42 protein-coding genes, 2 pseudogenes and 1 riboswitch are annotated in these 48,848 nt (G+C 41.9%); of the genes and pseudogenes, 26 read left to right on the forward strand and 18 right to left on the reverse strand.

The genetic code is table 11. The annotated features are described in order from the left end of the window. Positions 1-259: 259 nt before the first annotated feature. The 13 genes and pseudogenes from fis to FH976_RS08790 form a co-directional block, all read right to left on the reverse strand. Positions 260-556: a DNA-binding transcriptional regulator Fis gene (gene fis / locus FH976_RS08730; protein ID WP_190332672.1), complete on the reverse strand. Its 297-nt coding sequence runs from the start codon at positions 554-556 to the stop codon at positions 260-262. Between the two features lie 75 nt (positions 557-631). Next, on the reverse strand, positions 632-1,597 hold the full coding sequence (gene dusB / locus FH976_RS08735; RefSeq protein ID WP_194090521.1) for a tRNA dihydrouridine synthase DusB: 966 nt from the start codon (positions 1,595-1,597) through the stop codon (positions 632-634). A 217-nt stretch (positions 1,598-1,814) separates the two neighbouring features. After that, a complete protein-coding gene (prmA, locus tag FH976_RS08740; RefSeq protein ID WP_194090484.1) occupies positions 1,815-2,705 on the reverse strand; it encodes a 50S ribosomal protein L11 methyltransferase in 891 nt (296 codons plus the stop codon). Positions 2,706-2,844: 139 nt separating this feature from the next. Next, on the reverse strand, positions 2,845-4,299 hold the full coding sequence (panF, locus tag FH976_RS08745; RefSeq protein WP_194090485.1) for a sodium/pantothenate symporter: 1,455 nt from the start codon (positions 4,297-4,299) through the stop codon (positions 2,845-2,847). Between the two features lie 67 nt (positions 4,300-4,366). Beyond that, a pseudogene (locus tag FH976_RS08750) lies at positions 4,367-4,636 on the reverse strand (YhdT family protein); the annotation flags it as partial. Positions 4,637-4,780: 144 nt separating this feature from the next. Further along, positions 4,781-6,124: an acetyl-CoA carboxylase biotin carboxylase subunit gene (accC, locus tag FH976_RS08755; protein ID WP_194090486.1), complete on the reverse strand. Its 1,344-nt coding sequence runs from the start codon at positions 6,122-6,124 to the stop codon at positions 4,781-4,783. Between the two features lie 27 nt (positions 6,125-6,151). Further along, positions 6,152-6,610 carry an acetyl-CoA carboxylase biotin carboxyl carrier protein gene (accB, locus tag FH976_RS08760; RefSeq protein ID WP_194090487.1) on the reverse strand — a complete coding sequence of 153 codons (459 nt, stop codon included), beginning with the start codon at positions 6,608-6,610 and terminating at the stop codon, positions 6,152-6,154. 108 nt (positions 6,611-6,718) lie between these two features. Continuing rightward, a complete protein-coding gene (gene aroQ / locus FH976_RS08765; protein ID WP_194090488.1) occupies positions 6,719-7,213 on the reverse strand; it encodes a type II 3-dehydroquinate dehydratase in 495 nt (164 codons plus the stop codon). 321 nt (positions 7,214-7,534) lie between these two features. Continuing rightward, positions 7,535-9,481, reverse strand: a complete 1,947-nt coding sequence (acs, locus tag FH976_RS08770) for an acetate--CoA ligase (RefSeq protein ID WP_194090489.1) — start codon at positions 9,479-9,481, stop codon at positions 7,535-7,537. Between the two features lie 198 nt (positions 9,482-9,679). Further along, on the reverse strand, positions 9,680-10,321 hold the full coding sequence (locus FH976_RS08775) for a 3'-5' exonuclease (RefSeq protein WP_194090490.1): 642 nt from the start codon (positions 10,319-10,321) through the stop codon (positions 9,680-9,682). A gap of 22 nt (positions 10,322-10,343) precedes the next feature. Next, a complete protein-coding gene (locus tag FH976_RS08780) occupies positions 10,344-12,137 on the reverse strand; it encodes a DUF294 nucleotidyltransferase-like domain-containing protein (RefSeq protein ID WP_194090491.1) in 1,794 nt (597 codons plus the stop codon). Between the two features lie 190 nt (positions 12,138-12,327). Then, complete coding sequence (locus FH976_RS08785; RefSeq protein WP_194090492.1) at positions 12,328-14,280, reverse strand: MacB family efflux pump subunit; 1,953 nt, start codon at positions 14,278-14,280, stop codon at positions 12,328-12,330. A 2-nt stretch (positions 14,281-14,282) separates the two neighbouring features. Then, the gene (locus FH976_RS08790) at positions 14,283-15,488 is read right to left on the reverse strand and encodes an efflux RND transporter periplasmic adaptor subunit (protein ID WP_194090493.1); all 1,206 of its coding nucleotides are present in this window, start codon (positions 15,486-15,488) and stop codon (positions 14,283-14,285) included. A 289-nt stretch (positions 15,489-15,777) separates the two neighbouring features. Between FH976_RS08790 and FH976_RS08795 the strand changes: the two genes are divergently transcribed. The 10 genes from FH976_RS08795 (at position 15,778) to thiH (ending at position 27,988) form a co-directional block, all read left to right on the forward strand. Then, entirely contained in the window at positions 15,778-16,950 is a 1,173-nt protein-coding gene (locus FH976_RS08795) for a 3-phenylpropionate MFS transporter (RefSeq protein WP_194090494.1), read from the forward strand. Between the two features lie 126 nt (positions 16,951-17,076). Then, positions 17,077-20,532 carry a hybrid sensor histidine kinase/response regulator gene (locus FH976_RS08800; protein WP_194090495.1) on the forward strand — a complete coding sequence of 1,152 codons (3,456 nt, stop codon included), beginning with the start codon at positions 17,077-17,079 and terminating at the stop codon, positions 20,530-20,532. 23 nt (positions 20,533-20,555) lie between these two features. After that, on the forward strand, positions 20,556-20,807 hold the full coding sequence (locus FH976_RS08805; protein ID WP_194090496.1) for a hypothetical protein: 252 nt from the start codon (positions 20,556-20,558) through the stop codon (positions 20,805-20,807). Positions 20,808-20,884: 77 nt separating this feature from the next. After that, positions 20,885-21,268, forward strand: a complete 384-nt coding sequence (crcB, locus tag FH976_RS08810) for a fluoride efflux transporter CrcB (RefSeq protein ID WP_194090497.1) — start codon at positions 20,885-20,887, stop codon at positions 21,266-21,268. A gap of 39 nt (positions 21,269-21,307) precedes the next feature. Next, positions 21,308-21,407: riboswitch (TPP riboswitch) on the forward strand. Between the two features lie 123 nt (positions 21,408-21,530). After that, positions 21,531-23,492, forward strand: coding sequence for a phosphomethylpyrimidine synthase ThiC (gene thiC / locus FH976_RS08815; protein WP_324187419.1), 1,962 nt, complete (start codon positions 21,531-21,533; stop codon positions 23,490-23,492). Next, positions 23,489-24,829, forward strand: a complete 1,341-nt coding sequence (gene thiE / locus FH976_RS08820; RefSeq protein ID WP_194090498.1) for a thiamine phosphate synthase — start codon at positions 23,489-23,491, stop codon at positions 24,827-24,829. Before thiC ends, thiE begins: the two co-directional genes overlap by 4 nt. 34 nt (positions 24,830-24,863) lie before the next feature. After that, positions 24,864-25,628 carry a HesA/MoeB/ThiF family protein gene (locus tag FH976_RS08825; RefSeq protein WP_194090499.1) on the forward strand — a complete coding sequence of 255 codons (765 nt, stop codon included), beginning with the start codon at positions 24,864-24,866 and terminating at the stop codon, positions 25,626-25,628. A 204-nt stretch (positions 25,629-25,832) separates the two neighbouring features. Next, positions 25,833-26,033: a sulfur carrier protein ThiS gene (gene thiS, locus FH976_RS08830; RefSeq protein WP_194090500.1), complete on the forward strand. Its 201-nt coding sequence runs from the start codon at positions 25,833-25,835 to the stop codon at positions 26,031-26,033. 4 nt (positions 26,034-26,037) lie between these two features. Then, entirely contained in the window at positions 26,038-26,865 is an 828-nt protein-coding gene (locus tag FH976_RS08835; protein WP_194090501.1) for a thiazole synthase, read from the forward strand. A gap of 10 nt (positions 26,866-26,875) precedes the next feature. Next, the gene (gene thiH, locus FH976_RS08840; RefSeq protein WP_194090502.1) at positions 26,876-27,988 is read left to right on the forward strand and encodes a 2-iminoacetate synthase ThiH; all 1,113 of its coding nucleotides are present in this window, start codon (positions 26,876-26,878) and stop codon (positions 27,986-27,988) included. Positions 27,989-28,132: 144 nt separating this feature from the next. On the opposite strand, the gene FH976_RS08845 is transcribed toward thiH, so the two are convergent. Beyond that, positions 28,133-29,929: an aminopeptidase P family protein gene (locus FH976_RS08845; protein WP_194090503.1), complete on the reverse strand. Its 1,797-nt coding sequence runs from the start codon at positions 29,927-29,929 to the stop codon at positions 28,133-28,135. Between the two features lie 346 nt (positions 29,930-30,275). On the opposite strand from FH976_RS08845, the gene tsrA reads away from it, so the two are divergent. After that, the gene (tsrA, locus tag FH976_RS08850; protein WP_194090504.1) at positions 30,276-30,560 is read left to right on the forward strand and encodes an H-NS-like global regulator TsrA; all 285 of its coding nucleotides are present in this window, start codon (positions 30,276-30,278) and stop codon (positions 30,558-30,560) included. Positions 30,561-30,611: 51 nt separating this feature from the next. On the opposite strand, the gene FH976_RS08855 is transcribed toward tsrA, so the two are convergent. Continuing rightward, on the reverse strand, positions 30,612-31,520 hold the full coding sequence (locus FH976_RS08855; protein ID WP_194090505.1) for a DMT family transporter: 909 nt from the start codon (positions 31,518-31,520) through the stop codon (positions 30,612-30,614). Positions 31,521-31,624: 104 nt separating this feature from the next. Between FH976_RS08855 and rmuC the strand changes: the two genes are divergently transcribed. From rmuC to tatC, 7 genes are all read left to right on the forward strand, one after another. Beyond that, positions 31,625-33,139 carry a DNA recombination protein RmuC gene (gene rmuC / locus FH976_RS08860; RefSeq protein ID WP_194090506.1) on the forward strand — a complete coding sequence of 505 codons (1,515 nt, stop codon included), beginning with the start codon at positions 31,625-31,627 and terminating at the stop codon, positions 33,137-33,139. A gap of 52 nt (positions 33,140-33,191) precedes the next feature. Then, positions 33,192-33,974 carry a bifunctional demethylmenaquinone methyltransferase/2-methoxy-6-polyprenyl-1,4-benzoquinol methylase UbiE gene (gene ubiE, locus FH976_RS08865; protein WP_194090507.1) on the forward strand — a complete coding sequence of 261 codons (783 nt, stop codon included), beginning with the start codon at positions 33,192-33,194 and terminating at the stop codon, positions 33,972-33,974. Between the two features lie 9 nt (positions 33,975-33,983). Next, positions 33,984-34,589 carry a ubiquinone biosynthesis accessory factor UbiJ gene (locus FH976_RS08870; RefSeq protein ID WP_194090508.1) on the forward strand — a complete coding sequence of 202 codons (606 nt, stop codon included), beginning with the start codon at positions 33,984-33,986 and terminating at the stop codon, positions 34,587-34,589. Continuing rightward, entirely contained in the window at positions 34,586-36,229 is a 1,644-nt protein-coding gene (ubiB, locus tag FH976_RS08875) for a ubiquinone biosynthesis regulatory protein kinase UbiB (protein ID WP_194090509.1), read from the forward strand. Before FH976_RS08870 ends, ubiB begins: the two co-directional genes overlap by 4 nt. 70 nt (positions 36,230-36,299) lie before the next feature. After that, positions 36,300-36,560, forward strand: coding sequence for a Sec-independent protein translocase subunit TatA (tatA, locus tag FH976_RS08880; RefSeq protein ID WP_194090510.1), 261 nt, complete (start codon positions 36,300-36,302; stop codon positions 36,558-36,560). A 3-nt stretch (positions 36,561-36,563) separates the two neighbouring features. Further along, positions 36,564-36,980, forward strand: coding sequence for a Sec-independent protein translocase protein TatB (gene tatB, locus FH976_RS08885; RefSeq protein WP_194090511.1), 417 nt, complete (start codon positions 36,564-36,566; stop codon positions 36,978-36,980). Between the two features lie 56 nt (positions 36,981-37,036). After that, positions 37,037-37,798 carry a twin-arginine translocase subunit TatC gene (tatC, locus tag FH976_RS08890; RefSeq protein WP_194090512.1) on the forward strand — a complete coding sequence of 254 codons (762 nt, stop codon included), beginning with the start codon at positions 37,037-37,039 and terminating at the stop codon, positions 37,796-37,798. Between the two features lie 110 nt (positions 37,799-37,908). Here tatC and FH976_RS08895 read toward each other — a convergent pair whose 3' ends face one another. Further along, positions 37,909-38,670 (reverse strand): TatD family hydrolase, encoded by a 762-nt coding sequence (locus FH976_RS08895; protein ID WP_194090513.1) that lies wholly within the window; start codon positions 38,668-38,670, stop codon positions 37,909-37,911. Positions 38,671-38,838: 168 nt separating this feature from the next. Between FH976_RS08895 and hemB the strand changes: the two genes are divergently transcribed. Then, on the forward strand, positions 38,839-39,879 hold the full coding sequence (gene hemB / locus FH976_RS08900) for a porphobilinogen synthase (protein WP_194090514.1): 1,041 nt from the start codon (positions 38,839-38,841) through the stop codon (positions 39,877-39,879). 57 nt (positions 39,880-39,936) lie between these two features. Here the strand turns inward: hemB and gppA are convergent, their stop codons facing one another. Then, positions 39,937-41,430: a guanosine-5'-triphosphate,3'-diphosphate diphosphatase gene (gppA, locus tag FH976_RS08905; protein WP_194090515.1), complete on the reverse strand. Its 1,494-nt coding sequence runs from the start codon at positions 41,428-41,430 to the stop codon at positions 39,937-39,939. Positions 41,431-41,449: 19 nt separating this feature from the next. Then, the gene (gene rhlB / locus FH976_RS08910; protein WP_194090516.1) at positions 41,450-42,763 is read right to left on the reverse strand and encodes an ATP-dependent RNA helicase RhlB; all 1,314 of its coding nucleotides are present in this window, start codon (positions 42,761-42,763) and stop codon (positions 41,450-41,452) included. Positions 42,764-42,876: 113 nt separating this feature from the next. Between rhlB and trxA the strand changes: the two genes are divergently transcribed. The 7 genes and pseudogenes from trxA to fre all read left to right on the forward strand — a co-directional run bounded on the left by trxA (position 42,877) and on the right by fre (position 48,759). Continuing rightward, a complete protein-coding gene (trxA, locus tag FH976_RS08915; RefSeq protein ID WP_190332637.1) occupies positions 42,877-43,203 on the forward strand; it encodes a thioredoxin TrxA in 327 nt (108 codons plus the stop codon). 215 nt (positions 43,204-43,418) lie between these two features. Continuing rightward, positions 43,419-44,678 (forward strand): transcription termination factor Rho, encoded by a 1,260-nt coding sequence (gene rho, locus FH976_RS08920; RefSeq protein ID WP_194090523.1) that lies wholly within the window; start codon positions 43,419-43,421, stop codon positions 44,676-44,678. 122 nt (positions 44,679-44,800) lie between these two features. After that, positions 44,801-45,781, forward strand: a complete 981-nt coding sequence (locus FH976_RS08925) for a hypothetical protein (protein WP_194090517.1) — start codon at positions 44,801-44,803, stop codon at positions 45,779-45,781. Positions 45,782-45,880: 99 nt separating this feature from the next. Next, positions 45,881-47,339 (forward strand): annotated as a pseudogene (gene ubiD, locus FH976_RS08930) (4-hydroxy-3-polyprenylbenzoate decarboxylase); the annotation flags it as partial. 17 nt (positions 47,340-47,356) lie between these two features. Then, a complete protein-coding gene (locus tag FH976_RS16150) occupies positions 47,357-47,761 on the forward strand; it encodes a UbiD family decarboxylase (RefSeq protein ID WP_407701639.1) in 405 nt (134 codons plus the stop codon). Between the two features lies 1 nt (position 47,762). Next, complete coding sequence (locus tag FH976_RS08935; RefSeq protein WP_194090519.1) at positions 47,763-48,032, forward strand: 2Fe-2S iron-sulfur cluster-binding protein; 270 nt, start codon at positions 47,763-47,765, stop codon at positions 48,030-48,032. Between the two features lie 13 nt (positions 48,033-48,045). Continuing rightward, a complete protein-coding gene (gene fre / locus FH976_RS08940) occupies positions 48,046-48,759 on the forward strand; it encodes an NAD(P)H-flavin reductase (RefSeq protein WP_194090520.1) in 714 nt (237 codons plus the stop codon). Positions 48,760-48,848 lie beyond the last annotated feature (89 nt).

A 48,848-nucleotide genomic window follows, 5' to 3' on the forward strand; every position in this document is an offset into this window, starting at 1 on the left:
CGTTGTTTTTTGAGTTCTTGTTGATGTTGCTCGACCATGATGATGACTTAATAGGGGGGAAAGTGGCGTTATGTTATCAAACTTATGTGCAAGGACGAATGTGTATTATACCGTTCTGAGCTTGTCGGCTAAATTTTGAGGGGGCGGGGTCATTAAGTTCCGTTTTACCCTACATTTAGATATTAAATTCAGCTATAAAAAAACCGCATCGAATCAACTATTCAGATGCGGTTTCTTAAATTACTTTCTAAGATTGCTCTTAGTTCATGCCGTATTTCTTAAGTTTCTTGCGAAGCGTACCACGGTTGATACCCATCATGTTCGCTGCGCGAGTTTGGTTACCGCGAGTGTATTGCATAACCATATCAAGCATTGGTTGCTCAACTTCTGCTAGTACTAATTCGTATAGTTCAGTAACGTCTTGGCCATTTAATTGTGCAAGATAGTTCTTTAAAGATGCTTTTACAGAGTCACGTAGTGGTTTTTGCGTGATTTGATCTTGTGATGTCACTGTCGTTACTGTTAGTGGTTCTACAGTCAGATTTTGTTCGAACATAATTAGTCTAAGCTCTTTTTGGTAATATTATAATGCAACGTTATTTCTATCGACTATTTAAAGGATCACTCTAAATTAGTTAGGATAGACAACATAACCTTTAAGCACATCAAGCTGCTGATTGGCATCTTCGATGGCGTTGAAAATACGGCGGAATTCACCCGCTTGGTCGTGTTCTTTTAGGTACCAACCCACATGCTTTCGGGCAATGCGAGGGCCTAAAAACTCGCCATAAAACTCATGTAAAGCTTGAACATGGCCAATGAGAATCGCTTGCACTTCTTCTGTTGGAAGGGGTGGCAAGTGCTCTCCCGTGTTTAAAAAATGTTGGATTTGATTAAAAATCCACGGCTTTCCTTGGGCAGGTCTGCCTATCATTAGAGCGTCTGCGCCAGTGTACTCCAGCACATATTTTGCTTTTTCTGGGCTATCAATATCCCCGTTAGCAATAACAGGAATCGAGATAGCATTTTTGACCGCTCTAATGCTGTCGTATTCTGCGTCACCATTGTACATGCAGGCTTTGGTTCTCCCGTGGAGTGCCAAGGCTTGTATGCCACATTGTTCAGCCATTTTCGCGACTTCAACACAGTTTTTATTGTCTGTGTCCCATCCTGTGCGCGTTTTAAGAGTCACTGGGACATCGACTGCTTTGACTACCGCAGTGAGTATCTGTTTGATAATCTCTGGGTATTGCAGTAACGCGGAGCCTGCGAGTTTTTTATTTACTTTCTTAGCAGGACAACCCATGTTGATATCGATGATTTGCGCACCGTTTTCAACACTGACTTGAGCCGCTTGCGCCATTAGTTGTGGGTCGGCTCCAGCAATTTGTACACTGCGAATGCCCGATTCGCCTTCATGTACCATTCGCTGGAGTGACTTGGATGTGTTCCAAACTTTTGGGTTAGAGGACATCATTTCACTGACGGCCATGCCTGCCCCATATCGAAGACATAATTCACGAAACGGTCTATCCGTTACACCCGCCATTGGGGCTACGATTAAATTGTTCGATAATGTGTAGTTTCCGATCTTCAAAACACTCACCTAATCCTTTGTTCTTTTACTATCGTTTATTACTTATACGATGCATCAATAACGCGGATATAGTTCTAATAGCAAGGGCGCGCATTTTACGCATTTTTTCGGGGCGTGAAAAGACTAATATTTGAGCATTTTACAATTAGTTTCATAAATAGCCTGTTTTTCAGTCAATTAGCCCCGAAGTCGACGATTATTATTTTGATGAGCGTAATTAATCAGGCTTTTTTTGACCTGAGATACGACACCACTCTTGTTGTGATGCAATTGGGTCGAGATTAAATCGTGCATCATAATAGGTGGCAACATCGGTCGCTTGGGTATCTAACACGCCCGACATGGCTAATAGACCTTGTGGTTTGACTAAGCTTGAAATGACATCTGAAAGCTCACGTAATGGCGCGGCTAAAATATTGGCGACCACGACATCGGCAATTAATCCGTCTGGTTGATCTTGTGGAAGGAATAGCTCTAGTTGGTCTGCGACGTCATTACGTTTTGCATTTTCAATCGAAGCAACAATCGCTTGTGGGTCGATATCGATACCAATCACTTTGGCCGCGCCGAGTTTAATGGCAGCAATCGCAAGAATGCCTGAACCACAACCAAAATCGATGACAGTTTTGCCTTCCAAATTGATGCTTTCTAACCACTCTAAGCACAACGCGGTGGTGGAGTGAGTTCCGGTACCAAATGCAAGGCCAGGATCGAGCATGACGTTAATCGCGCTTGGATCCGGCACATCGCGCCAGCTTGGGCAAATCCACAGGCGTTCGCCAAATTTCATTGGGTGGAAGTTATCCATCCACTCGCGTTCCCAGTCTTTATCTTCAAGCTGCTCGACTTTGTGAGCAAAATCATCGCTCAACATGTTGCTGTCTTTAATTTGCTTAAGCACTAGCTGCGTATCGGTTTCGGCATCGTACAGCGCCAGAATATCGGTTTCACCCCAAAGGCGAGTCTCACCCGGTAGAGGTTCAAAGATGGGAGTGTCTTTCGCATCAAGAAAAGTCACCGACAGTGCGCCAGTGTCGTCCATTAGCATATCTCCAATCGCTTCTGCGTTGGCTTTGGTTGCATTTAGTTTTATTTGGATCCAAGGCATAGGATTGATCTCTCGCTGGATAATAGAAATTGGTTAAACAATAAATTGTGGCGAAGTTTAGCAGAAAATAAGTAAATGAGGCGAGTATTGTGGGGAAGTCATGCTCAAACTTGAAAGCTTGAGCATGGCTATCTTATCACTAAGCGGTTTCTGCGGAGGTGTGCGGTGTCGGTTTTAGCTTGCTACCAATAATAAAGGCGATTAAACCTATGATGAGACTCGGCACGATGGCATGAACACCGGCTAAGTCAGGTTTGAAGGTACTGATCGCAATGTAGCTGATTAGCCCTGCCAGCATGGAAGCAAAAGCACCAGTTGCAGAGGCATCTTTCCAATATAAACCCAAAACGAGCGGCCATAAGAACACCGCTTGCATGCCACCAAATGCGAGTAGGTTGAGCCAAATGATCATATCGGGTGGATTCAATGCTGCCACAAATACCAGCGCGGCAAAAATTCCTGTGACCCATAAGGACAGTTTTGGCAGTGTTTTTTCTGCTGCTTCGCCTTCTGCTATCGATGGGTTGATGTAGTTGATGTATAAATCTTTGAGTAACGTCGCTGAGGCTTGGATCAGTTGTGAGTCAATCGTAGACATGATGGCGGCCATTGGACCGGCTAAGAATATTCCTGCCACAACAGGGGGCAACACTGTGATCATCAAGGTCGGCATGATTTGATCTGGGCTGGCAATATCAGGCACGATCGCGCGTCCGAATGCGCCAGCCAGATGCATACCAAACATCAGTAACGCCACCATGATGGTGCTGATCACCATACCTTTATGCAGCGACGCGCTATCTTTATAAGACATACAACGAACGGCGGCATGCGGTAGGCCAATCACACCAAAGCACACTAATATCCAAAAGCTGAGCATAAACGGCTGGCTTAAAAAATGATTGGGGCCGTAAGGAGTGACGAGCGAGGGATCGATATGATGTAAATCCGTAACGATTTCGCCGATGCTGCCGCCAGCATGAATAATCCCAACTAATAGGGCGATGGTGCCGATGATCATCATTACGCCTTGAAGGGTATCTGTCATTACCACAGCGCGAAAGCCGCCAATAGTGGTGTATAAACCCACGGTGATGGCAAAAATCATCAAGCCATGAGTGTAGGATAACCCCGTCACAGTTTGCAGCAAGCGCGCTCCGCCAACGAACTGAACGACCATGGTGCCAAAGAAAGCTAGTAACAATGAGAGCGAAGCAAAGATCACGACACCTCGATGCTGATAACGCGCATACAAAATATCGTTGAGGGTGAGTGCGTTATGGCGGCGAGCTTCAATCGCAAATTTCTTGCCTAACACCCCGAGAGTGAGCCAAGTCGCAGGCAATTGGATCATGGCAAGTAAAACCCATCCCAAGCCCATTTGATAAGCCGCTCCCGGCCCGCCAATAAACGAACTGGCGCTGGCATAAGTGGCGGCAAGCGTCATGGCAAGCACAAAGCCGCCCATGCTACGTCCACCCACTAAATACTCGTTTAGAAAACCGGCTTTGTTGTCATGTCGACTGCTCCAATAGGCCAAGCCAAAGACAGCAATAAGGTAAATCACTAATGGGATAAGGATCTCAATATTCATGTTGGTCTTCTTGTTGGCTGGCAGCGTGTGGTGCTTTTTGTTGTGGCTGAGATTTTGTTTCTAACCATTCAGGTTCTATTTCTAATGACATGTCTTGATAAACCCATTTGACCATGGCGGCGCACAATAAAGTAAACACAATTGGCCCGATAACACACGCCATTAAAAACCATAAAGGAAAACCAAAGTAGAGTGTCGGCATGGCTTGGATATTATCGGGCGCCGGCGCTAAACCGTAAGCAGAAGCATACCACCACACAAAATAAGCCAGTGCGAGGCCAATCGCCCATTTAGCTTCTTTATGCGCTTGTTGGTAGCGAGACGTGAGTGTCTTCATGGTTGGAGAACCTTGGGTTGAAATTAATAGAGATTAAGAAAGGCGGTATTTTGGCAAAAGTTTGATATGGATACAAATGACAATCTATAAATAATAAAAAGGCCGCATAATGCGACCTTCTGATTTAGCTATTCAACGATGGGATTATTGTAATCCTAGTTTCTTCTCAAGGTAGTGGATGTTCGCACCACCGTGTTGGAAGTTTTCATCGTTCATGATGGTAATTTGTAGAGGAATGTTGGTCTTGATGCCATCGATGATGGTTTCGCTCAAAGCATTCTTCATACGTGAAATTGCCACATCGCGGTTTTCGCCGAATGTGATCAATTTACCAATCATTGAATCGTAGTGTGGCGGCACAGTATAACCAGCGTAAATATGAGATTCCCAACGAACGCCCATACCACCTGGTGAATGGAAATGTTCAATCTTACCTGGGCAAGGTAGGAAACGCTCTGGATCTTCAGCATTGATACGACATTCAACCGCATGGCCACGGATCTTAATATCATCTTGAGTGAATGATAATGGTTGGCCAGCTGCAATGCGTAATTGTTCTTTGATAAGATCGATACCGGTAACCATTTCAGTCACTGGGTGCTCAACCTGAATACGAGTGTTCATTTCAATGAAGTAGAACTCACCGTTTTCATATAAGAACTCAAAAGTACCTGCGCCACGGTAGTTGATCTCGATACAAGCACGAGTACAACGTTCACCGATGTATTTACGCATTTCTTCTGTAATGCCCGGTGCCGGAGCTTCTTCCACTACTTTTTGGTGACGACGTTGCATAGAACAATCGCGTTCACCTAAGTGGATTGCGCCACCTTGTCCGTCGGCTAATACTTGGACTTCAATATGACGTGGGTTTTCAAGATATTTCTCCATGTAAACCATGTCATTATTGAAGAACGATTTTGCTTCAGAACGTGTCATTGCAATCGCTTCAACGAGATCGGCATCTTTCTTCACAACGCGCATACCACGACCGCCGCCGCCGCCAGAAGCTTTGATAATCACTGGGTAACCAATGCGTTTTGCAAAAGCACGGTTCTTGGCATCATCATCGTCTAATGGGCCATCAGAACCCGGTACACAAGGTACGCCCGCTTTTTTCATGGCACTAATTGCGGAAACTTTATCACCCATTAAACGGATGGTTTCACCTTTTGGTCCAACAAAAATAAAGCCTGATTTCTCAACTTGTTCAGCAAAGTCAGCATTCTCAGAAAGAAAGCCGTAACCCGGGTGAATAGCAACTGCGCCGGTTACTTCTGCTGCTGCAATGATACGAGGAACATTTAAGTAGCTGTCAGTACTGCGAGCAGGACCAATACAAATGGTTTCATCTGCCAATAGCACGTGTTTTAAATCACGGTCAGCGGTTGAGTGAATAGCAACAGTTTTGATGCCTAACTCTTTACATGCGCGAAGAATACGGAGGGCTATTTCACCTCGGTTCGCGATGACTAATTTATCTAGCATTTTTATCTTGCCTCTTAATCGAGATGATTATTCAATAATTACAAGAGGTTGATCAAATTCAATCGCTTGTCCATCTTCTGCAAGGATTGCTTTGATCACGCCTGATTTGTCAGCTTCAATTTGATTCATCATTTTCATCGCTTCAACGATACAGATCGTTTGACCTTCTTGTACCGTTTGGCCTACTTCGATGAATGATTTTGCTTCAGGGCTTGGAGAACGGTAGAAGGTACCCACCATTGGAGAAAGTACTTTATGACCGGTTTCAACTGGAGCCACAGGCGCTTCAGTTACTGCCGCAACGGGTGCAGCAGGAGCCGCTACAGGTGCAGGAGCTTGTTGTGCATATTGCATTGGAGCCGAAGGTGCTACTTGAGCACTATAACGGTTGATTCGTACCGATTCTTCACCTTCAGAAATTTCAAGTTCAGCGATGCCAGATTCTTCTACTAGCTCGATTAGCTTCTTGATTTTGCGGATATCCATAATAAATTCTCTATGTGTTTAATTATTCAGTGTATAGCTGGCAAAATTGTCAGCCGATATTATATTGCCCATCAACCGTTATATGCGGATGGTTATTGACTGTTTCCATCACTTATTTTTTGTAAGTGCTTGATGAGCAGCCGATAATGCAAATTGGTAGCCTTGAGCCCCTAAACCACAAATTACCCCGACCGCTTTGTCGGATAGGTAAGAATGATGTCGGAAAGGTTCACGAGCATGAACATTGGATAAATGTACTTCGATAAAAGGGATATTAACGCCCAGTAAAGCATCACGTAATGCCACGCTCGTATGTGTAAAAGCGGCTGGGTTGATGATGATGAAATCAATCGTGTCATGCGAGGCATGGATCGCTTCAATTAATTCGTATTCACGATTCGATTGTAAGTGAGACAGTTCGATTCCCAATTCTTTGGCTTGGACGTCTAAATCAGACACGATATCCGATAAAGTGTGTGAGCCATAATGAGCGGGTTCACGTAAGCCTAGCAAGTTTAAATTTGGGCCATTTAAGACCAGAACTTGTAAGTTTGCTGTCATCATGAAGCTAATATCCATCAAAGTGAATGTAAAATGCATCATGTCATAGATTTGATACATTACTAACTAAGATAGCAAAAAAAATCGTGACTGCATCAATTAATTTACCTGATTATAGCGAAATCACAGCAAATCGCAGCAAATTACTGGTCTAATGACTTGTTTTGTTCGTTTTTAGAGCGATTGTGAACTGAGCTTTATTAATTGAGTTTTCGGCTTTATTCATCGTTTGTAGAAATAAGAGAAACGCTATTCATTGATATTCGGTTGGTGCTGATGACGATCATTTGTTCTAGATAGAACGAAAAAATCAGGCCATTATAAAATGACCTGATTAAGTTGGGATGAAATTTTAATGAGGCATTAAACTAATCTTGATTTCTCTTCGATTAATTTATCCACCACGCTTGGATCAGCAAGAGTGGAGGTATCACCTAAATTACCCGTATCGCCAGTGGCAATTTTACGCAAAATACGACGCATGATTTTGCCCGATCGGGTTTTTGGCAACGAGTCTGTCCAATGCAAAACATCGGGCGTGGCAATAGAGCCAATTTCTTTACGAACCCAATCTTTGACTTCTTTGTGTAATTCGGCTGATGGGAATTCGCCATCATTTAAAGTGATATAAGCATAAATCGCTTGGCCTTTAATATCGTGTGGAACGCCAACAATTGCCGCTTCTGCAATTTTATCGAACGCCACTAGGGCTGATTCAATTTCAGCGGTTCCCATGCGGTGACCAGATACGTTAAGTACATCATCGACACGACCGGTTATCCAATAATAACCATCTTCATCACGACGTGCGCCATCACCTGTGGTGTAAACACCTTTAAAGGTTGAGAAGTACGTTTGTTCGAAACGCTCGTGATCACCATAAATAGTGCGCATTTGTCCTGGCCATGAATCGGTGATCACCAAGTTGCCTTCTGTAGCGCCATCAATGACATTGCCTTCGTTATCGACTAAGGCTGGTTGTACGCCAAAGAATGGGCGAGTGGCTGAGCCTGGCTTAAGGTCGGTTGCACCTGGAAGAGGGGAAATCAAAATTCCACCTGTTTCGGTTTGCCACCAAGTGTCTACAATCGGGCAACGTTCATCACCAATGGTTTTGTAATACCATTCCCAGGCTTCTGGGTTAATCGGTTCACCGACCGAACCCATGATGCGTAAACTTTTACGCGAGGTGCCTTTAATGGCTTCATCGCCTTTGGCCATCAAGGCGCGAATGGCAGTTGGCGCGGTGTAAAGAATATTAACTTGATGCTTATCGACCACTTCGCTCATGCGACTGGTGTTAGGGTGATTTGGTACGCCTTCAAATAAGATGGTTTTCGCGCCATTGGCCAGTGGTCCATAAACAAGGTAAGTGTGTCCTGTGATCCAACCCACATCGGCGGTACACCAGAATACTTCCCCTGGTTGATAATCGAACACATATTTAAACGTCATGGCCGCATAAACTAAATAACCACCCGTGGTATGAAGCACACCCTTAGGCTTACCAGTTGATCCCGAAGTGTAGAGAATGAAAAGTGGGTCTTCAGCATTCATGGCTTCTGGTTCGCACACTGGAGAGGCTTTTTCGGTTGCTTCATGCCACCAAATATCACGCTCACTATTCCATTCGACCGCTCCGCCAGTACGTTGGAAAACAATCACGCTGCGCACATTGGTGTCTGGATTTTTTAAGGCTTGATCAACATTGGCTTTGAGAGGAACAGGTCGTCCGCCACGTAAGCCTTCATCGGCCGTGATCACAATGTGAGAATTTGAATCGATAATACGACCAGAAAGTGCCTCAGGAGAGAAACCACCAAATACTACCGTATGCACTGCGCCAATGCGGGTACAAGCGAGCATTGCGACTGCGGCTTCCGGTACCATTGGCATGTAAAGACAAACGACGTCACCTTTTTTGACGCCTTGCGCTTTTAATACGTTCGAAAAACGACATACTTTCTCATGTAGCTGTTTAAAGGTGATTTGTGCATCATCATTGGGATCATCGCCTTCCCAAATAATGGCAACATCATCACCGCGTTCGGCTAAGTGACGATCAATGCAGTTGGCCGAAACGTTCAGTTTGCCATCTTCAAACCATTTAATATCGACATGACCTGAATCGAATGAGGTATTTTTTACTTGAGTGAACGGTTCGATCCAATCGAGAATTTTGCCATGCTTACCCCAAAAACTGGTTGGGTCAGTGACCGACTCTTGGTACATGGAAAGGTATGTATCGTTGCTTGCGTGAGTGGTCTTTAGGATGTTGTCTTTGACCGGATGAATGTGTACTTCACTCATAATTCTCTCCTTGGATGAGTCAGACTCTTAATTAGTTCACCTTAATGCTGGTGATTGTCGTTTTTCTTGTACGTTAACTGTCTGCCTATCCTTATCTCATCACAATTAGACTTTAGGATTAAAGATTGAATTTATTGGCTTTTTTATGCGATGAATCACACAAAACGAGACTTATACTCAAGTATCGAAAGGGCGGTTTTACTTAGGAATGAAAGGCGTAGGCTGTGATCCATAGGTAAGACGGACATAAATTAATGCGGCGGTAATCGTATCTTGTAGAGCATCATGTCGCTGCTGGATGGGCAGATCTAAATGACGACAAATGGTTTCTAAGCTGAGATCAAAATAGGCGTTGGGCAATAAACGCTCAAGTCTTTGGTGATATAACTGACTGACTTCAATTAATGGATTGGGCAGAGGAAAGCCTAAATGTTTTTTACAAGCACGATCTAAGATCGCCTTGTCGTAGCGGATATGATAACCCACCAAAGGGCGATTACCGATAAAAGCTAATAGTGCTTTAATCCCATCAATTTCATGGTAACCATTATGCAGATCATTGTGACGTAAGTGATGGATTCGTACCGAGCCTTGATCGAGAGATTGCGGCGCTTTCAGGCGAATATGAAAAGGTTGACTGGTGATAATTTTATTACCAATAATTTTTGTCGCCGCTATCGTCACCAACTCTGCTTGTGCTGGATTTAAGCTGGTGGTTTCACAATCCAATGAAATGTATTCTTTTGGGGTTGTTTTATTGGTTTTATCTCGGCGAAATAAATATTGATAGTCCGACCCTTTCAATCGGTGTGACCACCAGAGTCGTTGTAGTAGATTCATTTATCATTCCTCAAAGTGTACTTTAATCACTAATTTGATAGTGATAACGAAGCCACTGTTTGAATTTTTTCACGGCATGTAAGCTGTGGCGTAATAGATCACGCTCGGTTCGGTTAAGCAGTTTGGTATCTAAAGTATTATGGTGATGATTAAGTTGTAATTGTTGGCTTAATCGCCATTTTAAAAAGAGTTTTAAGGCCTCTGATAAGTTGTCTTTGGTGAGTGTGGCTAATACCTGTTTTTGTTCCAGTCTTTCAATTCGTTCAAAAGTATTGGTGGCGGTAATGCCATACTCTAACGCCAGTGTTCGAATGCCATGCACAATAGGAAAAATGCCACCTTGTTTAATATCGATGCCTTGTTTATTTTGCTTTATTTGGCCAAATAAGGTTAAAGGCACCGCAAAACCTAACGCTGGACGGGCAAACTGCATGAGCAATAATGACTGTTGCTGCATAAGGTTGTGTAAGTGTTGTTTGACTGGTGAGAGTAATTGGGTGTTGCCAGCAATGGCTAATGCATCTGCCATAATCGCCAGTGACATAACGGAATGTGGCGTATTGTTTTGCGCCCAAGCTGATAAGCTCTTCTTCCAGTCTAATTGTGATTTGACCCAATCAGGGTTGTTCACCATCACTTGCCCTTTACATAATGGATAACCGAGTTGTTGCAGGGTATGGGTTAACTTGTCCATTAGTGGTGCAAATTGATGCCAATGCAGGCCATCTTTAATAATTAATGCATTATCTTGGTCGGTTTTGAGAATTTGTTCACCACGACCTTCGGATCCTAAGACTATTAAACAGCAGTGATCATGCAGATGTTTAGGGACAATGAGTTCAAAGGCTTTTTCGATAATATGTTCATTGAGGGCGGCGATAAGTTCCATCATAAAACGGGTGCGAATACCATTTTTATGTAAATTGGTCACAAGTTCTCGCTGTTGATGCGCCGCGAGTGCGAGTTCTTCAACGCTGGTGGCATTCGTGATGCGTAAGCTTAATACATGTGAATGGGTTGAAAATGCTGACAATACTTGGGTGAGATCCAACATACCAATCGCGGTTGAGTCACGTTTTACCATTAGTCGCTTACAACGATTTCGAGTCATGCGGATCATGGCATCAAATAAATACTCACCATGTTCAATGGCGTGCACCGGATAAGTGGCAATGCTTTGTACTGGCGTTTGAAGTGAGTGACCATTTAATACGATGGCGTGCAATAAGTCGGTACGAGTGACGATGGCATAATCATTGGCTTTTATTTCAACCAACGCGGCATCGATTTTTTTTACCTGCATTTCTGAAGTGACATATTGCAGAGAATCTTGTGGCGTGAAAATTAAAGGTGCTTGATAAATATGGCTGTCGATTTTGGTTAAAATAAATTCCGCCAAATTTTGCTGCTGATGAGCATTGTTTAAAAGCGCCTGACGTTTGGTTAAGTTACTGTCAAAGTAAGCCGCGAAATCGAGATTATGTTGATAGAACTCTTGGAAGACGCTACGAGGTAATAAATAACTTAATGTATCTTCAAGCGCGGTGTAGCGATGTTTAGTTATGCCATCTAATTGTGCTCTTACATCAAACATATCATCTGGGGTGTAATGGGCAAAGACCTCTGTTCCTTGCTTATTGGTTTCTTCTACCGCCCCTTTAATGACAATATGCAGCGCTTCGCAATCTTGATTTGGTGATAAAATAGTGTCGTATTCACGAAAATAAGCCACATCCAAACTTTGGCGTAAGCGTGCTTGTTCGCGCTTGGTTAAGCGGTTAAATGGAGCCAATGTCATGTTGAATTTATCAGGCATCAATACTCTTCTTACTTGAAGGCGCGGCGGCGCTCGTTCACCTCAATAATGAGGAAAGAGGAGTGTGGCTAATATTACTATGCATCGCTAGACGACTTTGGTCTATGGCCTCAGTTGAATCGCATTTCCATCAATAGTTGTGATGAGTCATTGTTGAGACTCATAACGGTATTTCATATGACAGTCGATATTAATCTCTTGCTAATGCATCAATGGGATCCAATTTTGCCGCATTCTGAGCAGGTAAAAATCCAAATAATACGCCAATTAACGTTGAGCATAAGAATGCCGCAATAATGGAGTTTGACGAGTAGATCATTTGGAAGCCCGCGCCACTGGATTGCAATGCAAAGCCGAGTAAATAGGCTAAGCCAATGCCCAATAGACCGCCAAATAAACACACTAAAATCGCTTCGATTAAGAACTGACGTAAAATGTCGCTTTGTCTTGCACCAACCGCCATGCGCACGCCAATTTCACGGGTTCGCTCAGTGACGGAAACTAACATGATATTCATGACTCCAATGCCACCGACGATCAACGAAATAACGGCAATCGCAGAAATGAGTAGTGTCATAGTGGCAGTGGTTTTCTCTATATTTTGACGAATGGTATCGCTATTAATCGTAAAGAAATCTGCCGTGCCGTGGCGTATGGTTAACAAGGATATAATACTTTGCTCAGCAGCATCGCTTGGTACTTCTGGATTGAGCCGAATGCTAATGCTGTTTAAGTAATTTTGCCCCAACATGCGCCCTGCAACCGTGGTGTAAGGTATCCAAACATTCAGGGTATCGCTGCGTCCAAATGCTTGATCTTTGGGTTTGGTGACACCAATGATCCTAACCGGCAAGCGACCTAAAAAGATCACCTGACCAATTGGGTTGGCATCATCGAATAATTCTTGGCTGGTGTTACTGTCAATCATGGCTTCTTGAGCAAGGGTTTTGATGCTATTTTCATCCCAAAATTGACCTTGGTTTAGTTGGTAATCGTAAACACGAAAATAAGCAGGACCTACGCCTTGAACGCTGCCCGTTACCGCTTGATTTCCGGCGCGAATAGTCACCGATGTGCTGACGCTCGGCGTAACACTATCAATGAAGGGTAAATTTTCTAGGGCTTTGGCATCGCCTGCGGTTAGGGTTTTTATACGTCCTGATCGCCTGTCGCCAAATCCTGTACCGGGCCTAACATCAATGGTGTTAGTGCCAAGTGATGAGATGTTTTGTAAGATTTGTTGTTGCGTGCCAGAACCAAGAGCCACCACTGAGACGACCGACGCGATACCAATAATAATGCCGAGCATGGTCAGAAAGGTGCGTAAGCGGTGACTCGACATAGCAATAAGCGCCATTTTAAAGGCTTCACTAATACGATCGATTTGGGTTGAGACTATATTTTTGCTTTTTTCAGCTCGTGGTTCTAATTGCTTTTGAGTGGTGAACCGCTCTTTATTATTGACATAATCTTGGATGATTTCGCCATCTTTGATTTCAATAATACGGTCGGCAAATTGTGCCACATCCATATCGTGAGTCACTAATATGATCGTGTGGCCATCTTGATGCAACTCTTGCAGTAACAGCATCATTTCTTTGCCGCTGTGGCTGTCTAATGCCCCGGTTGGTTCATCAGCTAAAATGACATCGCCACCATTCATTAAGGCTCGCGCGACACTAACTCGTTGCTGCTGCCCACCGCTGAGCTGGCTAGGCTTGTGATCTAAGCGAGTCCCTAAGCCTAATCGAGTTAATAATTCTTCGGCACGTTGATGGCGAGAGTGTTTACTCTTTCCTGCGTAGACGGCAGGTACTTCAACATTGGCGACCGCATCGAGATCTCCGAGTAAATGGTAGCGTTGAAAAATAAAACCAAAGTGTTCTCGGCGTAGGGCGGCGAGTTGATCCACTTCCATTTGGGAGGTGTCTTGTCCATTAATAAAGTATTGGCCTTTGGATGGTTTGTCCAAACAACCGAGAATATTCATTAATGTGGATTTACCTGAGCCTGAAGCGCCGACAATGGCGACCATCTCGCCACGTTTTATTTCTAAATCAACGTTGTTGAGAACGGTAAGTTGTTGCTCTCCAGCCGAAAAACAACGTGATACGCCAGATATATGCAATAACGCATCAGTCATGATTATAACCTTACACGCGATTTACGATCGGATGGCGAGGGTGCGCCTATGGTTGCAATGCCGACTACCACTTCATCGCCAGCTTTCACGCCAGATAAAATTTGCGCGTTCACTTTATTGTTTAAACCCACTTTGACTGGGCGTTGTTCGACTTGACCATTCACTAATACTGGAATTTGATAGCCTTGGCCTTTGGCACTTTTGGTTAACACTTGTGAAGGCACTAGGAGAGCGTCTTTCGCTTGATTTAAGACAATCGATACTTGGGCTGTCATGCCGATACGTAATACTCGATCAGGATTGTCTACATCAAATAAGCCATTGAAATAAATAGCATCATTATCACCAATCGTGAGCACGCTATCATTACCATTCATTAAAGTAGGCCCCGGTTCGATAGCGCGTAATTTGGCTCGATATGGATGATCCGGTCGACCTAAAATGGTGAAGTAGACTTCTTGTCCTGGTTTTACATCAACCACATCGGCTTCTGATATTTGTGCCTTGATGGTCATAGTATCGAGTTGCGCCAGTTCAATGATGGTTGGTGTGGTTTGATTGGCGTTAACGGTTTGCCCGGTTTCAACTGCGGTGTAAACCACTGTGCCGTCAATGGGCGCAGCGATAGTGGTGTAACCGAGATCGAGTTTTCCGGTGTCCACTTTTATAATCGCTTGTTGTTTTTGCGCTTCGAGCTGTTTGGATTCTGCTTTATAAACGGTAAGTGTTGCTTGTGCGGTATCGTAATCGGCTTTGGAGCTCGCTCTGGCCGCGAGCATACTTTTTTGTCGATTAAACTCTAGTTGAGCTTGATAAATCTGTGCACGTTTTGCTTCCATTTGGGCATTAATACTATTTAAAGAGGCGATGGATTCTTTGAGATTATTTTGTTGAGTGAGATCATCAATTTGTGCGATCAAATCACCTTGCTTTACTTCATCGCCTAAATTCACCGCGAGATTTTTGATTTGACCAGAAACTTGCGCCCCGACATTCACCAATTTAGAAGCCTGTAACATGCCATTGGCGAGAACGGTTTGTTCTATATCACCAGTATGAACCGTAACAGTGGCATAATTTTTCGTGGGGGCAGCATTGGTTTGAGAGTGCCAATAATAATAGCCACCGGATATCACCACTAGGCCCACGAGCAAATATTTTTTAGGGAATTTTTTCACTGATTTATCCGTTTGGGTTTGTTCGTCCATAATCATGGTATGACAACCATCTGTCGGTATGATTCCATGCCGCCGTAACATGGAACACAATTTTCATGGGCTATACGATAAATACATTGTATGGCGTTAATGTGAGTATAAATTGGTTCAATGTAAATATGTTGTTCTATAACGTAAAAAAGCGTAAAGAATAAACCTGTTTGTAACCTAACATCTCACAGTAATGCGAATTATTTTCAATACGGTGTGTTCTTTAGTGTGAATTATTTTTTAGGCTAGGCATAATACTTTTCTTTTCTTTTTAAGAGTTTACAGTCACATGTTTAAACCATCTCCCTTCGGTTGGGTCTCTCAGTATTTTGGCGGTTTCTTTTTTGCTTATGGGGTGTATTTACCTTTTTTGGGACTATGGTTTTCAGACCAAGGTGTTTCAGCTGGCGATATTGGCGTCTTAATTGGTATCGGTTTTGCAACTCGCTGTTTAACCAATTTGGTTCTTACTCCACGTTTGCATAAGGTCGAACATTTAATTCCAGCTTTACGTCTTAGCACCTTTGCGGCCCTTCTTTTTGCGATTGCTCATTTTTTTACTGGTGGGAATTTTTGGTTGTTGGTTCTGGCGACCATTGGTTTTAATGCCTGCTTTGGCCCAGGGATCCCATTGTCTGATGCGATGGCAAATTATTATAGTAAATTAAAGCTATTGGATTATGGCCGTAGTCGCTTATGGGGCTCGGTTTCTTTTATTGTCGCCTCCACCTTGGTGGGTTATTTAGTGGAAGGCTTTGGCAGCTCGATGATCATTTATACCGTGATTGCAGGCTTATTCGTTACGTTACTTGTGTCTTTTCGCTCCCCATCAGTGTTACCCGTTTCTTCGGTTGAGCTGCACCAGAACACAAGACCAAAATTATGGGCAATATTAAAGCAACCTCATGTTATTAAATTCTTATTTTTAATTGCATTAATTCAAGGTTCCCATGCGGCTTACTACAGTTTTAGTGCGATTTATTGGAAACAGTTAGGCATTTCAGAGGCCGTGGTGGGGTATCTCTGGAGTGTTTCGGTGGTGTCGGAAGTATTAATGTTTGCCTTTAGTGGTCGTTTATTTGCTCATTGGAGCTTACGGGCGATGTTTTTATTGTCGGCAACGGGCGTGATTGTACGTTGGAGTGGGCTTGCCATTAGCACCGAAATTTGGCCATTGGTGATCTTTCAATTGCTGCATGGCGTGACATTTGCTTTGGCTCACTTTGCGACGATTCGTTATATACAGCAAGCCGATGACAATCAAATGGTGCCATTACAAGCGTTATATAATGCGATTCCAATGGGTGGTTTTGTCGCCGCAATGACGGCGCTAAGTGGCTGGGGATTCCAATTATGGGATGGTGGCATCTTCTGGGTGATGGCGGCAATGGGCGTATTGGCATTATTTGTGAAACTGGATGAACCAAAATCGGTAGTCGCTGCACAGATTCCAGTAAAATAGATTGAGACAAGCTTCTGCGCAATGCACAATTTAAGCCTCGACTCACAGTATGATTAGTACTGAATTCGAGGCTTTTGTTTAACTTCCGTACGGATGACGGAATATAGATAGCGGAACCGAGGTGTTATGCAAGGATGGATTGTAATTCCCGTATCACTAGCCTATTTAGGCGTATTGTTTTTAATTGCTTGGTATGGTGATCGTCAAAAAAGTTGGTTATTTAAATGGCGACCTTGGGTTTACAGTTTATCGATCGCGGTGTACTGCACTTCATGGACTTTCTTTGGCACGGTTGGCCAAGCCAGTTTAGATTTTTGGTCATTTCTTCCTATCTACCTTGCACCTATTCTCGTTTTCACTTTTGGTTGGCGTATCCTCGCGCGCTTAATCTTAATTACCAAGCGCGAACATATTACTTCTATTGCTGATTTTATTGCTGCGCGATATGGAAAGTCACAAGGTTTAGCCATTACGGTGACCTTAATTGCTGTGGTTGGGATCTTGCCGTACATTGCACTGCAACTACGCGGAATCACCATGGGGTTAGATTTAGTTGCCCCTAATTTAATGGATTACCTTGGCTATCAAGATCTACAAGTCTCTTGGTTTGTGGTGGGTGTGATGGCTATGTTCACTATTCTTTTTGGCACTCGTCATATTGATAACACCGAGCATCATCGGGGTATTATGATGGCGATTGCGTTTGAATCGATCGTTAAGCTGGTGGCCTTTTTATTGGTGGGTGTCTTTGTGGTGATGATGATCATCAATTCGCCAGATATTTCGCTGCCTAAACTTGCTCAGCAATATTATCAGTCCCCCAATATTCCTACTCTTGTTATTCATATGCTTCTAACGATGGCGGCGATTATTTGCTTGCCGCGTCAGTTTCACACCACCATTGTCGAAAACGACCAAGCGCGTGATTTACACACCGCGCGCCGAGTCTTTCCTGTCTATTTATTCTTGATGGGATTATTTGTACTGCCAGTCGCGTGGGCAGGGCAGCATTTCCTTCCTGGTACGAGCGCCGATGCTTATGTGATTAATTTACCTTTAAGCGTTGGTTCGGAAACTATCGCTTTGCTGGCGTATTTAGGTGGCACTTCAGCGGCAAGTGGCATGGTTATCGTCTCCACCATCGCGCTGACTATTATGGTTTCTAATGATCTGGTATGGCCGATGTTGTTACGCCGTATGCGCCTTTCTAATGCGAAACCAAAGCAGATATCGGGATTGTTACTCAACGTAAGGCGAGGCTTGATTGCATTGTTGCTGTTAGGGGCATGGGGCTTTTATCAAGTGTTAGATCGCGTATCGTCATTGTCGGTGATTGGTTTGCTTTCTTTTGCGGCAATCGCACAATTTGCTCCCGCGGTTTTAGGGGGAATGTATTGGCGTAAAGGTAACCGTAAAGGAGTCTATGCGGGTTTGTTGTTTGGAATGCTGGTGTGGCTCGCGACCTTAATGTTGCAAACGAATATGTTGGCCGGCAGTGATAAAACCAATTTGTTGCTGTGGTTGTTAGCCCCCCCAGAATGGTTGCAGCTTTTAAAGCTTAAAGCTTCGGATTGGGGAATGGCGCTCAGTCTTATTGTTAATACGTTAGCGTATATATTAGTCTCTTTAATTACACGCTCTAGCCTAAGTGAGCGCTTACAAGCGGCTTCATTTGTCGGAACTCCATTACCTGAAAATGAAGATGTAAGCTTATATCAAAGTCGAGTGAGCGTCGCTGAGTTGGAGATGCTGGCCTCTCGATTTGTGGGACGTAAACGAGCTCGTCATGCCTTTCAATTATTTTGGAAACAGCAGCAACAGACCTTGATGCCACAGCAACAAGCTTCCGCACAATTGATCCGTCATACTGAGCGAGTGTTAGCAGGAGTATTCGGTGCATCTTCTTCGAGGTTAGTGCTTACTTCTGCGCTGCAGGGCCGTAATATGCAACTTGAAGAAGTCGCCGCGATTGTTGACGAAGCCTCGGAGTTATATGATTTTAGCCGAGGTTTATTACAAGGCGCGATTGAGCATATTGGCCAAGGTATTGCCGTGGTGGATAAGCAGCTTCGATTAGTGGCTTGGAATCAGCGTTATTTAGAGCAATTTGAATTCCCTCCGGGGTTGATTCAAGTCGGAAGGCCAATTGCTGATGTTATTCGCCACAATGCCGAACAAGGATTGTGTGGTCCCGGTGATCCTGAGAGCCATGTAAGTCGCCGGGTAAAGCATTTAGAACGAGGTACTAAGCATACTTCTTCGCGTGTTCGTGATGACGGACAAGTTATTGAAGTACAAGGCAATCCAATGCCAGGCGGTGGTTTTGTGATGAGCTTCTCTGATATTACCGCTTTTCGCCGTGCTGAGCAGGCTCTTAAAGAAGCGAATGAAACATTAGAAGATCGCGTTCACGTCCGTACTCAAGAATTAGAAATCTTAAATACTCAGTTGGTTTCTGCTAATCAAAGTGCTGAACATGCGTTGCAGTCAAAGAGCCGATTACTTGCGGCAGTGAGTCACGATTTAATGCAGCCTCTCAATGCTGCGCGTTTATTTGCATCTTCATTGACTGAAACCGCACAAGATCAAAATACCAAACAATTTTCCTCTCATATTGAAAGCGCTTTAGGTGCGGCTGAAGATTTGATTGGAGATTTGTTGGATATTTCACGCTTAGAGTCGGGCAACGTTCCGACTGAAATAAGAAGCTTTGCATTACATGAGGTGATCGATAATTTAGACGCAGAGTTTGGTGCCTTAGCCACTCAGCAAAAAATAGAATTTAATCGTATCCCTTCAAGTGTTGTGGTGAAATCCGACCCTAAGTTATTACGCCGTATATTACAAAACTTACTGACCAATGCTTTCCGCTATAGTCAAAAGGAAGGTAAGCAAGCCAAAGTGGTTTTGGGTGTTCGACATCTTCATCGGCATAGCCAAGATCCACAGATCAAAATTGAGGTATGGGATAATGGTATAGGTATTCCGTATGAGCAACAAAGTGAAATTTTTGAAGAGTTCACGCGTGTGGATCAAAATCGAGCTGATCAAGGTTTAGGCTTAGGACTGGCGATCGCCAGAGGTATTGCTCGCTTGTTGGATCATCGAGTTGAACTGCGTTCTTGGCCGGGCAAAGGTACGGTATTTTCCGTTACATTAGATGTTGGTATATTACTTCCCCAAAAACCAAGTTTAATACCAACACCGCCTCACGCGCCTTTAGCTAATATTAAAGTCTTGTGTGTTGATAACGAATCCGAAATATTATTAGGCATGGAAGCATTATTGGATCGTTGGGGCTGCGAAGTGAAAACCGCGCTTAACTTACAACAAAGCCTGCAAGCGATGGATAATGACTGGTACCCCGAAGTGGTTTTTTCTGATTACCATTTAGATAATGGATGGACAGGGTTAGAGGTTTTATTGCATTTACGTAATCAATTGGGCGATGGGTTTGAGGGTGTTATTATTAGCGCCGATCGATCGCCTGAAGTCAGTCAAATGATTCAACATGAAGGATTTAAATTGCTTGCTAAGCCAGTTAAACCGCTTAAGTTAAGGGCAATTTTAGATGGCTTATAGATTAAAGGAAGGAAGAAAAAATCATGATGGGTGAGTTTAAAACTAAGCAGGGCGCATTAATTGAAATTTACCAAGGCCAAGTTCGCATTGCGATTGGTGGGTTAGTAGTGACGGATAAAGTGGAGAATATTCATGCGATCACCATTACGGCACTTGATGGTTCAAACAGTTTTTATTTAGCGGTTGATGATTCTAATGCATTGTTGTTTTTGGAATCGCTAGAAGAGCTACAAGATGTTGCGAATGTTCTGGGATTAGAGGTAGAAAAAAGTTAAAACTTGAGATCTGCTTTCTATACATTAATCTGGTATTACAATTGTATGTGCAAGTTATATTATGTTTTTCGGTTATTATGGGTCAGTTGATGATTTTAAGTTATATCGCCTTAGGTGGGGCTGTTGGTGCGTGTTCGCGTTATTTAGTTTCCGAACTTTGTATCTTGTTACTCGGAAGAGGTTTTCCATATGGGACGCTCACGGTCAATGTGGTCGGCTCGGCTATAATGGGGCTATTAATCGCAGCAATGGAAAATGAATTGGTAGCGGAGTCTCCTTGGCGACTGATTATCGGCTTAGGTTTTCTGGGTGCATTCACCACATTTTCGACTTTTTCAATGGATAATGTTCTTCTTATGCAGCAAGGCGCTTTCTTCAAAATGGGCTTAAACGTGTTGTTGAATGTCGGTTTGAGTATTTCTGCTGCGTGGATAGGCTTCCATTTTTTGATTAAAAACTAAGCTTAATATTGTTATAAATTCGTTATCGTCTATACTACTTTTTACTTGTCGGAGTGCCATAAGGCTGAGACCGCGTCATTGCGGGATCCGTGAACCTGATCAGGATAATACCTGCGTAGGGAACGAGAGAAGAGTAATCCATATTACCCCTCTATAAATGTAGCTGTGTTTTTACATCGCAGATCTGCATTCTTGTGCATTAAAATCCGTCAAGCATTTACTCCCTTGGGAGCCCTAACTCAAAAAGTTAAAGGAAAATGCTATGTCGTCAAGTCGCAAACAAGCTCGAATGGAAGCCAAAAATTTCATTGAGTCTTTATCTGTTCAACCTTATCCCAATTCATCGAAAACCTATATTGAAGGTAGCCGCGCTGATATCCGCGTCCCAATGCGAGAAATTTCGCTAGCGGATAGCTTAATTGGTGGCGGTAAAAAAAATCCGGTCTTTCAACCGAATGAACCCATCCAAGTTTACGATACTTCTGGCTTGTATACCGATCCTGATTATCAAATCGACCTGTACACCGGCCTACCGAAATTGCGTGAACAATGGATAGAAGAGCGCAGTGATACCGAAATTTTAGTGGATGTCAGTTCATCTTTCACCAAAGAAAGACTTGAAGATGAAACCTTAGATGATCTTCGCTATGGCAATTTACCCCGAATTCGTAAAGCTAAATCTGGCCAGTGTGTCACTCAACTTTATTATGCGAGACAAGGCATTATCACTCCTGAAATGGAGTTCATTGCGATTCGAGAAAATATGGGTCGCCAGAAATTTGCCGATGAACAAATGAACCAACAACATCCAGGTAATAACTTTGGCGCTAATTTACCCAAGGAAATCACGCCTGAATTTGTACGTCAAGAAGTAGCAGAAGGGCGTGCGATTATTCCTTCTAATATTAATCACCCAGAATCTGAGCCTATGATCATTGGCCGTAACTTTTTAATTAAAGTGAATGCCAATATCGGTAACTCATCGGTGTCATCATCGATTGAAGAAGAAGTCGAAAAACTCGTGTGGTCAACTCGTTGGGGTGGCGATACGGTAATGGACTTGTCTACCGGACGTAATATTCATGAAACCCGTGAGTGGATTTTGCGTAATAGCCCTGTGCCGATTGGTACGGTTCCAATGTACCAAGCATTAGAAAAAGTGAATGGTGTCGCAGAGGATCTTAACTGGGAAGTGATGCGCGATACCTTGATTGAGCAAGCCGAGCAAGGGGTGGATTACTTTACTATTCATGCCGGTTTACTGCTTCGTTATGTACCTATGACCGCTAAACGCGTGACTGGTATTGTTTCTCGCGGTGGTTCTATTATTGCTAAATGGTGTTTAGCACATCACCAAGAAAGTTTCCTTTATACCCATTTTCGTGAGATTTGTGAGATTTGTGCTAAGTATGATGTGGCTCTTTCTTTGGGTGATGGTTTGCGCCCCGGATCGATTGCAGATGCGAATGATGAAGCGCAATTCGCTGAACTACGTACATTGGGCGAGCTAACCAAAGTGGCGTGGCAATATGATGTGCAAGTAATGATTGAAGGCCCAGGACATGTGCCTATGCATATGATCAAAGAGAACATGGATGAACAATTAAAGCATTGCCATGAAGCGCCATTTTATACATTAGGCCCTCTGACAACCGATATTGCACCGGGTTACGATCATATTACTTCGGGTATTGGTGCGGCCATGATTGGTTGGTTTGGTTGCGCGATGTTGTGTTACGTCACGCCTAAAGAACATCTTGGATTGCCAAACAAAGAAGATGTTAAAACTGGTTTAATAACTTACAAATTAGCCGCGCATGCTGGGGACTTAGCTAAAGGTCATCCGGGTGCGCAAATCCGAGATAATGCCTTATCGAAAGCGCGCTTTGAATTTCGCTGGCATGACCAATTTAATCTATCGCTCGATCCTGAAACTGCGTTGGCTTTCCATGATGAAACCCTGCCGCAAGAGTCTGGAAAAGTTGCGCATTTTTGTTCGATGTGTGGACCTAAATTTTGCTCGATGAAAATTTCTCAAGAAGTACGAGAGTACGCAAAAGATACCAAACAAGTCGCAGCGGATCAGGCGATTAATATCAAGATGCTAGATGATCCACTAGAAGGGATGAGACAAAAATCAGCTGAGTTCCTAGCTAGCGGATCGGAGTTATACCATCCGGCGGTATCTCATCAGCCTGAAAAATCGGAGCAGGAGGTTGAATGATTAAGATTAAATTTCCACCGCAGTATGAGGATATCAAAACGATATTCTTGCAATGCTTAAGTGCGGCTAACCAAGTCGGATTTGCCACTGATCATATTCAAGTAAGCGACAGTGATAGTGGTGGCTTTATTTATCACGATGGTATTGAAGACAAGATATTTTCGGTGCAATTGAATGCTCCTATTCCTGCTTTTGAGGAGGAGTTAGAGCTAATATCAAATGAATTAGACTCAAGTCTATCTCAAAGCGAAGTTCGGCACTTAGTGTATTTAGATGGCGCTTCACTGCCGGCAGTGTTGAATCAAAACACCATTTATATTGATGCACTATTTCATGGTGAACATCATGATATTTGGCTTAATACTGAATCCGAGTTTTGCGTTTTACGTTCAGCGCAGAAAATACAGCTAGAGCCACATCGTCATTTTGCCTGGTTCTTTGCTTGTCTTAGTTTGGACTTTCCTTTGGAAGATGCCTTAACTTTAGCGCGAGCGGCTGTATCGCATTCTCATATGTCATCGTCAGAAACATTGAATTCAGCAGATGCAGGGTTGAATGTTTCACGTGAAACATGGCCACAAGAGCGCTTCTTATTTCCTGTACCTTTATTGGTGAATGATCGGGTAGAGCAGGAATTAGAACTTCAGTTTCAGTGGGAGAGTATTCAAGAGTCTTTGTTTGATTTTGCTGAGTTAGAAAGAGATAAATTTCGCTTATATCCAGTGGTGACTGACTTTACTCAAATTGAAACATTACTCAAATTTGGAGTGAAAACAATTCAGTTACGCATTAAGGACCCAGATCAAAGTGACTTAGAGTGGCAAATTGAGCAAGCGATAAAACTGGGGCGTGAGCATGATGCGCAAGTTTTCATTAATGACTACTGGCAACTTGCCGTTAAGCATAAAGCCTATGGTGTGCATTTAGGGCAAGAGGATCTACTTACCGCAGATTTAAGAGTGATTGAACGGTCAGGTTTACGATTAGGTTTATCAACACATGGTTACTATGAAATCCTAAAAGTGGCACAACTCAACCCTAGCTATATTGCGCTTGGGCATATTTTCCCCACGCCAACTAAACAGATGGTATCAAGACCACAAGGGCTGACTAGGCTGCGTTTATATCAAGAAATGATCAGTAGCCTAGTACCAAGTGAGCCAACGGTTGCGATTGGTGGAATAGATTTATCCAATGCTCAGCAAGTTTGGCAGTGTGGTGTAACGAGTTTGGCCGTTGTGCGTGCCATTACTCAAGCTCCTGATATACAATTAGCCATCAACTTATTTGCGCAAATTATGCAAACGGATGAGGCGTGTATTGCTGAATCAGCATAATTGGATTTGAGCTTAATTTTTTAAAAGGCTACTTATGAACGATTTACAGTTTCAACGCTATCAACGTCAAATTATGGTTCCTGAAGTCGGGGAGTCGGGGCAGGCGTTATTGCTTGCCAGTAAAGTACTGATTGTTGGATGTGGTGGATTGGGTTCATCGGTCGCCTTATATCTTGCTTCTGCTGGTGTAGGTCAGCTCGTCGTTGCCGATGGTGATTGTGTTGAATCGTCGAATTTACAACGCCAAGTCATTTATCGTGAACTCGATATTGGTGTGAATAAAGCGAAAGCAACGGTTAATCAAATCAAGCAATTGAACTCGAGTAATAAAGTACGCAGTGTTGAGTCATTTTTAGAAGACGATAGGTTAAATCTAGAAGTGATGATGGCGGATGTAGTACTCGATTGCAGCGATAACTTTCCCACTCGCCAAGCGGTTAATAAGGCTTGTGTTGAATCGGGTACGCCATTGATTTCCGGTTCAGCTATTGGTTGGGTCGGTCAGTTAATGACTTTTGATTTTAGACAAAGTAAGCAGCCTTGTTACCACTGCGCGGTGCCGTATCAAGATGATAGTGCTGGATTGAAATGTTCTGAAAATGGGGTAATCGGCCCAGTAGTTGGAACGTTAGGCAATTTACAGGCACTAGAAGCGATTAAGCTCATTACTCAAAACGCCAAGTTAAAACCGAATGTTCTCAATCTCTTTGATGGGCAATCACTAACTTGGCAAAAATTTAACATTAGCGTGGATCCTTCGTGCCCTATTTGTAGTCACTTATCTACCCGTCTTACTTGAAGCTGCAGCTTTGTTGACGATGCTCGTTCACCCCACTCACTTAGTTGAACTAAGCTCATGGGGCTTCACTTGCTTGTCGCCTCACTGCAACTACTTTGGGTACAGATAAAATATGGTCATTAATAACCGATGACTGAGATTATTGTGACTATTTTAATGAGTAAATAAGTTGAAGGGAACGCGTTCAAATTCTTAGGAAAGAAGATGAATGTAATGATTAATGGAGAAGCCATCGCATTGGATGTGCCGGTTTCTCTGAAAGGACTAATCCAAGATCTCAAGATTGAGATTCAGAATATAGCCATCACGGTAAATAATAATATTGTTCCAAAATCACGTTGGCATGAAGTGCATGTTAATGCTGGTGATGATATTTCACTTTTCCAAGCAATTGCCGGGGGCTAATTTTATGAATACTCAACCATCTTATCAAAGTTCAAATCTCAGTATCGAGTCTGATACTTTCGGCTCTGATCCTCTTGTGATTGCGGATAAAGTATTTTCTTCCCGCTTATTCACCGGAACCGGAAAGTTTGCCAATAAACACACGATGTCTCAAGCATTGGCAGTTTCAGGCTCTCAGTTATCTACGATGGCGTTAAAGCGCGTCAATATACATAATCAAGATGATGATATTTTACAGCCATTAATAGAAGCCAAAATTAACCTATTACCGAACACTTCTGGTGCTAAAAATGCCAAAGAAGCGATCATGGCAGCCGAATTGGCTCGTGAAGCGCTCGGAACCAATTGGTTAAAGTTAGAAATTCATCCCAATCCTAAGTATCTGATGCCTGACCCGATTGAAACATTAAAAGCGGCAGAAGAGTTGGTTCGACTTGGTTTTGTGGTGCTACCATATTGTCATGCCGATCCAGTTCTTTGTCGCCATCTTGAGCAAGTTGGTTGCGCTGCCATGATGCCACTCGGTTCACCTATTGGATCGAATAAAGGCTTAGCATCAAAAGATTTCTTAGAAATTATCATTGAGCAAGCCAACATTCCTGTGATTGTTGATGCAGGAATTGGTGCGCCTTCACATGCTGCCCAAGCGATGGAATTAGGCGCAGATGCGGTATTAGTCAATACCGCTATTGCTGCTGCTAGCGATCCAATTATGATGGCAAGAGCATTTAAATATGCAGTAGAAGCAGGGCGATTAGCTTACCGCTCAGGGCTAGCAGGCGCGAGTCAAAAAGCGATAGCTTCCAGTCCATTAACGGCATTTTTATCTTAGGTGGCTTGTAATGAGTTATATTGATGAATTTAAAAAATTGGATTGGGATAGTATTAAGCTATCGATTTACAGTAAAACCGCGCAGGATGTTGAACGCGCTTTAGCTAAGTCAAAGTGTGATTTAGAAGATTTCAAAGCGCTAATTTCACCTGCGGCTGAATCTTATTTAGAGGAAATGGCACAAAAATCTTATGCGTTAACACGTCAACGATTTGGTCATGCGATGGGGTTTTATATTCCGCTTTATCTTTCTAATCTTTGTGCTAATTCGTGTAGCTATTGTGGTTTTTCCATGGACAATCGAATTAAACGTAAAACGCTAGATCAGCATGAAATTAGTGATGAGATAGCGGCGATCAAAAAAATGAAATTTGATAGTGTCCTATTGGTGACCGGCGAGCATGAAACCAAAGTTGGTATGAATTATTTTCGACAAATGTTGCCGTTGATTAAAAAATCATTCAGTTATCTTGCGATGGAAGTTCAACCGCTTGACCAAGATGATTACGCTGAATTGAAAACGCTCGGTTTGGATGCGGTGATGGTGTACCAAGAAACGTATCATCCATCGACTTATGCCTTGCATCATTTACGTGGCAATAAACAAGACTTTTATTATCGGTTAGATACGCCAGACCGATTGGCGAAAGCAGGAATAGATAAAATTGGTATTGGTGCATTAATCGGGTTGGAAGAGTGGCGAACCGACTGTTTCTTTGCTGCCAGTCATTTACACTATTTGGAAAAGCGGTATTGGCAAAGTCGTTACTCGATTTCTTTTCCACGATTAAGGCCATGTGAAGGTGGTGTTCAGCCAAAATCTGTAATGTCAGATAAACAACTGGTACAACTTATTTGCGCTTATCGTTTATTTAATCCACAAGTGGAATTGTCATTATCGACTCGTGAATCACCTGAGTTTCGCGACAATGTTTTAGGTTTGGGAATTACTAGCATTTCGGCGGCCTCAAAAACACAGCCAGGTGGTTATGCTAATGATGATGTTGAGCTTGAGCAGTTTGCGATTAGTGATGAGCGTTCTGCTGCATCGGTAGCAGAAGCGGTGAAATCTCGTGGTTATGAAGCAGTATGGATGGATTGGCATCATGCATACTCTGGCTAATTAGTGCTTCAATTTTATCTTTATGTTTCACGTGAAACATAAACTGAAGGCCCACAATTGACATTCATTGTGGGCCTTTTTATTTTTGTCTACTCAAACAGTACTGGCTTATTCCGTACTAGTTTAGCTATGTTTTGCTAACCCTTAACTTGCGGCATAAGACAAAGGGGCGGTCGCTTGTTTGAGCCACGCTCTCACTTCGCCTTCAACCAGAGGACTCAAATCGCTCCACACTTTTTGATGATAATCGTTTAACCAAGCTAACTCTGGGCGGTTCAACATATCAATATTGATGGCTCGAGTATCAATTGGGCAACGAGTTAAAGAGCGAAAACCAAGTAATTCAAGATCGCCATCAGACTCAACATTACCAATCAGTTCTAAGTTCTCGATACGAATACCAAATTCATCTGTACGGTAATAACCCGGCTCATTGGAAACCACCATGCCCGCTTGCAGAGCTACGCCGTTGTAAGCAGGGGAAATACGTTGTGGCCCTTCATGTACACTTAAAAAGTGGCCCACGCCATGACCGGTACCATGATCGTAATTGTAACCTTTTGCCCACAAGAATTGACGAGCTAAGATATCAAGTTGGCTGCCAGTCGTGCCTTTTGGAAAGCGTGCACTTGCTAAAGCAATATGACCTTTTAGTACCAAGGTGAACTGTTGCTTCATAAAGTCACTTGGCTGCCCAATAGCGACAGTACGTGTGATATCCGTAGTGCCATCTTGATATTGGCCACCTGAATCCACAAGATATAAACTGTTGAGAGAGAGTTTACCAAATTCAGGCTGATCAGCATGGTTGTAATGACACATCGCTGCATTACTGCCAGCGGCGGAAATGGTATCAAAACTTAAGTCAGCAAGCGTTGGGTCTTGTTCGCGATAGTATTGAAGTTTGCTCGCTAGAACATCTTCATCATGCAGTTGACCTTGTTCCACTTCTTTATCTAGCCAACTTAGAAAGTTCACCATGGCAACACCATCACGTATATGGCAATTGATCATCCCTTGTGCTTCGACTGAGTTTTTACAAGCTTTAACGAGCAAGCATGGATCGGCAGCAGGATGGATAATGGCATTATGCTTTTGTAAGGTTAGAGTAAACCATGCGTTACTGGTATTGGGATCAACCAGCACTTTTTTATTGGCGAGAGTGGCTAAAATATTCTCAAGATCCTGCGGTTCATGCACTCGTACATTTGGACCAACATGTTGAGTGAAGTCACTAGGAATACGATGAGCGGCAATAAAGAAATCTACACTTGAGTCTTGATGAATAATGGCATGACTTAATAGTACCGGCAGACGAGAAACATCTAACCCGCGAATATTGAGCAACCAGCAAATAGAATCTAATTGGGTAAGAAGCGCAGCATCGGTATTGGTGTGTAGAAGGGTGTCGGCAATGTGTTGACGTTTTACTTCACTTGATTGACCTACTAATTCAAGATCCATTAATCGCATCGTGGATTCAATCGGATCAGGGCGATCTTGCCAAATAATATCAATCGGATTTTGATCGACACTGATCATGTTTAAATTACCAGACACTTGTAGCGATGCTTTTTCAAACCAAGTCGCTGAGTGCATTTTAGGATCAATGGCTAAGCGGGCATCTTTTTTTAAGTTTTGGGCTGCCCAAGTTAGTGGTGGCTCTTGTATTAAATGATGGTAAGAGAAAATCTCACTTGGTGTTTGTTTAGTCACTTGAATCGTATAACGACCATCGACAAAAATCGCTGCTTGCTCTTGAGTGATGATGGCTGCACCTGCTGAACCGACAAACCCTGAGATATAAGCGAGGCGTTCATTATGTTCGGGAATATATTCGCCGAGAAATTCATCTTCGTGAGGAATAATGATGGCATCTAAATTATTGGTAACCAACCATTGGCGTAAAGCTTGAATACGATCTGAAATATGGCGAGACATGTTTTATCCTTAATATAATGTGCGACATTGTAGGCATTTTTTATTACTGTCATTGTTGAGATACAGTTTAATATTAACATTAACTTTTGATTGTTAAAGTGAAGTATAAAGAAAAATAGCCTCTGAAATACATCCTTTAAGTTTATGTTCCCAATTTGAAGAGAGCGTTTGCAGGTTTCACGTGAAACCATATTTGATAACGATATTTTTGTCTTTGGTAATAAATGAAACATCAATATAAGTAAGGGGCTTTATGTGCTGAATATCATTTGCCAAAAATCATAGGAAGCGTATATTTAAGAGCTTAAAAATATAAAATATCCCACTCTGGAAAATCAAATCACTTATGTCTATGACCACTTATGAAATGGCTCGAATCTTAGAGCAGCTAGAAGAGAGCCCGGAAAAAGTTATGTATGGAAAGTTACTGGCTGGATTGGGAAACCAAAGCCAAGAACGAATTCGTAGTGCCGCTAAACAAGTACCGCTAGAAAACCTAAGAGATATTATTTATCAATTTCAAGCAGTTTTAGAATCACGTGAAGATGAACACATCCAACAGATTGCGCAAGAGATGAAAGATCAAGGATTCTCAGTTGCCGAATTACAGCAGTTTCTTGCTAAAAAATAAATCATATAATAAAACCCAACATCCATAATATATCAATGCAATTAATAAGGTTTATCGGAACGCTTCATTTCGTTTAAATTTTATTTGCTGAATTATCAAACCAATTAAAATAAGTACTAAGCCAATAATTGTCGATGGATAGATTGTTTCGCCTATAATTTGAGAAAGTAGTAACAATGAAATAAAAGGCGAAAGGAAAATAAAGTTACTGATACGAGCAGTATTAGACGTTAACTTTAATGCACTTAACCATAAGACAAAAGTGATCCCCATTTCAAACAATCCAACATAAGAAACTGCCATCCAACCTTGCCAAGTAATCTGGCTCCATGAATGACCTTCATACCAAGCCAAGCTAGCCGAAAATGGCAATGACACTAAGAAACCAAGCAATACTACTACGACAGGATCAGATTTGTTTTTCGTATTGAGGATCCAATAAGAGGCCCATAAAAGTGTGGATAATAAGGCAAGAGTAACGCCAAGAGGGCTATCAAAATTAAGTGCGAATAAATCACCTTTCGTTGCGATCACCAAAACGCCAAAGTAACCTAAACCACATGCGAACCAATCTTGACGACGAATTTTTTGACCGAGAAAAATCGACGCCATTAAAGTTAATGTAATTGCCCAACTGTAATTGAGAGGCTGGGCTTGAGAGGCAGGTAAAAGCTCATAGGCTTTAAATAATATTAAGTAATAGGCGAATGGATTGATTAACCCAAGTAAAAGGAAAAACCAAGGATTACTTAAAAAGACGTTGCCTATTTGCTTAAGCTTTCCTTGATAGCTACAAATAAACAGTAATGTGACGGCGGAGACAATGCTTGCGATTACTAGCATTTGAATTGGGCTAAACTGCGCTAATGTAAGTTTAAAAGCAGTGGCAACCGTTGACCAAAGTAATACCGCACAAAGTCCAAGAATGATGGCAGTACGTTCATTTTTTATCTCGCTCATTGGTTATCCATTTCAATGTTGGTAAGGAAGATTCGATAAGATGCTGGACATTTATACAGTATCTAATATTATTTATGTAAGTAAAACAAGCCATAAGGGTTTATATGCACGGGTTCACTTATGATAACGATTTGATAACACTTTGCCTAATAGGGATGACGATTAGCTTGATGATGCTTGCAGTTTGGCTTCGTTACCGATATCAATCCAAGCAATTGGCAATAGAAGAGAAGCACATTGGTGAAGTGAATTTACTGCAACAAACTATTCAGCACTTGCAGCAATCTAATTTCGAACATCAAAAAGAATTAGAGCAGCTTGATATGGCTCGTGATAAATCAGAATTTGATGCTCGTCAAGCTTATGGGGAATTGATGGCAAGTAAGGAGAAGCTAAATTATTTAGAGCTTCAACAAGCTGAAATGCAGCAATTAAAGCAAACGAATCAACAGATACAGCAACAATTGAGTGACTATAAAACCTCGAACCGAGAATTAGAAGTTCGGCATACTGAATCACAAAAAGCCGCGCAAGAAAAATTGCAGATATTAGAGCAAGCAGAGCAAAGATTAAAAGTTGAATTTGAAAGTTTAGCCAACCAAGTCTTTGAAGCAAAAGTAAAAAGTGTCGATGAGCAGAATAAACTTAGTTTAGACGGGTTATTATCGCCACTAAAAGAGCAGCTGCATGGATTTAAACAACAAGTTGATACTAGTTTTAATTATGAAGCAAAAGAACGTCATACTTTGGTGCATGAAATTCGTCATTTGCAAAAATTGAATCAACAAATGGCGCAAGATGCCGTTAACCTGACTCAAGCGCTGAAAGGTGACAACAAACAGCAGGGTAATTGGGGGGAGGTCGTTCTCGCCAATGTATTAAAAGATTCGGGGCTGCGTGAAGGCCATGAGTATCAAACCCAGGTCAGTTTGAATCATGAGAATGGTAAACGTTATCAACCGGATGTGATTGTTAATTTACCTGAGAATAAACAAGTCGTTATTGATTCCAAAATGACGTTAGTGGCGTTTGAACGTTATTTTAATGGGGCGACTGATGCAGACAAATCTAAAGCTATTAATGAGCATTTGATCGCGATGAGGAGTCATATCAAGTTACTTAGCCAAAAGGATTATCACCAATTGCAGGGGATCACCTCACTTGATTATGTCTTGATGTTTATCCCAATTGAGCCTGCCTTTCAATTGGCGATGGAAGCGGATCCTCGCTTGGTGAAAGATGCGATGGAACAAAATATCATCTTGGTCAGCCCAACTACTTTATTGGTTGCGTTGCGCACGATTAATCATTTATGGCGTAATGAAAGGCAGAATCAGAATGCTAAACTTATCGCCGATAAAGCCAGTAAGCTATATGACAAAATGCGTTTGTTCATTGATGATATGGATGCTATGGGAACCGCATTAAATCGAGCGCAATCGAGCTATCAAGGCGCGATGAATAAATTATCACAAGGCAAAGGTAACCTGATTCGCCAAGCCGAAGGGTTTAAAAATTTAGGGGTTGAAGTTAAAAAAGAGATAGCACCTCATTTGGCAGAAATTGCACAAAATGATTTTCACAATGACAGACAATCGCTTGAGGATAAAGTAAACTAAGCGTTCTTTTATTGGCCCAGATCCTCACTGAGATTGAATAATCGGAATAACCATGACGGATAAACAAGTGCAATCAGATAATGTAATCACTCAAGACGATACGACTCACTTTGGCTTTACCACTGTCGCAAAAGATAAAAAAGTGGAGAAAGTAGCGGAAGTTTTTCACTCTGTGGCAGCAAAATACGACATTATGAACGATTTGATGTCGGCTGGCATACATCGTCTGTGGAAACGATTTACCATTGATTGCAGTGGTGTTCGCCCTGGTCATAAAGTATTAGATCTTGCCGGTGGTACAGGGGATTTAACCGCTAAGTTCTCTCGTATTGTCGGTGATAACGGCCATGTGGTTTTAGCTGATATTAATAATTCAATGCTGAATGTCGGACGAGATAAATTACGCGATCATGGCGTGGTAGGTAATGTTCATTATGTGCAAGCTAATGCCGAAGAATTACCATTTCCTGATGATCACTTTGATTGTATTACGATTGCATTTGGTTTACGTAATGTGACAGATAAAGATAAAGCATTGCGGTCAATGTTCCGTGTTTTAAAGCCCGGTGGTCGTTTGTTAGTATTGGAATTTTCAAAGCCACAAATGGAAGCTCTGTCAAAAGTCTACGATGCTTATTCGTTCCATTTATTACCTAAGATTGGCCAATTGGTTGCCAACGATGCAGATAGTTACCGTTATTTAGCGGAATCTATTCGTATGCATCCCGATCAAGATACGTTAAAAGGTATGATGGATGAGGCTGGTTTTGAACAAACTAACTATTACAATTTGACTGGCGGTATTGTCGCATTGCATCGCGGTTATAAATTTTAAGGAATAATCATGCCATTTGAACCTCTCGTAACCGGCGTGATTGAAACTGCACTCAATCGTTTGATTCAAGATGATGCAGAATATATTCAGCAAGTGGCTAGGCTAAAAGGCAAAGTCATTCATATCCATTTACAAGAATTAAACCGTAATTTGATTTTTGTTTTTAGCTATCGTGTTGATGTTTTAAGCCAATACGAAGGTCATCCAGATTGTTATTTAAGTCTAAAACTGACGACATTACCTAAGCTAAAAGACCAATCTAAAATCACTCAATTGATTAAACAAGATCAGTTAGTGCTTGAAGGTGATATCCAACTGGCACAAAAGTTTTCTCAACTCATGACAGACATTAAGCCTGATATTGAAGAGTGGGTCTCTAGAGTGACAGGCGATGTGGTCGCGCATACCTTAGTTCAAGGATTAAAAGCGCCCACGCAATGGTTAAAATCAGAAGTGGAACTGCAGCAACAACGCTTAGGTATTGTGTTGACTGAGGAGTGGAGAGTGGCTCCGAGTCATTTAGAAGTCGCTTATTTTTGTGATCAAGTTGATGATGTTACTAGTCGAGTGGCTCAATTTGAACAACGAATCAATCGATGGATGGAAAAATCATGACATTGACTGAGGTTCGCCGTTTATACCGAATAGCCAAAATACAGCTTGAGTATGGGCTAGATGAGCTGCTGCCAACGCATAAGTTAACCAAATGGCCGTTGCTGCTTAAAAAATTATTATTTTGGATAACACCGAAGCATAAAGATAAATTGCTTGGAGAGCGCTTACGACTGGCTCTGCAAGATCTTGGACCAGTTTGGATCAAGTTTGGTCAAATGATGTCTACTCGGCGTGACTTATTTCCCGCTCATATTGCGGATCCTCTCGCTTTATTGCAGGATCAAGTCGGTCCATTTGATGGCCAACTTGCTAAGAAGTGCATTGAAAAGTCATTAGGGGGACCAATTGAGCAGTGGTTTGATGAATTCGATATTGAGCCGTTAGCATCAGCGTCTATCGCTCAAGTCCATACCGCAAAGCTAAAAAGTACAGGGCAAGAAGTCGTCTTGAAAGTTATACGCCCTGATATTCGCCCGGTTATCGAAGCGGATTTGAAGTTGATGTATCGAATGGCCAGAATTGTCGCTAAATTCATGCCAGATGCTCGTCGTTTAAAGCCGGTTGAAGTGGTTAAGGAATACGAAACTACCTTAGTTCATGAATTGGATTTACGTTGTGAAGCAGCAAATGCACTACAATTAAGACGTAACTTTATTAATAGCGATGATTTATACGTCCCTGACGTCCTGATGGATTTTAGCAGTGAGCACTTAATGGTGTCAGAGCGTATATATGGGGTACAAGTTTCGGATCTTGAAACTCTAGCAAGTAATGGCACCAATATGAAACTCTTGGCTGAAAAAGGGGTGACCGTCTTTTTTACCCAAGTCTTTCGAGATAGTTTTTTTCATGCGGATATGCATCCTGGTAATGTATTTGTTTCCCATAAAACACCAGAAAATCCATTATGGATAGGGCTAGATTGCGGCATTGTTGGAACCTTAAATAACGAAGACAAACGCTATTTAGCAGAAAACTTTTTAGCCTTTTTTAATCGTGATTATCGCCGAGTGGCCGAGCTACACATTGACTCTGGTTGGGTACCTGCCGATACCAATGTGATTGATTTTGAATCCGCGATTCGTACCGTGTGCGAGCCGATTTTTGCCAAGCCCCTGTGTGAGATTTCATTCGGTCATGTGTTATTGAATTTATTTAATACGGCGCGTCGTTTTAATATGGAAGTCCAACCTCAGTTGGTACTTTTACAAAAAACGCTGTTATACGTTGAAGGTTTAGGTCGCCAGCTTTATCCACAATTAGATTTATGGGAAACGGCAAAACCATTCCTTGAAAAGTGGATGTTAGAACAAGTGGGCCCTAAAGCGTTGTTTAAAGCAGTAAAAGAGAAAGCGCCATTATGGGCGGAAAAACTGCCAGAGCTACCGGAACTCCTATACGAAACACTGAAGCGTAGTCGTGATATGGATCAAAAAATTGCACGTATTTATGAAGGCTATACATTAAATAAACGTAAACAAGCAACGGGTAAGTTTTTATTTGGTATTGGAGGGACATTAGTCGTATGCTCTGCAATATTACAGTTAAGTAGTACTCAATGGCATTCAGATGCTTCTATAGTGAGTGGTGCTGTTGGTCTCATTTTTTGGCTTGCGAGCTGGAAAGCGTACCGTCATTAATTCGTAAATTAAGTACATTACAATGTGCTCTTTCTTTATATTTTAAACAGTAAATCTGAGGTAGAAAATAATGGGCGGAATTAGTATTTGGCAACTTTTAATCATTGCAGTTATCGTTGTGCTTTTATTTGGTACGAAAAAATTACGTAGTATTGGTGGTGATTTAGGATCAGCGGTAAAAGGCTTCAAAAAAGCCATGGGTGAAGAAGATAAATCGGCTGATAAATCAACAGCTGATGATGCGGATTTTGATCCAAAATCGATTGATCAAGCGAAAACGGATGCATCTGCGCACTCAACAGATGCTAAAAAAGAAAAAGAGCAGGGCTAACTGGTGTTTGATATCGGTTTTGGAGAGCTGATATTAATATCGGTTATCGCCTTGGTTGTACTCGGACCAGAGCGTCTGCCAACGGCCATTCGCAGTGTGAGTAAATTTATTCGTACTGCTAAAACAATGGCCAATAACGTGAAAGATGAGCTGTCCCAAGAGCTTAAAATTCAAGAACTACAAGATAACCTTCGTAAAGCAGAAAATATGGGGATGAAAGATTTATCACCAGAACTGCAATCCTCTATTGAAGCATTAAAAAAGGCAGCACAAGATGTGCAGCGGCCGTATGCAAAAGATGAGGTTGAAGATACTCAAACCGTAGCCCAAGCGGATGACAAAGCATTACCCGATGCCAATAAAGTCACCGATGAGACTTCAACGGAAAGCAAATCTACTGACGCCAATAAAGCGCACTAGAGAAGTACCGCCTAGATTATTCCAATGAGCTAGGCGTTTTATTATTGAGGCTTTATATGTCCACTCAGGAACAAACTCAACCGTTAATCACGCATCTGATTGAGCTTAGAAATCGAATCTTAAAAGCAATAGCTTCTATTATGGTTATCTTTATTTCGATTGTTTGGTTCTCTAGCCAAATATATGAATTTGTTTCAGCGCCTTTGATCAGCCGGTTACCTCAAGGTGGCAGCATGATCGCAACGGATGTGGCATCGCCTTTTTTTACACCATTAAAATTGACTTTAGTTGTTGCAGTTTTTCTTGCTGTTCCACTTGTGCTTTATCAAGTATGGGCATTTGTCGCACCGGGCTTATACAAGCATGAACGCCGTTTAATTGCGCCATTACTCTTTTCAAGCTCTTTGTTGTTCTACTGTGGTGTGGCATTTGCTTACTATGTGGTTTTTCCACTGATTTTCTCTTTCTTTACCGCTATTTCGTTAGGAGGAGTGCAATTTGCTACGGATATATCCAGCTATTTGGACTTTGTACTATCGCTGTTTATGGCATTTGGAATTGCATTTGAAGTGCCTGTTGCGATTATTTTACTATGCTGGACTGGTGCGACCGATACGAAAACCTTATCGGAAAAACGCCCTTATATTGTCGTTATTGCTTTCATTGCCGGCATGCTATTAACCCCACCCGATATGGTGTCTCAAACCTTATTAGCCGTTCCTATGTGTATTTTGTTTGAAATCGGTTTGTTTTTCTCTCGCTTCTATACTCGACCGAAAAATGATGATGCAGATGATGAGAGTGAAGAGGATGCATAGGCATAAAAGCTAAGCGTAGTAATCTTTAAACATCGAATATATTGTCATAAAAAACGCGATGAAGTTTTATTCATCGCGTTTTTTATGGGTAAAATATAAAGAAGTGATGGTCAGAGATTAAATAACAATTTGGTATTCTTGCTTGTAATCTGGCCGATCTCACTGAGAGACATCTCGCGTAAATCCGCGACTCTTTGAGCGACCAGTTCCATAAATAAAGGTTCGTTACGTTTTCCTCGATGCGGCGTGGGGGCAAGGTAAGGGCTATCGGTCTCTAAAATTACAAAACCCAAATCAAGGTGTGGGATAACTTTATCCATTCCGCCATTTTTAAAGGTTGAAACGCCGCCTAATCCTAGATGAAAACCAAGTTGGTTAATGGCTTCGGCTTGTGCAAGGCTGCCGCCAAAACAATGAAATACGCCTCGCAGAGTACCATCTTGTTCTTGTTTCAATATCTCTAGAGTTTGATCTATCGAATCTCGAGTATGGATCACAACAGGTAAGTTAAGCTCTTTTGCCCATTGTAGCTGAGTGCGAAAAGCAAATTCTTGCTGTTGTTGATAGGTTTTATCCCAATAAAGATCAATGCCAATTTCACCAACGGCAATAAATGTGTGTTGGTTAAACCACTGACGAATGATCGCCAAGTCGTGTTCAATATTGTCATTCACATAACATGGATGTAAGCCCATCATGGAATGACAAACGTCGGGATATCGAGCTTCAGTGGCAAGCATTGGTGCGATTGATTCTAGGTCAATATTAGGCAGTAAAATTTTTTCAATACCGACCGATAGAGCGCGTTCAACGACTTGATCACGGTCATCATCAAATTCAGTTGTGTAAATATGGGCGTGACTATCAATCATAATGAACTCTGTTGATAAGTGGTGTAGCTAGTATAAAGGACTGTAAACCAATCGTCACATAGATTGACGGTAATAGGAGCTTTCAAGAATAGCTGAGAGTGATATGATAATAAGATACATGAGAGCTAAGAGGTAAATAGTAGCTCAAGATCATTAAGGAGAGTTAGAGTGTCTGTATCTATTCAAGGTCAATTTCCGGGTCGTCGTCTACGCCGTATTCGCAAGCACGATTTTAGTCGTCGCTTAGCCGCTGAAAGTAAAGTCAGTGTTGATGATTTAATTTATCCAATGTTTGTTTTAATGGGCAAAAACCGTCGTGAAGCGGTTGAGTCGATGCCAGGTGTTGACCGTCTTTCGATTGACCTGTTATTAGAAGAAGCTGACTATCTATCAAAGCTTGGTGTGCCAGCAATTGCACTATTTCCTGTCGTTAATCAAGATGTAAAATCGTTATGCGCTACAGAAGCCTATAATCCTGAAGGATTGGTTCAACGTGCGGTAAAAGCATTGAAAGAACATGTGCCTGGATTAGGCGTTATTACGGATGTTGCGTTAGATCCTTATACAACTCATGGTCAAGATGGCATTATTGATGCTGATGGTTATGTGCAAAATGAAGAGACAACTGAAGTCTTAGTTAAGCAGGCGTTATCACACGCGGCAGCGGGTGCTGATGTTGTTGCGCCTTCCGATATGATGGATGGTCGTATTGGTAAAATTCGTGAAGCATTAGAAAAAGCTGGGCTCATACACACTCAAATCATGGCGTATTCAGCTAAATATGCGTCTAACTATTATGGACCTTTTCGTGATGCGCTTGGTTCAAGTAGTAATCTAAAAGGTGGTAATAAAAGAAATTACCAAATGGATCCAGCGAATAGTGATGAAGCTATCCATGAAGCTGCGATGGATATTAATGAAGGCGCGGATATGGTGATGGTAAAACCTGGTATGCCATATCTTGATATTGTTCGTCGTGTTAAAACTGAATTACAAGTGCCAACTTTTGCTTACCAAGTCTCGGGTGAATATGCCATGCATAAAGCGGCAATTTTAAATGGCTGGTTGAAGGAAAAAGAAACGGTATTAGAATCGTTACTTTGTTTTAAACGTGCTGGCGCGGATGGTATTTTAACTTATTTTGCAAAAGATGTTGCTGAGTGGTTAGCACAAGATAACATCACGGTTGATACAGCGGATCATGAATAACTAGATCTAAATAGTATTGGTTATAAAAATGGAGCCTATTGGGCTCCATTTTTTTGGTTAAATTAAATTAATGATTAATGGCCAACCTATATCTGTTTGTCGGTTCGCTTCCAATTCTAGTTCAGCTTGAGTGAGTGGGTTAGATTTAAGCCATTTTTGATTAATTGATAAAGTGAGTACATCTTCATCGGCGTGGAGTTTCGCTAATGGTTGTAGATCAACATGGCGGCGATGGGTCAATAAAACGGCAAGGCGAAGTATTCTTAGTAAGCGTTTACTACTTTGACTCGATAATGCATGCTGCTCTGGTAGTGAACTTAATTGTTCGCGATAACGACGGATCCATTCTGCTAACAAATATTTTTGTGATCGAGTGAAGCCTGGTAAATCTAAATGTTGAATGAGATAAGCGCCGTGATCGCCACCTTTTTTAAAATCGATGCTTAATCCAATTTCATGTAATTCAGCAGCCGACTGCAGTAGATAAGAAGCTTGAAGCTCATTGACCCATGATTCTTGATTGCATTGTTTAAATAATTGTAAGGCTGTTTTAGCAACTTGATTGGCATAAATCACATCAACCTGATAGCGTTTTTGTACACTGTTGATAGTACGTTGGCGGATATCAGATTGTCTCATTTCAGTGATCATTTCATAAGCAAGGCCTTCACGCAAGGCGCCACCTGCTAATGTCATTGATTCAATGTTTAAGCTTTCAAAAATAGCGATCAAAATAGAGAGTCCACTAGGGAAGACTAAAGCCCGCTCCAAAGTTAACCCATCGATCTCTAGCTCTTCCAAATGTGAAGCGAGCATGGCTTGCTTTTGTAAACGTTTGAGTTTAGCGAGAGTTATCACTTCGTCCATGCCTTGTGCCAGCATGATTTCTTGCAATGCTTGTACGGTACCACTTGCCCCAACACATACATCCCAGCCTAGCTGTGTGTATTTTTCCAATATAGGCGCGAGCGTTATTTTTGCAGCATTAATAGCATTATCAAAATTGTATTGTGTAAGCTGGCGGTCATGGAAGTAATTATCTAACCAAGTGACACATCCCATTGATAAGCTAATAAGTGCTTGAGTTTCAAATTCTTGGCCAATAATAAGTTCGGTACTAGCACCACCAATATCGACCACTAATCGTCGACCTAAACCGCCAGAAGTATGAGCAACCCCTTTATAAATTGTTGCCGCTTCTTCTTCACCGGAAATGATCTCGATTGAATGGCCGAGAATTTGATTCGCTTTTTGCAGAAATACATCCACATTGAGGGCGGAGCGTAGGGCTGCCGTGCCAACAATACGAATGTTTTCGGCGGGTATATCTTGCAGTCGTTCAGCAAATAAGTGTAAACAGTCCCATCCACGTTGCATTGCATCTTGGCTTAATTGATTCTTTATATCTAAACCATTTGCAAGACGAACTTTACGTTTTATTTTTGCCATGGTCTGCACGCTACCATCAATATGACGGACAATCAGCATGTGAAAACTATTCGAACCAAGGTCTATAGCAGCGTAAAGTGGCGATGAAACTGCTGTACTCATAAATCAATAATATCCTTGATTAATTGCTACGCGGTTGGCGTGGACGACGGTTACTGTTGTTACGTGCACCATTGCTACGATTAGATCCACGAGCGCCGCCAGTGTTAGTACGGCGGTTGGTTTGTGGACGACGTTGCAAACGTATCGCTGGTGGTAATTCGCTTAATAATGCTGATGCATCATATTCTGACATCGGAATAGAGTGCTCAATATATTCTTCAATCGCAGGAAGATTAATGGCATAGTCTTCACAAGCAAAACTAATCGACGAACCACTAGCACCAGCGCGGCCTGTACGGCCAATACGGTGTACATAATCTTCCGCGTCATCTGGCAGATCAAAGTTAAACACGTGTGTGACCGCTGGAATGTGTAATCCACGTGCCGCAACATCAGTCGCGACCAAGAAATCAACATCGCCGCGAGTAAATTCTTCTAAAATACGCTCACGTTTTTTCTGTGGAACATCACCTGTTAGTAACCCAACACGGTGTCCATCTGCGGCTAAATGGCCCCATACCGATTCACATTTGTATTTGGTATTGGCAAAAATAATGGCACGTTCTGGCCATTCTTCTTCAATTAATGTTTGAAGTAATGCCATTTTGTGTTCATTGGATGGATAGAACAATTCTTCTTTGATGTTCGAGCCTGTTTTCTTCTCAGACTCAACCACCACATGCTCAGGATTGTGCATATGTTCAAAGGCCAGTTCTTGTACACGATAAGACAGCGTGGCTGAAAATAGCATGTTAAGACGATCTTTTGGCTCAGGCATACGGCGGAACAAGAAACGAATGTCTTTAATGAACCCAAGATCGAACATGCGATCCGCTTCATCTAAAACGACAGCTTGAATGCTATTTAAATCGAATACTTTTTGTTTATAGAAGTCGATGATACGACCACAAGTACCAATTAAAATATCCACACCATCTTGAAGCTTGGTGAGCTGTTTATCATAGCTTTCGCCACCATAAGCTAAACCTGCTTTCAAACCTGTGGTTTCAATGAGACCTTCTGCATCGTTATAAATCTGAATCGCAAGTTCACGAGTCGGAGCCATAATGATTGCGCGCGGGCTCGTTTTTGAACGGCCTTCAGGAGCATCATTTTTTAGTAAGTGATTAAAAGTAGCAGTAAGAAACGCGAGCGTTTTACCTGTACCCGTTTGGGCTTGGCCTGCAATGTCTTGGCCGGTGAGCAGTACCGGCAACGCCAAGGCTTGGATAGGGGTGCAAAACTCAAACCCTTTTTTCTCCAATCCTTCAATGACTTGGGGTAATAAATCCAAGTCGGCGAATTTTTGCTCTGTGATATGTGTCTTTTTCATTCGCATAGAATATCAGCTTAAGCTTGCAATACGAAAGTAAATCCATTCCAATAGGCAATCTAATTGCTGGTTATCATCCAACCAGCGCATAAAAGTAGACATTGGAGTGGAAGATGAGTGACAAGATTATGCAGCTTTCTGATGAAGGTTTCGAAAACGATGTAATCAAAGCTGCGGGTCCAGTGCTAGTTGATTTTTGGGCGGAGTGGTGTGGTCCTTGTAAAATGATTGCTCCAATTCTTGATGAGATCGCTGACGAATACCAAGGTAAGCTCACTATCGGTAAACTAAATATCGATCAGAATGCTGGAACACCGCCAAAATTTGGCATCCGTGGCATACCAACATTATTACTATTTAAAGATGGCAGTGTTGCTGCAACGAAAGTTGGCGCACTCTCTAAAACTCAATTAAAAGAATTTTTAGATGCCAACCTATAATTGGGTATTGCCTAATTAATATCATATCAAACCGCCTATATTCATTTATATGCGGTTTGTGTTTTTAAAAGCTAGACGAGCGTTAATTTTAGTGATAATTTATCGCACGTTAAATATACAAATTTCCATTTCATGGCCGATCCTTAAGGTCATATACCTATCTTATAAACCACCAAAAACAGAATCCTATTTTGACAAAACAAGCATCCACCACTATGAATCTAACTGAATTAAAAAACCGCCCAGTCTCTGAACTTGTTGCGCTTGGAGAGAGTCTAGGTTTAGAAAACTTAGCCCGTTTGAGAAAGCAAGACATCATTTTTTCTATCCTAAAAGCTCATGCTAAAGGTGGTGAAGATATTTTTGGCGATGGGGTTCTTGAAATTCTACAAGATGGCTTTGGCTTTTTACGCTCGGCAGATTGTTCTTACCTTGCTGGCCCTGATGATATTTATGTATCACCAAGTCAAATTCGTCGTTTTAATTTACGGACAGGTGACTCGGTAGCCGGAAAAATCCGACCACCAAAGGATGGGGAACGTTATTTTGCCCTCCTTAAAGTCAACACTGTTAACTTTGACCGCCCAGACAACGCCCGCAACAAAATCCTTTTCGAAAACTTAACGCCTCTGCATGCTAACGAACGTATGGTGATGGAGCGTGGTAATGGTTCAACAGAAGATATTACTGCTCGAGTTTTAGATTTAGCCTCGCCAATTGGTAAAGGTCAACGTGGTTTGATTGTTGCTCCGCCAAAAGCGGGTAAAACAATGTTATTGCAAAATATCGCACTAAGCATTGCACATAATCATCCTGAATGTGAATTAATGGTTTTACTGATTGATGAGCGCCCGGAAGAAGTAACAGAAATGCAACGTTTAGTGAAAGGTGAAGTTATTGCTTCTACTTTTGATGAACCAGCATCTCGCCACGTTCAAGTGGCTGAAATGGTGATTGAAAAAGCGAAACGTCTTGTTGAGCATAAGAAAGATGTTGTTATCTTACTTGATTCGATTACTCGTTTAGCACGTGCTTACAACACCGTTATTCCATCATCAGGTAAAATACTGACTGGTGGTGTTGATGCTAACGCATTGCATCGTCCGAAACGTTTCTTTGGTGCGGCACGTAATGTTGAAGAAGGTGGCAGTTTAACTATCATTGCAACTGCACTTGTCGATACTGGCTCTAAAATGGATGAGGTTATCTACGAAGAGTTTAAAGGTACCGGTAATATGGAATTACACCTAAACCGTAAGATTGCGGAAAAGCGTGTTTTCCCTGCCATTGATTTCAATCGTTCTGGTACGCGTCGTGAAGAGTTACTGACGAAAGGCGATGAGTTACAAAAAATGTGGATTTTACGTAAAATTGTTCATCCTATGAGTGAAACGGATGCAATGGAATTCCTCATTGATAAATTGGCCATGACCAAAACTAATAATGAGTTCTTTGATGCTATGCGTCGTCAATAACGGCCCTGTAGAATAAGATCACTGATTTAACTTTCTATCACCGCTCACATTGAGCGGTGATTTTTATTGTATGGGTAAAACATTCGTAGCAGTATGGCTCGATTTTAAAGGACGAATTATTTATGCACCAAGGACGGTTTGCATTTATTCTTTTGTGTGTTGCTTTACTGACAAGTGAACTTGCCTCCGCGACATCAATATCAAGAGAAGATGCACAACAATGGTTGAAAGACTCTCAAGTTAGTGTTGTGGTCGATCAGTTATATGATAATGCAGCCAAAAACGATACAGAGAAGTTAGTATTGCGACTCGAATCCTTATCTATGCCAAACCAAGAGATCGCTCGTTATCTCTTATTAAAAAAATTAGAAGCCTCACAATTTGTTTTAAGTCCAGATATGGCAGCATTTGTTCTCTCTCAAACTAAACATTCACCCGCCTATACGATTGAAGAGTCGGGGAATGGCTATCAAACAACGATCCCCGCTTTTAATTCTTCAGTTGTAGCGACTCGTTTAATGCGAGTGCGAAGCAAAACACAATCTAATTTGGATTTTATTTTATCTGTTGAAGAGCGTAATCTTGAGCTGCATCAATGGTTGCAAGGTTTCGATAGCCAAATTAAGCAACGAGAGTCACTATTAATTTCCTCCATGGATAGCTTATCCCCGCAGGCTATATCGTATTTGGTTAATCAAATTGCAGGAGATAAAGTTATTCAATGGCTGCCAACGTCGGCTGTGATGGTTAAATTGGCAGAAATTTCACAAGATCCTCGTATTTATCATTTGCTGTGGCGGATGAAAAGAGATGTAGAACTTGAAAGTGAAGTGAATAGACTGGCAGCTATTGGTGATGCTTTTTCAATACAGCAATTGGTTAATGCTGCGGACAATCCAGCATTAAAACCACTGGCCGTGATGGAATTAGTTAAGATAAAACCGATGCCGATTGGATTAGAGCAATTTTTTGTTGCCCGATTAAATCAGGATAAAGATAGAGAAAGTTTGAGATCTCTATTAATTGAAAATGGATATGGTCCTTGGTTGCAGCGGCTGGGCGTAAGTGGATTAATACCTAGGGGACCATCGTTGGTGAAATAAGATACAAGATTCAAGAATAACAAAAAACAGCTTGCGGCGAGATAGTAAGTTTGAATCAGTATATAATGACAATTATTATCAATAACGAATAGAAGCATTATGAGTTTTAAGGATTTACGCGACTTTCTTGCCCATTTAGAAAAGATCGGACAGCTCAAGCGTATAGATCACCCAATTGATCCCCATTATGAAATGACGGAAATCAGTGATCGTACGCTACGTGCAGGTGGGCCTGCATTATTGTTTGAAAATCCTATTGGGTATGACATGCCGGTATTGACTAATTTATTTGGTACGGCAGAACGTGTGGCGATGGGGATGGGGCGAAATGAAGTAAAAGAGCTGCGAGAAGTGGGAAAGTTGCTGGCTTATCTTAAAGAGCCAGAGCCACCTAAAGGTTTTAAAGATGCCCTCGATAAGCTGCCCGTATTTAAACAAGTGTTAAATATGCCAGTGAAACGCCTTCGTCGTGCCTCATGCCAAGATATTATTTTAAAGGGCGATGAAATCGATTTAGATACAATTCCTGTCATGAGCTGTTGGCCTGGTGATGTCGCCCCGTTACTAACTTGGGGATTAACCATAACCAAAGGGCCAAATAAGAATCGGCAGAATCTTGGTATTTATCGCCAACAAAAAATTAGCAAAAATAAAATCATTATGCGTTGGCTGGCTCACCGTGGTGGCGCGTTGGATATGAAAGATTGGATGGAAACCTATCCAGGTAAACCGTTTCCTATTTCAGTTGCCTTTGGGGCAGATCCCGCGACTATCTTAGGCGCAGTAACCCCTGTCCCGGATTCATTATCTGAATATGCCTTTGCTGGGTTATTACGGGGTAGTAAAACGGAAGTCGTGAAATCTATTAGCAATGATCTTGACGTTCCAGCCAGTGCGGAAATTGTACTAGAAGGCTATATCGATCCAAATGAATTTGCCGATGAAGGGCCTTACGGTGACCATACTGGGTATTTTAACGAAGTAGAAAAGCATCATGTTTTCACTATCACTCACTTAACGATGCGTAAAAATGCTATTTACCACAGCACTTATACTGGCCGCCCGCCAGATGAACCTGCGGTATTAGGCGTTGCTTTGAATGAAGTATTTGTTCCTATTCTACAAAAACAATTTCCAGAGATTGAAGATTTTTATCTTCCACCTGAAGGTTGTTCATATCGAATGGCCGTTGTGAAAATGAAGAAGCAATATCCAGGTCACGCTAAGCGCGTGATGATGGGGGTTTGGTCTTTTTTACGTCAATTTATGTATACCAAATTTGTTATCGTGTGTGATGGTGAGGTTGATATTCGCGATTGGTCAAGTATCACCCATGCCATGATTCTACATATGGATCCGGTGAGGGATACGACTTTAATTGACAATACACCAATAGATTCACTGGATTTTGCTTCGCCTGTTGTTGGTCTTGGCTCTAAGATGGGCTTAGATATAACCCAGAAATGGGCGGCAGAACTTGCTGTTTCAAATAATGAGAATTCACCGTTAAGTGGATCCGAATTAAAAGATGATCAAATCGCGGAGTTACATCGACAATTTCCTGAAGTATTGGATTTGTACTTTCCATGTGGTTCAGAACATTCGCAAATGATGATTATAAGCATGGAGAAGGAAGGTGCTGGGCATAGCCGGCGTTTAATGATGGCGCTTTGGGAGTATCTAGAACCATTAATAGACATTCGCTTCATTATTATTTGCGATGGTGATGTAAATATTCAAGATTGGAATGATGTGATTTGGGCTGTAACGACAAGAATGGATCCGACAAGAGATACTTTAATGTTGAAAGAAAGGACTGAAAATCCTTCTATTCGTTCTAAGATGGGCTTAGATGCTACTAATAAATTGCCTGGTGAAGCACTAAGAGAGTGGGGAACGCCGATTAAAAAGGATCCCACTATAGTTGAAAAAATTGATTCTATCTGGGAAACGTTAAATATTTTTCCAGACAATAAATAAAATGTCTTATAAGGTTACGTTGCTCCCTAGCCAGCAAGAGTTTGATGTCTATAGCGATCAAACTATTCTTGAGGCGGCTGAACAATGTGGGATCTACATTCCTAGCCGCTGCCGAATTGGTGTGTGCACAACGTGCTTATGTAAAAAAATCGAAGGAAATGTACTTTATTCTCTTGAGCCGATGCTTACACAAAAAGAGCATGCTCAAGGCTGGGTATTTCCATGTTTAGCTTATGCAACAAGTCACTTAGTTTTATTATTTGATGAGTGATCTAGAGGAAACTATGACGATCAAATGTACAGTAAAATCGATAGAGCCATTAGCCCGCAATACTTATCGAATCCTTCTACACCCAGAAACCCCTGTGAATTACAAGGCAGGTCAATATTTGATGGTAGTGATGGGAGAGGAAGATAAGAGGCCATTTTCAATTGCAAGCAGTCCATGTCGGCATAATGGGGAGATAGAATTGCATATTGGCGCCGCTGAGCATAATGCATATGCGATAGAAGTCGTGGAAGCGATGAATCATGCTTATGCCAATGACCAAGTAATTGAGGTTGATGTACCTCATGGTAGTGCTTGCTTACAGACAGAAACTACACGCTCGATATTATTAATCGCTGGTGGAACAGGCTTTAGCTATACCCGTTCAATTCTAGACCACTGTATCAGCCAGAAATTTTCTCAACCTATCTATTTATACTGGGGTGGAAAAGATAGTGAGCAGCTATATGCAATGAAAGAGCTTAACCAAATTGCTGAAGAGAATGAGAATGTACATTTTATTCCTGTGATTGAAGCGCAAGAAAATGGCTGGAATGGAAGAGAAGGTAATGTTTTGGAAATAATAGAACAAGATTTCACATCATTAATTGATTTTGATATCTATATAGCTGGTCGTTTTGAAATGGCAGGTGTTGCAAGGACGCGTTTTGTTGACTTCAAACAAGCACAGAAAGAAAGAATGTTTGCTGATGCGTATGCTTTTATCTAGTGATACGGGTCGAATAGATGATTAAAACAGCAAAAAGGAGTCTTGTTGCTCCTTTTTTCATCGAAGTTGAAATAAAGTAAAATAAATTG

The sequence above is a fragment of the Vibrio hibernica genome (assembly GCF_015223435.1).
Classification (GTDB): Bacteria; Pseudomonadota; Gammaproteobacteria; order Enterobacterales; family Vibrionaceae; genus Vibrio; species Vibrio hibernica.

What these genes read in the sequence shown, in the direction of transcription:
- FH976_RS08835 (WP_194090501.1), top strand. Translation starts at nt 26,038, where the DNA reads ATGAATACTCAACCATCTTATCAAAGTTCAAATCTCAGTATCGAGTCT.
- FH976_RS08785 (WP_194090492.1), bottom strand. Translation starts at nt 14,280, where the DNA reads ATGACTGATGCGTTATTGCATATATCTGGCGTATCACGTTGTTTTTCG.
- rhlB (WP_194090516.1), bottom strand. Translation starts at nt 42,763, where the DNA reads ATGAAAAAGACACATATCACAGAGCAAAAATTCGCCGACTTGGATTTA.
- aroQ (WP_194090488.1), bottom strand. Translation starts at nt 7,213, where the DNA reads ATGATGCATTTTACATTCACTTTGATGGATATTAGCTTCATGATGACA.
- thiC (WP_324187419.1), top strand. Translation starts at nt 21,531, where the DNA reads ATGTCGTCAAGTCGCAAACAAGCTCGAATGGAAGCCAAAAATTTCATT.
- ubiE (WP_194090507.1), top strand. Translation starts at nt 33,192, where the DNA reads ATGACGGATAAACAAGTGCAATCAGATAATGTAATCACTCAAGACGAT.
- crcB (WP_194090497.1), top strand. Translation starts at nt 20,885, where the DNA reads ATGGGTCAGTTGATGATTTTAAGTTATATCGCCTTAGGTGGGGCTGTT.
- FH976_RS08790 (WP_194090493.1), bottom strand. Translation starts at nt 15,488, where the DNA reads ATGGACGAACAAACCCAAACGGATAAATCAGTGAAAAAATTCCCTAAA.
- FH976_RS08795 (WP_194090494.1), top strand. Translation starts at nt 15,778, where the DNA reads ATGTTTAAACCATCTCCCTTCGGTTGGGTCTCTCAGTATTTTGGCGGT.
- ubiB (WP_194090509.1), top strand. Translation starts at nt 34,586, where the DNA reads ATGACATTGACTGAGGTTCGCCGTTTATACCGAATAGCCAAAATACAG.
- fre (WP_194090520.1), top strand. Translation starts at nt 48,046, where the DNA reads ATGACGATCAAATGTACAGTAAAATCGATAGAGCCATTAGCCCGCAAT.
- accB (WP_194090487.1), bottom strand. Translation starts at nt 6,610, where the DNA reads ATGGATATCCGCAAAATCAAGAAGCTAATCGAGCTAGTAGAAGAATCT.
- FH976_RS08825 (WP_194090499.1), top strand. Translation starts at nt 24,864, where the DNA reads ATGAACGATTTACAGTTTCAACGCTATCAACGTCAAATTATGGTTCCT.
- FH976_RS08780 (WP_194090491.1), bottom strand. Translation starts at nt 12,137, where the DNA reads ATGCCTGATAAATTCAACATGACATTGGCTCCATTTAACCGCTTAACC.
- thiE (WP_194090498.1), top strand. Translation starts at nt 23,489, where the DNA reads ATGATTAAGATTAAATTTCCACCGCAGTATGAGGATATCAAAACGATA.
- tatC (WP_194090512.1), top strand. Translation starts at nt 37,037, where the DNA reads ATGTCCACTCAGGAACAAACTCAACCGTTAATCACGCATCTGATTGAG.
- acs (WP_194090489.1), bottom strand. Translation starts at nt 9,481, where the DNA reads ATGAGTGAAGTACACATTCATCCGGTCAAAGACAACATCCTAAAGACC.
- thiH (WP_194090502.1), top strand. Translation starts at nt 26,876, where the DNA reads ATGAGTTATATTGATGAATTTAAAAAATTGGATTGGGATAGTATTAAG.
- FH976_RS08895 (WP_194090513.1), bottom strand. Translation starts at nt 38,670, where the DNA reads ATGATTGATAGTCACGCCCATATTTACACAACTGAATTTGATGATGAC.
- FH976_RS08935 (WP_194090519.1), top strand. Translation starts at nt 47,763, where the DNA reads ATGTCTTATAAGGTTACGTTGCTCCCTAGCCAGCAAGAGTTTGATGTC.
- FH976_RS08855 (WP_194090505.1), bottom strand. Translation starts at nt 31,520, where the DNA reads ATGAGCGAGATAAAAAATGAACGTACTGCCATCATTCTTGGACTTTGT.
- FH976_RS08775 (WP_194090490.1), bottom strand. Translation starts at nt 10,321, where the DNA reads ATGAATCTACTACAACGACTCTGGTGGTCACACCGATTGAAAGGGTCG.
- fis (WP_190332672.1), bottom strand. Translation starts at nt 556, where the DNA reads ATGTTCGAACAAAATCTGACTGTAGAACCACTAACAGTAACGACAGTG.
- tatA (WP_194090510.1), top strand. Translation starts at nt 36,300, where the DNA reads ATGGGCGGAATTAGTATTTGGCAACTTTTAATCATTGCAGTTATCGTT.
- trxA (WP_190332637.1), top strand. Translation starts at nt 42,877, where the DNA reads ATGAGTGACAAGATTATGCAGCTTTCTGATGAAGGTTTCGAAAACGAT.
- prmA (WP_194090484.1), bottom strand. Translation starts at nt 2,705, where the DNA reads ATGCCTTGGATCCAAATAAAACTAAATGCAACCAAAGCCAACGCAGAA.
- FH976_RS08800 (WP_194090495.1), top strand. Translation starts at nt 17,077, where the DNA reads ATGCAAGGATGGATTGTAATTCCCGTATCACTAGCCTATTTAGGCGTA.
- FH976_RS08805 (WP_194090496.1), top strand. Translation starts at nt 20,556, where the DNA reads ATGATGGGTGAGTTTAAAACTAAGCAGGGCGCATTAATTGAAATTTAC.
- FH976_RS08845 (WP_194090503.1), bottom strand. Translation starts at nt 29,929, where the DNA reads ATGTCTCGCCATATTTCAGATCGTATTCAAGCTTTACGCCAATGGTTG.
- thiS (WP_194090500.1), top strand. Translation starts at nt 25,833, where the DNA reads ATGAATGTAATGATTAATGGAGAAGCCATCGCATTGGATGTGCCGGTT.
- FH976_RS08870 (WP_194090508.1), top strand. Translation starts at nt 33,984, where the DNA reads ATGCCATTTGAACCTCTCGTAACCGGCGTGATTGAAACTGCACTCAAT.
- rho (WP_194090523.1), top strand. Translation starts at nt 43,419, where the DNA reads ATGAATCTAACTGAATTAAAAAACCGCCCAGTCTCTGAACTTGTTGCG.
- gppA (WP_194090515.1), bottom strand. Translation starts at nt 41,430, where the DNA reads ATGAGTACAGCAGTTTCATCGCCACTTTACGCTGCTATAGACCTTGGT.
- tsrA (WP_194090504.1), top strand. Translation starts at nt 30,276, where the DNA reads ATGTCTATGACCACTTATGAAATGGCTCGAATCTTAGAGCAGCTAGAA.
- rmuC (WP_194090506.1), top strand. Translation starts at nt 31,625, where the DNA reads ATGCACGGGTTCACTTATGATAACGATTTGATAACACTTTGCCTAATA.
- accC (WP_194090486.1), bottom strand. Translation starts at nt 6,124, where the DNA reads ATGCTAGATAAATTAGTCATCGCGAACCGAGGTGAAATAGCCCTCCGT.
- panF (WP_194090485.1), bottom strand. Translation starts at nt 4,299, where the DNA reads ATGAATATTGAGATCCTTATCCCATTAGTGATTTACCTTATTGCTGTC.
- FH976_RS08925 (WP_194090517.1), top strand. Translation starts at nt 44,801, where the DNA reads ATGCACCAAGGACGGTTTGCATTTATTCTTTTGTGTGTTGCTTTACTG.